The organism is Actinoplanes sp. NPDC020271, from assembly GCF_044388125.1.
Classification (GTDB): Bacteria; Actinomycetota; Actinomycetes; order Mycobacteriales; family Micromonosporaceae; genus Actinoplanes.
The window spans coordinates 1-57671 of the sequence record NZ_JBIRWQ010000028.1; the positions used below are offsets into that span (position 1 = coordinate 1).

The following is a 57671-nucleotide window of genomic DNA, read 5'->3' on the forward strand; positions in this document are numbered from 1 at the left end:
CGCACCAGCACCGAAGTCCGGCGTCCCACCGGCGGTGACCCGGACCAGGCGCGGCACCTCCACCACACCGTCACGCACCCGCGCCTGCGGCACCGAATAGAACACGTCCTCCGGCCCGTCCAGCAGATGAATCCGATCCGGATGCTCCGACTGCGCGCTGCGCACCAACCCCCACAACGCCGCCCCGTCCGGGTCGTCGCCGCAGGTGCGCACCACCAGCCGGGACTGCGCCCAGCCCGGGTCGGCGAGCCATTCCTGCAGCAGCCCCAGCAGGGCGCTGGTGCGCTCGATCGCGGACCCGGGGGCGCTCGCGTCGACCAGCAGCACCGGCGCCACGGGCGGGAGCCGCTCGCCGAGCCGGATGACGACGGGAGCGTCGGCCGCGGCGGTCACGTCCTGCGCGGTCCAGGCGACGGTGAACAGGGAGCGGTCCCCCTCGCCGGCCGCGGTGTCCTCGGCGGTGACCGCCCGGAAGACCAGGCCCTGCACCGTGGCGACCGGTTCACCGGCGGCGTCGATCGCGTCGACCCGCACGCTGTCCCCGTTCACCCGCAGCCGGGCGCGCAGCAGCGTGGAGCCGTCGGCGTGCACGGTGACCCCGGTGAAAGCGAACGGCAGCCGGGTGGCGCCCGCCCCGTCGCCCGCCACGGCGCTCAGGCCGTGCAGCACCGCGTCGAGCAGCGCGGGGTGGACGGCGAAACCGTCCGGGTCGGCGTCCAGTTCGGCCGCGACGTACAGGTCGTCGCCGGCCCGCCAGGCCTCGCGCAGGCCCCGGAACGCGGGACCGTAGTCGTATCCGGCGGCGGCGAGCCGGTCGTACAGGCCGGCGGTGTCGATCCGCGACGCCCCGGCGGGTGGCCAGGCGAACGTCTCGGGGTGCGCGACGGTGGTGCCGGCGACGCCGGTCGCGTGCACGGTCCACTCGTCGCCGGCGCGGGAGTGCACGCCGATCGCCCGGCGGCCGTCCGAGTCCGGCTCACCGACGCTGACCTGCACGTCCACGCCGTCGCCGGTCAGCCGCAGCGGCTGCTGCAGCACCAGCTCCTCCACCGTCGGCGCGCCCGCCGACGCGCCGGCGGCCAGGGCCAGGTCGAGCAGGGCGGTGCCGGGCACCAGCGTCGTGCCGAGGATCGTGTGGTCGGCCAGCCACGGCTGCGTGCGCGTGGCGATCCGCCCGGTCAGCACCGCGCCGCCGGTGCCGGCCAGCGAGACGGTCGCGGCCAGCAGCGGGTGCCCGGCCAGGCCCAGACCCAGGCCGGCCGGGTCGAGGCCGGTGCCCGTGCCGGGCCGCGGCCAGTACCGCTCCCGCTGGAAGGCGTAGGTGGGCAGGTCGGCGATCGGGGCGCCGGCGCCGTCGAGCACCGCGGTCCAGTCCACGTCGGTGCCGCGGGCGAACAGGGCCGCGACGCCGGTGAGCAGCGTGGTCACCTCGTCGCGGTCGCGCCGCAGCGCCGGCACCACCAGGGCGTCCGGGACGAGGGCGGCGGTCAGCGCGGTGAGCACGCCGTCCGGTCCCACCTCGAGGAACCGGTCGGCGCCCTGGGCGGTCAGCCCGGCGATCGTGTCGGTGAACCGTACGGTGTCGCGCACGTGCCCGACCCAGTACTCCGGGTCGGCCCATCGCGCGTCGGCGGTCAGCACCGGCGGGTGGAAGGTGAGCGTCCGCACCACCGCGCGGAACTCGTCGAGCATCGGCTCCATCAGCCGGGAGTGGAACGCGTGGCTGGTCCGCAGCCGGGTGGTCTTCCACCCGTGCGCCGCCACGGGCGCGATCTGCGTCTCGGGACCGGAGACCACCACCGCGGACGGCCCGTTGACCGCGGCGATGTCCACTTCGGGGAAGGCCGCGCGCACGTCGTCGGCGGACGCCTGTACGGCGAGCATCACGCCGCCGGCCGGGAGCGCCTGCATCAGTCGCGCCCGGGCGGTGACCAGCTCGACCGCGTCCCGGAGCGAGAAGACGCCGGCCGCGTACGCCGCGGCGATCTCCCCGATCGAGTGACCGGCCACCATGTCCGGCTCGATGCCCCAGTGCCGCAGCAGCGCGAGCAGCGCCACCTCGATCGCGAAGATCGCCGGCTGGGCGTAGCCGGTGGTGTCCAGCGCGTCCGGGTCGGCGAACACCACCAGGCGCAGCGGCTGCTCCAAGCGCGGGTCGGCCAGCGCGCACACCTCGTCGAAGGCGCGCGCGAACACCGGGAACGCGGCGTACAGCTGCTCACCCATGGTGACCCGCTGGGCACCCTGACCGGTGAACAGCAACGCGAGCCGTCCCTCGGTGACCTCGCCGCGGGCGGCGGTGTCGGCCCGCTTGAGCGCGCGCATCAGCGGAGCACGGCCGGACGCGAGGTGGACGGCGCGGTGGGCGAGCGCGGCCCGGCCGGCGAGCGTGCGGGCCACGTCGAGCGGGTCCGCGTCGGTGCGGGTGTCCAGCCAGTCACGCAGCCGGGCCGTCTGGGCGACCAGGCCGTCCTCGGTCGCGGCGGACACCACGTACGGGAAGATCGGCAGTCTGGTCGGCGCCGCCGGCGTCTCCTCGGGCGCCGGGGGCTCCTGCAGGATGACGTGCGCGTTGGTGCCGCTGACGCCGAAGGCCGAGATGCCGGCGCGGCGCGGACGCTCCCCCGCGGGCCAGGGCCGGGCCTGCGTGAGCAGCTCGACGCGGCCGGCCGACCAGTCGACGTCGGGCGTGGGCGCGTCCACGTGCAGCGTGCGCGGCAGCAGGCCGTGCCGCATGGCGAGGATCATCTTGATGATTCCGGCGGCGCCGGCCGCGGACTGGGTGTGCCCGATGTTCGACTTGATCGAGCCCAGCCAGAGCGGGTCGGGCCGGTCCTGACCGTAGGTGGCCAGCAGCGCCTGGGCCTCGATGGGGTCGCCCAGCCTGGTGCCGGTGCCGTGCGCCTCGACCGCGTCCACGTCGGCGGCGCTCAGCCCCGCACCGGCCAGCGCGGCCCGGATGACCCGCTGCTGGGACGGTCCGTTCGGTGCGGTGAGCCCGTTGGAGGCGCCGTCGGAGTTGACCGCCGAGCCGGCGACCACGGCGAGCACCGGCCGTCCGGCCGCGCGAGCGGTGGAGAGCCGCTCGACCAGCAGCATGCCGGCGCCCTCGGCCCAGCCGGTGCCGTCGGCGGCCGCCGCGAACGCCTTGCAGCGCCCATCCCCGGCCAGGCCCTTCTGCTTGGAGAACTCGGTAAACGTGCCCGGCGTGGCCATCACGGTGACCCCGCCGGCGAGCGCGAGGACGCATTCGCCGCGGCGCACCGCCCCGGCCGCCAGGTGCAGCGCGACCAGCGACGACGAGCAGGCGGTGTCGACGGTGACGGCCGGGCCCTCCAGGCCGAACGTGTAGGCGATGCGGCCGGAGGCGACGCTGCCGGCGCTGCCGATGCCCAGATAGCCGCTGAGATCGTCGGCGCTGTTCTCCAGCAGCGACGGGTAGCCCTGGTAGGTGGTGCCGACGAAGACGCCGATCTGGTGGCCGCCGAGCGCGAGCGGGTCGAGACCGGCCCGCTCGAAGGTCTCCCACGCGGTCTCCAGCAGCAGCCGCTGCTGCGGGTCCATCGCGAGGGCCTCCCGCGGCGAGATGCCGAACAGGGCCGGGTCGAAGCGGTCGGCGCCGTCGACGAAACCGCCGTTCAGCACGTACGACGTACCGGATTTCCCGTCGGCGTCGAACAGCTCGTCGAGGTCCCAGCCGCGGTCGTCCGGGAACGGCCCGACCGCGTCCACCTCGCCGGTCACGACGTCCCACAGCTGCTCGGGCGTGCTGACGCCGCCGGGGAACCGGCAGGCCATCGCGGTGAGCACGATCGGATCGTCGTCGGTGGCCGCCGGCGCGGTGACGACCTCGGCCGGGGCGTCCGCGCCGAAGACCCGCTCCTGGAGGTGGCGGGCGAGCTCCAGCGGCGTCGGGTAGTCGAAGGCAAGCGTCGGCGACAGGCGCAGGCCGGTCTCGGCGGCGAGGGCGTTGCGCAGGTCGACGGCGGTGAGCGAGTCGAAGCCGAGCTCGCGGAACGGCCGCTTGAGCGCGACCGCGTCGGCCGACGGGTAGCCGAGCACCTTCGCGGCGTGGCCGCGGACCAGGTCGGCCAGGGCGCTCTCGCGCTGCCCGGCGGGCAGCGCGGCCAGCCGGGAACGCCAGCCGGTCTCGGCGACCGGCTCGTCGACGGCCAGGGCGGCGACCTCGGGCAGGTCCTCCAGCAGCGGGCGCCGGCGGGCCGCGGCGAACGTCTCGGCGAACGACGGCCAGTCCACGTCGGCGACCGTGAGGACCGCGTCGGGGCCGGTCACGGCGTGCCCGAGCACCTCGACGGCCAGGTCCGGATCGAGCGCGGTGATGCCGCGACGGCTCAGCCCGGCGCCGGTGTCGCCGGTGGCCATGCCCGCCCCGGCCCACGGCCCCCAGGCCAGTGCGGTGGCGGCCAGGCCGCGGGACCGGCGGTCTCGGGCCAGCGCGTCCAGGGCGGCGTTGGCGGCCGCGTAGGCGCCGCCCCAGCCGCTGCCCCAGGTGGCGGCGATCGACGAGAACAGCACGAACGCGTCCAGCGGGGTGTCGCCGAGCAGCTCGTCCAGGTGCCGGGCGCCGGCCACCTTCCCGGCCAGCACGGCGTCCAGCGCGTTCTGGTCGAGATCGGTCAGGGGTGCGCTGTGGGCGATGCCGGCGGCGTGCACGACCGCGGTGAGCTCGCCGGGCACGGCCGCCAGCAGCGCGGCGGCCTGGTCGCGGTCGGCGAGGTCGGCGGCGATGACGGTGACCTCGGCGCCGGCCGCGCGGATCCGCTCGGCCAGGTCGGCGACGCCAGGCGCGTCCGGGCCGCGACGGCTGGTGAGCACCAGGTGGCCGGCGCCGTGGGCGGCGGCCCACAGGGCGACCTTGCCGCCGAGCGCGCCGGTGCCGCCGGTGACCAGCACCGTGCCGCGCGGCTGCCAGCCGTCGCCGGTGCCGGGCGGGGCGTGGTCGAGGCGGCGCACGTGGATGCCGGACGGGCGCAGGGCGATCTGGTCCTCGGCGTCCAGCCCGCCGGCCAGGATCGTGGCCAGCCGGTCGCCGGTGCGGTCGTCGAGCGTCGCCGGGAGTTCGATCAGGCCGCCCCAGCGGTCCGGCCACTCCAGGCCGATCACCCGGCTCAGGCCCCCGATCTCGTCGGCGGAGCCGTGGGTGAGGATCCACAGCGGCCCGACGCCGGCGTTCTCGGCCGCCTGCGCGACGGCGAGCGTCTCGGCGAGCGATCCGGGCAGCGCCACCACACCGGCGAGGTCACCGTGTCCGCCGATGTCCGCGGCGGAACCGGCCGTGACCACGGTGGCGCCGGCGCGGGTCAGCGGCTCGGCGACGGCGGTGGCGTCGCCGACCAGCAGCCAGGTGCCGGTGAGCGCCCGGATGGTCGGGTCGGTGACCGGCTTCCACGTCTCCCGGTAACGCCAGCCATCGGCACCCTTGCGCCGGCGCCACGAGGCGAGGGCCGGCACCAACGCGCCCAGGGTCTCCCGGTACGCCTCGGCGTCGATCCGCAGCTCGCGCGCGACCAGGCTGAGGTCGGCGGAGTCGATCGCGGCCCAGAACCCGGTGTCCTCGGCCGCGGCCGCCTCGCGCGGGCCGGGCCGCAGCCAGTAGCGCTGGTGGTCGAACGGGTAGGTGGGCAGCTCGGCGGGATCCGCGACCGGGTCCCCGAGCAGCCGCGACCAGCGCACGTCCTGCCCGTGTGCGAACAGCTCGGCGACGGCGGTGAGCAGCGTCTCCACCTCGGGCCGGCCGCGACGCATGGCGGCCACCGCGACCAGGTCGGCCTCACGAGCCAGCGTGGCCAGCACGGTGTCCGGGCCGAGTTCCAGCACCCGGTCCGCGTCGAGTGCGGCGATCGTGTCGCCGAAGCGGACCGTGTCACGCACGTGACCGACCCAGTAGTCGGCGTCCGGGATCGCCGCGATCGCCGCCCGGAACTCATCCAGCATCGGGTCCATCAACCGCGAGTGGAACGCGTGACTGGTCCGCAGCCGCGTCGTCTTCCACCCCTGCGCCTCCACCGGCGCGATGTCGCCTTCCGGCCCGGCGACGACAACCGACCGCGGACCGTTGACCGCGGCAAGATCGACATCCGAGAACGCGGCACGGACCTCGCCCTCGGAAGCCTGCACCGCCAGCATCACCCCACCGGCCGGCAGCGCCTGCATCAACCGCGCCCGCGCCGACACCAACGTCGCCGCCTCGACCAGCGACAGATCACCGCGCGCGTACGCCGCCGTGATCTCACCGATCGAATGCCCAGCGAAGACATCCGCCGTGATCCCCCACGAACGGACCAGCGCCAGCAGCGCCACCTCCAACGCGAAGATCGACGGCTGCGCCCACCCCGTCTGATCCGGGTCGAGATCCGGAATCTCCAGCAACGCCGACACCTCGTCGAACGCCTGCGCGAACACCGGGAACGCCTGATACAGCTCACGGCCCATGTCCGCGCGCTGCGAACCCTGGCCGGTGAAGACGATCGCCAGACGGCCGTCGGTGGCGGTGCCGCGGACGGTCGTGTCGCCCAGGAGGACGGCGCGATGCTCGTGCACGGGCCGGGCGGCCAGGGTCGCGGCGGCGGGCGCGGTCAGACGCCGTACGGCGGTGATGTGGGCTTCCAACGATGCGGCGGACTTCGCCGTGACGACGATCGGGACCACCGGAAGGTTGGCGGCCGGGACCGGTTCTGATCGCTCGGCCGGCTCCGGGGCCTGCTCCAGGATCACGTGCGCGTTCGTGCCGCTGATGCCGAACGACGACACCGCCGCCCGCCGCGGCCGGTCCACCGCCGGCCAGTCCCGCGCCGAGGTGAGCAGCTCCACCGCGCCGGAAGCCCAGTCCACCTGCGGGGTCGGCTCGTCGACGTACAGCGTCCGGGGCAGGTGGGCGTGCCGCAGCGCGAGGATCGTCTTGATCACGCCGCCGACGCCGGCCGCGGCCTGTGCGTGCCCGACGTTGGACTTGAACGATCCGAGCAGCAGCGGCTGCGACCGGTCCTGCCCATAGGTGGCCAGCAGCGCCTGCGCCTCGATCGGGTCACCCAGCCGGGTGCCGGTGCCGTGCGCCTCGACCGCGTCCACGTCGACCGGCGACAGGCCGGCGGCGGCGAGCGCCTGCAGGATGACCCGCTGCTGGGCACCGCCGTTGGGCGCGGTCAGCCCGTTCGACGCGCCGTCCGAGTTGACCGCCGAGCCGCGCAGCACGGCCACGATCGGGTGACCGAGCCGATGCGCATCGGAGAGCCGCTCGACCAGCAGCAGGCCGACCCCCTCGGACCAGCCGGTGCCGTCCGCGGCGGCCGCGAACGACTTGCACCGGCCGTCCGGCGCGAGGCCGCCCTGCTTGGTGAACTCGCCGAACGAGTCCGGCGTGGACATCACCGCGACGCCGCCGGCGAGCGCGATCGAGCACTCCCGGTTGCGCAGCGCGCGGGCCGCCAGGTGCAGCGCGACCAGCGACGACGAGCAGGCCGTGTCGACGGTGACGGCCGGGCCCTCCAGGCCGAACGTGTAGGCCAGGCGGCCGGAGAGGACCGCCGGGGCGGTTCCGGTGAGCAGGTGCCCGAGCACCCCGTCGGGAAGGTCTTCGACGTACGAGCTGTAACCCATGTAGCTGCCGCCGACGAACACGCCGGCCTGGGTGCCGCGCAGGGTGGCCGGGTCGATACCGCCGCGCTCGAAGGCCTCCCACGCGACCTCGAGCAGCACGCGCTGCTGCGGGTCCATGGCCAGCGCCTCGCGCGGGCTGATCCCGAAGAACGCCGGGTCGAAGTCACCGGCGTCGTGCAGGAAGCCGCCGCGCCCGTCGAGCTCCGGCGCGCCCGGCTCCCACCAGGTGTCCCAGCCGCGGTCGGCGGGGAACGCCGAGATGGCGTCACCGCCCTCGGTCACCAGCCGCCACAGGTCCTCGGGGGACGTCACCCCGCCGGGGAACCGGCAGGCCATCGCCACGATCGCGATCGGTTCCTGCTCCGCGGACTCCAGATCGGCGAGCCGCTGGCGGGTCTGGGCCAGATCCGCGGTCACCCATTTGAGGTAGTCGCGGAGGGTTTCCTCGGTCGCCATTCAGTTCCACCTCTACGGATGCGCGGGGACATCAGCCCAGAGGGAGGCTAGGAGTGCCGGGACGGCGCCCGTACCCCTAGCGCTCCCCTACCTGGTCAGGCCCGGCCCAGCTGACTGTCGATGAATTTCAGCAGCTCATCGTCGTCGTCACCGGGCGCCGCGACGGCGGCCGGGGACGGCGTCGCGAGCCCGTCGAGCGCGGTCAGCAGCGACCGCAGCCGGATGCGCAGCTTCGTCTCGGTGATGGTGTCGGTGACCGCGGCGGCGAGCCGTTTCTCGATGTCGTCGAGCTGGTCGAAGACGGACAGCTCGGTGTCCGGGACGAGCTGCTGGCGCAGGTACGTGGCCAGCGCGGCCGGCGTCGGGTGGTCGAAGACCAGGGTGGCCGGGCAGCGCAGGCCGGTGGACGCGTTGACCCGGTTGCGCAGCTCGACGGCGGTGACCGAGTCGAAGCCGATCTCGCGGAAGGCCCGGGCCGGCGGGATCCGGTCGGTGTCCTGGAAGCCGAGGACCGCCGCGATGTGCCCGCGCAGCATGTCGACCAGTTCCCGGTCGGCCTCCTCGGCGGGCAGGGCGTTGAGCCGCTCGCGCAGCGCGTCGTCCTGGACCGGCGCCTCCTCGGGCGCGGCCACCTCCAGCTCGGCGAAGAACCGGTTCGAGCGGGCCAGGCCGAACGCCGGCACGAACCGCCCCCAGTCCACGTCCGCGATCACCGGAGCCGGGGCGGCCAGCTGGGCCGCGGCGCGCCCGGGGTCGAGCGGCCGGATGCCCAGGCGCAGCAGCGACCCGTCGGCGGCCGCGGCGGCCGCGATGCCCCCGCCCGCCCACGGCGACCAGGCGATCGTGGTGGCTCCCGGCCGCTGCGACGCGTATGCCTCCAGGTAGGCGTCGGCCGCGGCGGTGGCCGGGTGCCGGACGGTGCCCCAGACACCGGCCGCCGAGGTGAAGACCACGAACGTCGCCGCACCGGTCAGCTCGTCGAGCAACCGGGCGCCGGCGGTCCGGACCTCGGTGATCTCGGCGAGGCGGGCCGGGGTCAGCTCGGCGATCGCGGTGTCCTCGCCGACGCCGGCCGCGTGGACGACCGCGTCGACCGGCCCCACCTCGGCGAGCAGCGCCGCGACCGCGTCCCGGTCGGTGAGGTCGCACGCGTGGACCTGCGCGTTCGGCAGGTCGGTCGAGCCGCCGTGGCGCGCGACGAGGATCAGCCGGTCGGCGCCGTTGGCCGCGGCCCAGCGGGCGGCGTGACCGCCGAGCGCGCCGGTGCCACCGGCGATCAGGACGGTGCCACCGGGCTTCCAGCCGCCGGTTGCGACGGTGGTGGGGCGCAGGCGGCGGACCCAGGCGCGGCCGTCGCGCAGCGCGATCTGGTCCTCGTCCCGGCCGTTGGTGACGGCGGCGGCCAGCCCGGCGGCGCCGGACTGCGGCAGGTCGACCAGGCCACCCCAGCGCCGCGGGTGCTCGAGGGCGGCGACGCGGCCGAGACCCCAGATCTGCGCCTGGGCCGGGTCGTGTGCCGGCTCCGGACCGGCGGCGCCCCGGGTGACCACCCAGAGCGGAGCGTCGACACCCTCCAGGTTCTGCAGGACGGCGACGGTCCCGGTGAGGTCCAGCATCGAGACGACGCCGGCGAAGTCGCCCGTGACGACCGCCGGGGACAGCACCACGTCGGCGCCGGCGGCGGTCAGCTCGGCCGTCACCTCGTCGGCGAGGTCGCCCGCCGGGGCGACGACGAGCCAGCGCCCGGTCAGCCGGGCGGCCGGGTCGAGGTCCAGCGGCGCCCAGCCGATGGTGTAGCGGGTGTTCTGCTCGGGGGCCTGCTCGCCGGCGTCGCCGGGCGAGAGCCAGTAGCGGCGGTGCTGGAACGGGTAGGTAGGTGCGTCCGGGAGGCGACGACCGTGGGCGACCCATGGGGCCCAGTCGACGTCGACGCCGCGCACCCAGGCCTCGCCCAGCGCGCGGATCTGCGCGGCCGGGCCGTCCTCGCCACGGCGCAGGGTGCCCCACACCCCGGCGTCCGGCGCGCACTGCTCCAGCGCCAGGGTCAGCACCGGATGCCCGGACACCTCGGCGAACAGCCGGAACCCCGCGCCGGCCAGCTCGGTGACGACCGGAGCGAACTCCACCGGCCGGCGCAGGTTGTCCCACCAATACCGCGCATCGACCGGCTCGGTCACCCGCTCCCCGGTGACCGTCGAGTGCCACGGGATGACCGGGACCGCGCCGGAGAGGTCTTTGATCGCGGCGAGGAAGTCCTCACGCACCGGCTCGACCTGGGCCGAGTGGGAGGCGTAACCGACCTCGACCTGCCGCGCCCGCACACCCTGCTGTTCACACCACGGCACGAACGCCGCGATCGCCGCCCGCTCACCGGCCACCACCACCTGCGTGGGCGAGTTGACCGCGGCAATCGTGATCCCGTCGCGCAACCAGCCGGTCACCGTCTCAGCACTCGCGCCGATCGACGCCATCCCCCCGGTACCGTCCAGATCCACCAACGCCCGCGACCGCGCCGCCACCACCCGGGCACCGTCGCGCACCGACAACGCCCCGGCCACCACCGCGGCGACCACTTCACCCTGAGAGTGCCCGACCACCGCGGCCGGGATCACCCCGTGCCCCTGCCACCAGGCCGTCAGCGCGACGCCGACCGCCCACAACACCGGCTGAACAACCTCGACCCGGGTCAACCACGACTCGTCCGACCGCAGCACCTGCTCGACCGAGAAACCCACCAACGGCCGCAACGCGGCGTCACACTCCCGCAACCGGGACGCGAACGACTCCTCCCCCAGCAGACCGACCGCCATGTGCAACCACTGACCGCCCTGACCCGGGTAGACGAAGACCGGGCTGTCACCCAGGACGGTGCCGGTCACCGCGGGCCGGCAGTCCGCGTCCCAGGCGACCGCGCGCTCGGTCAGGCGAGCCCGGCCGGCCAGCGTGGCCGCCACGTCCACCAGCGCGGCACCGTCGGCCACGAACGTGCGCACGATCTCGGCCTGTGCGCGCAGTCCGGCGGGGTCGGCTGCCGACAGCAGCAGCGGAACCGGGCCCGCGCCCGTGCCGGGTTCCACCGGGGCGGCGTCGGGAGCCTGCTCGATGATCACGTGCGAGTTGGTGCCGCTGACGCCGAACGCGGAGATGCCCGCGCGCCGCGGACGGCCGGTCTCCGGCCAGGGGCGCGCCTCGGTGAGCAGCTCGACACCGCCGAGTGCCCAGTCCACGTGCGGCGAGGGCTCGTCGACGTGCAGCGTCTTGGGCAGGGCGCCGTGCCGGATGGCCTGCACCATCTTCATCAGCCCGGCCATGCCGGCCGCGGCCTGCGTGTGGCCGAGGTTCGACTTGACCGAGCCGAGCCAGACCGGCTCGCCGGTGCGGTCCACGCCGTACGTCGCCAGCAGCGCGTTCGCCTCGATCGGGTCACCGAGGGTGGTGCCGGTGCCGTGCGCCTCGACCGCGTCGACGTCGCCCGGCCGCAGGCGGGCGTTGGCCAGCGCCTGCATGATGACCTTCTGCTGGGACGGGCCGCTCGGCGCGGTGAGCCCGTTCGACGCGCCGTCCTGGTTGACCGCGCTGCCGCGCACCACCGCCAGCACCGGCCGGCCGGCCTTCTGGGCGTCGGAGAGCCGCTCGACGACCAGCACGCCCACGCCCTCGGACCAGCCGGTGCCGTCGGCGGCCGCGGCGAACGACTTGCACCGTCCGTCGGCGGCCAGCCCGCCCTTGCGGCTGAACTCGACGAACGGCCCGGGCGTCGACATCACCGTCACCCCGCCGACCAGCGCCAGCTCGCACTCCCCCTGGCGCAGCGCCTGCACGGCCAGGTGCAGCGCCACCAGCGACGACGAGCACCCGGTGTCCACCGTCATGGCCGGGCCCTCCAGCCCGAACGTGTACGAGATCCGCCCGGACAGCACGCTGGCCGCGTTGCCGGTGCCCAGATGCCCCTCCAGCGCGCTCGGGAAGACGCCCATCGACCACAGGTAGTCGGAGCCGTTGGTGCCGGCGAAGACGCCGGTGCGGGTGCCGCGCAGCCCGGTCGGGTCGAGCCCGGCGCGCTCCAGCGCCTCCCACGAGCACTCCAGCAGCAGCCGCTGCTGCGGGTCCATGGCCACGGCCTCGCGCGGGGTGATGCCGAACAGCCGCGCGTCGAACCCGGCGACGTCGTCGAGGAAACCGCCCTCGCTGGTGTACGTGGTGCCCCGCACCGACGAGTCCGCGTTGACCAGGTCGCCGAGATACCAGCCCCGGTCGGTGGGGAACGGCGACATCGCGTCCATCCCGTCGGCCACCAGCCGCCACAGGTCGTCGGCGGAGGCCACCCCACCGGGGAACCTGCAGCTCATCGCGGTGATGGCGATCGGCTCGTCAAGGGTGGCGACACTGCCGACGGTCACGGCGGTCGCCGGCGCCGCGGTCGCGCCGACCTTGGCGAGCAGGTGCGCGGCCAGCGCGGCGGCGTTCGGGTGGTCGAAGACGACGGTGGCGGGCAGGCCGACGCCGCTCTCGGCGCGCAGCCGGTTGCGCAGCTCGACCGCGGTCAGCGAGTCGAAGCCGAGCTCCCGGAACGGCCGCCGCGGCGGGATCTCGTCGCTGCCGGTGTGGCCGAGCACGGCGGCCGCCGCGGAGCGGACGAACTCGAGCACGACCCGTTCCCGCTCGGCGGCGCCCAGCCCGGCCAGGCGGGTGGACAGGGCGCTGCCGTCGGTGACCGGATCGGTGGCGGCCCGGTCGAGCACGTCCCGGACGGCCGGGATGTCGCCGATCAGCGGCCGGGGCCGTTCGGCGGTGAACAGCTCGGTGAAGCGCGGCCAGTCCACGTCGACCACGCAGATGTTGGTGTCGTCCTGGCCGGCCGCGCGGCGCATCGCCTCGATCGCCTGCTCCGGCGGCAGCGCGACGATGCCGCGGCGGCGCAGGTCGGCGCCGACCTCGGCGGAGGCCATGCCGGACTCGGCCCAGGAACCCCAGGCGATCGTGGTCATCCGCAGGCCGCGGGCGCGGCGCCGCTGGGCCAGGGCGTCCAGGGCGGCGTTCGCGGCGGCGTAGGCGGCGTGCGAGTGGCTGCCCCAGATGCCGGACAGCGAGGAGAACGCGATGAACGCGTCGACCTCGCCGACCAGCTCGTCGAGGTGGACCGCGCCGGCGACCTTGCCGGCCAGCAGCGTGTCCAGCAGGCTCGCGTCGGTCTGCTCGAACGGCACGTTGGCGCCGACACCGGCCGCGTGCACGACCGCGTCGACCGGCCCGACGTTCGCCAGCAGCGCCGCGACCGCGTCCCGGTCGGCCAGGTCGCAGGCGTGCACCTCGGCGTTGGGCAGGTCGGTCGCACCGCCACGACGCGACACCAGGATCAGCCGGTCGGCGCCGCTCTCGGCGGCCCAGCGGGCGATCCGGCCGCCCAGCGCGCCGGTGCCGCCGGTGATCAGCACGGTGCCGCGGGGCTGCCAGGCGGCGGAGCCCTTGCGGGCCGGTGCGGGCACGACGCGGCGGGCGTGCACGCCGTCGGCGCGCAGCGCGAGCTGATCCTCCGGGCCGTATGCGCCGGCCAGGACGGTGCCGACCAGGCCGGGATCGGGCTCGGCCGGAACCTCCAGCAGGCCGCCCCAGCGGTGCGCCATCTCCAGCCCGGCGATCCGGCCGAGCCCGGCGACCTCGGCCTGGGCCAGGCTGCCGGTGTCGCGGGTCAGCACCCAGACGCGGGTGTCGTCGCCGGCCGCCTGGATCAGCGCCAGGGTGCCGGCCAGGCCGCGGGGCACGTGCGGATGGCCGGTCATCGGACGTTCGTCGAAGGCGAGCAGAGAGACGATTCCCGCGTACGGGCCCTCGGGCAGCGTGACCGCCGCCGCGTCCACCGTGATGGTCTCCGCGTCCGGCAGCACGTCCGGCACCTCGACGCCCTGGGGACGCACGACCAGCCAGCGCCCCTGCGGTCGTACGGGAGCCGGGGTCACCAGCTTTTTCCAGGTCACCGCGTAACGCCAGCCGTCGATGGCGGCGGCGAGCCGGCGACGGCTGTGCCAGGCGGCCAGGCCGTCCACGACCGGCTCGACGGCGGCCGTCTCCAGGCCCAGCTCGTCGGCGAGCGAGGCGGCGCCGGCCTCGACCGCCGCCCAGAACTCGGGGTCGCCGCCCCGGTCGCGCCGCTGCTCCTCGGGGGTCAGCCAGTACCGGCGCCGCTGGAACGGATAGGTGGGGAAGCCCGCGTCGCGCGCGATGCCGGCGAACCAGGACGACCAGTCGACGCGCACACCGCGGACCCAGGCGTCACCGAGCGCGCGGATGCGCGCCTGCGGGCCGTCCTCGCCACGGCGCAGCGTGCCCCAGACGGCGGCGTCCGGCGCACACTGCTCCAGCGCGACGGTGACCACCGGGTGCCCGGACACCTCGGCGAACAGGCCGAAGCCGGCCTCGGCGAGCTGCTGGATCACCGGGGCGAAGCGGACCTGCTGGCGCAGGTTGGTCCACCAGTACTCGGTGCCGACCGGCTCGGTGACCCGCTCGCCGGTGACGGTGGAGTACCAGGGGATGACCGGGGCGGCGCCGCGCACGTCGCCCAGGCCGTCCAGGATGGTCTGGCGCACCGGCTCGACCTGCGGCGAGTGCGAGGCGTAGCGGACCTCGACGAGCCGGGCGCGGACGCCCCGCTCCTCGCAGAACGGGATCAGGTCCTGCAGGCGGGGCCGGTCGCCGGCCACCACGACCTGGGCCGGCCCGTTGACCGCGGCGATGGTCAGGCCCGGCCGGCCGGCCAGCCACCGCTCGACCTGCTCGGCGGGTGCGCCGACCGAGAGCATGCCGCCGTCGCCGGTGAGCCCGGCCAGCGGGGCGGACCGGGCGGTGACGACCCGGGCGCCCTCCTCGACCGAGAGCGCGCCGGCGACCACGGCCGCGACGACCTCGCCCTGCGAGTGGCCGACCACCGCGGCCGGGTGCACGCCGTAGGACTGCCACCACGCGGTCAGCGCGACACCGACCGCCCACAGCACCGGCTGGACCACCTCGACCCGGGTCAGCCAGTCGCCGGAGCCCCGCAGCACGTCCTCGACCGACCACCCGGTGTACGGGCGCAGGGCGGCGTCGCACTCGCGCAGCCGGTCGGCGAAGGCAGCCTCCTCCAGCAGGCCGACGGCCATGTGCAGCCACTGGCCGCCCTGCCCGGGGTAGACGAACACGACCTCGGGGCTCTCCGCGGCGGTGCCGGTGACCGGCGGCGATTCCAGGGACGCTCGGTCCCAGGCGACGGCCCGCTCGGTGAGCGCGGCCCTCCCGGCCAGCGTGGCAGCGATCCCCGCCAGTGGCGCCTCGCGCCCGGCGACGGCGGCGATCTGCGCGCGCAGCGCGGCCGGGGTCGCCCCGGAGAGCAGCATCGGCACGGGCCGGTCGGCGGCCGGTCCGGCCGGGGTGTCCGGGTCGTCGCCCTGCTCGAGGATGACGTGGGCGTTGGTGCCGCTCATACCGAACGAGGAGACCGCCGAGCGCCGCGCCCGCCCGGTCTCCGGCCATGGCCGGGCCTCGGTGAGCAGCGCGACCGCGCCGGACGACCAGTCCACCTTCGGCGTCGGCTTGTCCACGTGCAGGGTCTTCGGCAGCACCCCGTGCCGCATCGCCTCGATCATCTTGATGATGCCGCCGACCCCGGCGGCGGCCTGCGTGTGCCCGATGTTCGATTTCAGCGATCCGAGCCAGAGGGGAAGATCCCGATCTTGGCCGTACGTCGCCAGCAGCGCCTGTGCCTCGATCGGGTCACCCAGGGTGGTGCCGGTGCCGTGCGCCTCGACCGCGTCGACCTCGGGCGCCGTGAGCCCGGCGTCGGCCAGCGCGGCCCGGATCACCCGGCGCTGGGCCGGCCCGTTCGGGGCGGTCAGCCCGTTGGACGCGCCGTCGGAGTTGATCGCCGTCCCGCGCACCACCGCGAGCACCGTGCGCCCGGCCGCGCGGGCCGAGGACAGCCGCTCGAGCAGCAGCACGCCCGCGCCCTCGCCCCAGCCGGTCCCGTCGGCGCCGGCGGCGAACGACTTGCACCGCCCGTCGGCGGCCAACCCGCGCTGGCGGGAGAATTCCAGGAAGGTGCCCGGCGTCGACATCACCAGCACGCCGGCGACCAGCGCCTGGTCCACTTCGCCGCGGCGCAGCGCCTGCACGGCCAGATGCAGCGCGACCAGCGACGACGAGCAGGCGGTGTCCACGGTGACGGCCGGCCCCTCCAGACCGAACGTGTACGCCAGCCGCCCGGACAGCACGCTCGCCGCGTTGCCGGTACCCAGATGCCCCTCCAGCTCGCCCGGGTGGTCGCCGAGCAGCCCCAGGTAGTCCTGGTCGTTGCTGCCGGTCCAGACACCCGTGCGCGCCCCGCGCTGCCCGAGCGGGTCCAGACCGGCCCGCTCGAAGGCCTCCCAGGCGCACTCCAGCAGCAGCCGCTGCTGCGGGTCCATCGCGCGCGCCTCGCGGGGGCTGATCCCGAACAGCGACGCGTCGAAGTCACCGGCGTCGTACAGGAAGCCGCCACCGCGGGCGAACGACGTGCCGGCCGCGTCCGGGTCGTCGCTGAACAGCCCGGCGAGATCCCAGCCCCGGTCGGCCGGGAACTCGCCGATGGCGTCGCGGCCGTCGGCGACCAGCCGCCACAGATCCTCCGGCCCTCGCACCCCACCGGGGTAGCGGCAGGCGGTGCCGACGACGGCGATCGGCTCGGTCGCCCGGGCCGTGGTCTCCTGCTGCTGACGGCGCAGCCGGTCGGTCTCCTTGAGGGCGCTGCGCAGCGCCTCGACGATCTTCTGATCCGGCTGGGTCATCGTTCACTCCGTGTCGTTCGGGGTGTCGCCGAGGGCGAGTTTCACGAGGTCGTCGACGTCCATGTCGTCGAAGTCGCTCTCCGGCTCGGAGGTGGCGCCGACGGTGGCCGGGGCCAGGCGCAGCAGGCGGGACAGCAGGCCCGACTCGCGCAACCGCTCGACCGGGATCGCGGCCAGCGCGGCGCGGACCTCCGCGTCGGACAGGTCGGGCTGCGCGCCGGCCGGGGCGAACAGCTCACCGAGGTACGCGGCGAGCGCCTCGGCGTTCGGGTAGTCGAAGACCAGCGTCGGCGACAGCGGCAGGCCGGTCGCGGCCAGGAGCCGGTCGCGCAGCTGCACCGCGGTCAGCGAGTCGAACCCGAGCTCGGTGAACGCCCGCCCGGCCGGCACCGCGTTGCCGGAGGGGTGCCCGAGCACGGCGGCCACCTCGTCGCGCACCAGGCGCAGCAGCCGCCGGGCGCGCTCCGGCGGGTCCAGCTCACCGAGGTCGTGCGCGGCCTGCGCCGGCCGCTCCGGCGCCGCCGGGGTGAGCTCGGTGAACAGCGGACGGTGCCGGGCGGCCGAGAACACCGGCACGAACCGTTCCCAGTCCACGTCGGCGACCGTGACACAGACGTCACCGGCCCCGACCGCGACGCTCATCGCCTCCAGCGCGCGCTCGGGCGCCATCGGGGTCAGGCCGCGCCGGCGCAGCCGGTCCGCGACCTGCTCGCCGGCGGCCATGCCGGTCCGCGCCCACGGGCCCCACGCGATCGCCGTGCCCGGCCGGCCCGCGGCTCGCCGACGGGTGACGAGCGCGTCGAGGGCCGCGTTGGCGGCGGCGTACGCGCCCTGCTCGCCGCTGCCCCAGACCCCGGCGATCGAGGAGAAGACGATCAGCGGCACCTCGGGCAGCAGCTCGTCGAGGTGGACGGCGCCGTCGACCTTGCCGGCCGCGACCCGGCGCAGGTTGCCCGCGTCCTCGGCGGAGAGGGGAACGTCGTCGCTGACGCCGGCCGCGTGGATCACCGTGTCGACCGGGCCGACCTCGGTGAGCAGCGCCGCCACGGCGGCCCGGTCGGACAGGTCACAGGCGTGCACCTCGGTGTTCGGCAGGTCCGAGGCGCCGCCGCGGCGGGACACCAGGACGAGCCGGTCGGCGCCGTTGGCCGCGGCCCAGCGGGCGACCTCGGTGCCCAGTCCACCGGTGCCGCCGGTGATCAGCACGGTGCCGGCCGGCTTCCACGCGGCGGCGCCGGGCGGCACGGGCGCCGGGACCAGCCGCCGTGCGAGCAGGCCGTCCGGGCCGTTGGTGAGCTGGTCCTCGCCGCCACCGAGGACGCCGGGCTCGAAGTCACCGGACACGATGCCGCCCCAGCGCGCCGGGTGCTCCAGCGCGAACACGCGGGCCAGGCCCCAGGTGGCCGGGTCGTCGCTGACGATCCAGTGCGGAACCTCCAGGCCACGCTGGACGATGGCGAGCAGCTCGGCCGGGCTGCCGGCCGCGGCGACGACGCCGTCGAGCGCGCCGGTGGCCTCCCGGGTGACCTGGGCGCCGGCCGCGCGCATCGCCGCGACGAGGGTGTCGTCGCCGAGCACGAGCCAGGTCCCGGTCACCGCCGTGGCCGGGAGCGGGACCGGCTCCCAGCTGATCCGGTAGCGCCACGACTCGGTGCCCGGCCGCGCCGCGTCGAGCCAGAACCGGCGGCGGTGGAACGCGTACGTGGGCAGGTCCACCCGACGCCCACCGGGAATGACCGCGGACCAGTCGACCGGTGTGCCGGTCACGAACAGTGTCGCCAGGGCGGTCAGCGCGGTCCCGGCCTCGTCGCGGTCGCGGCGCAGCAGCGGGACGGCGTCCGGCACCAGCGCCGACAGCACGGCGTCCGGGCCCAGCTCGACGAACCGGTACCCGGCCAGCGGCGCCACCGCGTCGGCGAAGCGCACGGTCGCGCGCACGTGCGCCACCCAGTACTCCGGGTCCGACCAGCGGTCGTGGCCGGGCGCGAACGTCAGGCCGGCGACCACCGCGCGGAACTCGTCCAGCATCGGCTCCATCAGCCGCGAGTGGAAGGCGTGCGAGGTCCGCAGCCGGGTCGTCTTCCAGCCGTGCTCCTCGACCGGCGCGATCTCCGCCTGCGTCCCGGAGACCACGACGGCCGACGGCCCGTTCACCGCGGCGACGTCCACGCCCGGGAACGCCGCCCGGACCTCCTCCTCGGACCCCCGGACGGCAAGCATCACGCCGCCGGCCGGGAGTGCCTGCATGAGCCGGCCGCGCGCGGTGACCAGCCGGGCCGTGTCCGCCAGCGACAGCACACCGGCCACGTGGGCGGCGGCGATCTCGCCGATCGAGTGCCCGACCAGCGCGTCCGCCGTGACGCCCCAGGACGTTACCAGCGCGTGCAGGGCCACCTCGACCGCGAAGATCGCCGGCTGGGCGAACTCGGTCATCTCCAGCAGTGCCGGATCCTGCATCACCACGGCCAGCGGCTTGGTCAGATGCGCGTCCAGCGCCGCGGCGACCTCGGCGAACGCAGCCGCGTAGACCGGGAACGCGGCGGCCAGCCCAGCGCCCATGCCGGCCCGCTGCGCGCCCTGCCCGGTGAACAGGAAGGCGCGCTTGCCGCGAGCCGCAACCCCACGGACCGGCTCGGATGCGCGATCCAGGTACACCGCCCGATGGGGCAGCGCGGCCCGCCGCGTGGTCGTCCAGGCGGCGTCGGCCGGGTCCAGCTCCGGGTGCTCACCCAGGTGCCGCAGCAGCCGATCGGCCTGGCGGCGCACCGCGTCCTCGTCCGGCCCGCTGACCACCAGCGGCGCCGGTCGTCCGGGCAGCGGATCAGGAACGGTCACGACCGGCGCTTCCTCGATGATCACGTGCGCGTTCGTGCCGCTGATCCCGAACGACGAGATCCCGGCCCGGCGCGGGGTGTCACCCGCGGGCCAGGGCTGGGCGGTGGTCAGCAGCTCGACCCGGCCCGCGCTCCAGTCCACCGTGGGGGTCGGCCGGTCCACGTGCAGCGTCGGCGGCAGCAACTCGTGCCGCAGCGCCTGAACCATCTTGATGATGCCGGCCGCGCCGGCCGCCGACTGCGTGTGCCCGATGTTCGACTTGATCGAGCCGAGCCACAGGGGCACATCACGACCTTGCCCGTACGTGGCGAGCAGCGCCTGTGCCTCGATCGGGTCACCGAGGGTGGTGCCGGTGCCGTGCGCCTCGACCGCGTCCACGTCACCGGCGCCCAGCCCGGCGTCGGCGAGCGCCTGCCGGATGACGCGCTGCTGGGCCGGGCCGTTGGGGGCGGTCAGGCCGCTGGACGCGCCGTCCTGGTTGACGGCGGTACCGCGTACCAGAGCAAGAATTTGATGTTTGTTGCGCAGCGCGTCGGACAGCCTCTCGACCAGCAGCAGACCGGCGCCCTCGCCCCAGCCGGTGCCGTCGGCCGCCGCCGCGAACGACTTGCAGCGCCCGTCGGCGGCGAGCCCGCGCTGGCGGGAGAAGCCGATGAAGGTCTCCGGCGTCGCCATCACCGCCACCCCGCCGGCGAGCGCGAGGTCGCACTCCCCCGAGCGCAGCGCGCGGACCGCCAGGTGCAGCGCCACCAGCGACGACGAGCACGCGGTGTCGATGGTCAGCGCCGGTCCCTCCAGGCCCAGCGTGTAGGCGATGCGCCCGGAGGCGACGCTGCCGGAGTTGCCGGTGCCCAGGTACGCCTCGGCCTCGTCAGGCACGTCGAGACCCGGCCGCGCGGCGTAGTCGTGGTACATCATGCCGGTGTAGACGCCGGTGCGGCTGCCACGCAGGCCGAGCGGGTCCAGGCCGGCGCGCTCCAGGGCCTCCCAGGCGATCTCCAGCAGCAGGCGCTGCTGCGGGTCCATGGCCAGCGCCTCGCGGGGCGAGATGCCGAACAGCTCCGGGTCGAAGTCGGCGGCGTCGTAGAGGAAGCCGCCCTCCCGCGCGTACGAGGTCCCGGGATGGTCGGGGTCGGGGTGGTAGAGGTTCTCCACGTCCCAGCCCCGGTCGGCCGGGAAGAGGCCGATGCCGTCACGGCCCCGCGCGACCAGGTCCCACAGCTCGTCCGGTGTGGTCACGCCACCCGGGTACCGGCAGCCCATGCCGATGATCGCGATCGGTTCCGGGGTGCCGGACTCCACCTCGGCGAGCCGCTTGCGGGTCTGGTGCAGGTCGGCGGTCACCCGCTTCAGGTAGTCCCGGAGCTTCTGCTCACTCGACGACACGCGTCACCTCACTGCGGGGTTACGGGAGCGGCGCCGCGCGCACCGGCGGCACCGTCCCGGACGGTAGGAGCGGGCCGGTACCCCCTCAACCCCTACCGTTCCCTTACGGAGAACCGGTCACAGGCCCAGCTCCTTGTCGATGAAGGCGAACATCTCCTCGTCGCTGGCATCGTCGAGGCGTTCGGTGACCTCGTCGTCCGCGGCCGGCTGCCAGCCGGCGAGCAGCTTGCGGAGACGGTCGGCGATCTTTTCCCGTACGGCCTCGTCCAGGCCGCCCGCGGACACCGCCGCCTCGAAGCGGTCGAGCTCCTCCAGCGCGGGCAGCGCCGGCGCGGCCGGGGTGAGCGCGTCACGCAGGTGCGCGGCCAGATCCTGCGGCGTCGGGTAGTCGAAGATGACCGTGGCCGGCAGGCGCAGGCCGGTCGCGGTGCTCAGGCCGTTGCGCAGCTCGACCGCGGTCAGCGAGTCGAAGCCCAGGTCCAGGAACCCGCGCGTCGGCTCGATCGCCTGCCCGTCGGCGTAGCCGAGCACCGCGGCCACGTGCCGGTGCACCAGGTCGAGCAGGAACTCGTGCCGGGCCTCGGCGGTCAGGCCGGCGAGCCGCTGTCCGACCGGTTCGCCCGGCGCGGCCGGGCCGGTCCGGGCGGCAGTGGGCCGGACCAGGCCGCGCAGCAGGTGCGGGATCTCGCCCGAGGCCCGCACGGCGGCCAGGTCGAGCCGGATCGGCACCACCGCCGCCTCGGTCGCGGCGACCGCGGCGTCGAAGGCCGCGAGCCCGCGCGGCACGTCGAACGTGAGCGTCCCGGCCCGGGCCATCCGCTGGCGGGCGCTCTCGTCCAGTCCGCCGGCCATGCCGCCCTCGGCCCACGGACCCCAGGCCAGGGCGTGCCCGGGCAGCCCGAGGTCGCGCCGGTGCTGGGCGAGGGCGTCGAGGAACGCGTTGGCGGCGGCGTAGTTGGCCTGCCCGGGCGTGCCGAAGGTGGCCGAGGCCGAGGAGAACAGCACGAAGGCCGACAGCTCACGGTCGCGGGTCAGCTCGTGCAGGTGCCACGCGCCGTCGACCTTGGGCGTGAGCACCCGGTCCAGCCGGTCGGGGGTCAGCTGCTCGACGATGCCGTCGTCGAGCACACCGGCGGTGTGCACCACCGCGGTGACCGGGTGCTCGGCCAGTACGCGGGCCACCGCGTCCCGGTCGGCCACGTCCGCGGCGACCGCTGTCACCTCGGCGTCGAGCTCCTCGGCCAGGCTCGCCCCGCCGCCGCTGCGGCTGAGCAGGACCAGGCTCCGCACCCCGTGGTGGGTGACCAGGTGACGGGCCACGTGCCCGGCCAGCGTGCCGGAGGCGCCGGTGATCAGGACCGGTCCGGCGCCGAACGACACCGGCCGGCCGGTGGGTGCCGTCCGGGCCAGGCGTGGCACGAGCAGCTCACCGCCGCGGATGCTGACCTCGGGCTCACCGGCGGCGAGCGCGGCCGGTACGGCGGACCACGACTTCTCGTCCACGCCGACGATCCGGATGCGGTCCGGGTTCTCCTGCTGGGCCGAGCGGAGCAGACCCCGCACGGCCGTGCCGGCCAAGGTGTCCGCGGTGAGCACCACCAGGGTGGCCGCGGTCGCCATGGCCGACTGCAGGATCTCCAGGACCCGGCGCAGCTCGGCGGCGGTCCGATCGGCCGGGACGTCACCGGCGTACAGCAGGGCCGTCCGGTCGTCGGCGGGCACCGCCGGCAGCTGCGGCACCGGTGTCCCGATCACCGTCCAGCCGGTCACCCGCCCGGCCTCCGGCATGGGCGTGGGAAGCCAGTCGACGGCGTACAGGTCGTTCACGCCGGGCTGGGCCGACGGGGCCGGCCGCATGACCAGCGAACCGACGGTCAGCGCGGCCACGCCGGTCGCGGTGAACGCCTCCAGGCGCAGGGTGTCGGTGATCCGTACCCGCAACCGGTCCGCGCCGGTGGCGTGCACGGTCACGTCCGCCCAGCTGAACGGGATGCGGGCCACCGCCTCGTCGTTCCCGTCCGCGACGGCCAGCGCGTGCAGGGCCGCGTCGAGCAGGGCGGGATGCACCCCGAACCGCGGTGCGGTGCGCTGCTGCTCGTCGTTGAGGGCCACCTCGGCGTACAGGTCGCCGCCGCGTTTCCAGACGGCCTGCAGTCCCTGGAAGGCGGGACCGTAGTCGAGGCCGAGGTCCGACAGGCTCGGGTAGAGGTCGTCGATCGGCACCGTGGTGGCCCCGGCCGGCGGCCAGGTCTCCGGGTTAGCCGGGGCCGGAGCGGTCGCGGCGCCCAGCGTTCCGGTCGCGTGGTGCAGCCACTCCCCCGGCTCGGTGCGCGAGTGGATGCGCACCTCCCGGCCGTCCACGGTGACCTGCAACTGGACCGTGCCCTGCTCCGGGACGACCAGCGGCGTGTGCAGGGTCAGCTCCTCCACCGTGCCGGCGCCGGCCTGCAGCGCCAGGTCGAGCAGCGCGGTGCCGGGCAGCAGCGCGACGCCGGAGACGACGTGGTCGGCCAGCCACGGGTGCGTACGCAGCGACAGGCTGCCGGTGAGCACGGCCCCGTCCCCGCCGGCCAGCGGCACCACGGCCCCGAGCAGCGGATGGTCGGTGGTGTCGAGGCCGGCCGCCCGTAGGTCACCGGCGCTCCGCGACGGCATGATCCAGTAGCGGCTGCGCTGGAAGGCGTAGGTCGGCAGCGGGGCCGGTCGCACCCCGTCGTGCAGGGCCGTCCAGTCCACCGCCACGCCGTCGGCCCACAGCCGGGCCAGCGCGGTCAGCGCGGTGGTGACTTCGTCGCGGCCACGGCGCAGCAGCGGCACCGCGTCCTCGACCATCGCCGACAGCACCGCATCCGGACCCAGCTCCACGAACCGCACGTCGTCGCCGGCCTGCGCGACCGCGTCGGCGAAGCGCACGGTGTCGCGCACGTGCGTCACCCAGTAGGCCGGGTCGGACCAGCGGCCGTGACCCGGCGCGAAGCTCAGCCCGGTGACCACCGCGCGGAACTCATCCAGCATCGGCTCCATCAACCGCGAGTGGAACGCATGCGAAGTCCGCAACCGGGTCGTCTTCCAGGTGCTCTGCTCGACCGCGGCGACGTCTGCTTCGTGACCGGAAACGACCACCGCGGCCAGGCCGTTGACCGCCGCGATGTCGACATCCGGGAACGCCGCCCGCACCTCGGCCTCCGGGGCCTGGACCGCCAGCATCACGCCACCGGCCGGCAGCGCTTGCATCAGCCGGCCCCGGGCGGCCACCAGCGTCGCCGCATCGGCCAGCGACAACACCCCGGACACATGCGCCGCCGCGATCTCACCGATCGAGTGACCGACCAGCACATCCGGACGCACACCCCAACTGCCCAGCAGCGCGTGCAACGCCACCTCGACCGCGAAGATCGCCGGCTGCGCGTAACCCGTCCGGTGAATCAACTCCTCATCAGCGAGCACGGCCGCCAACGGACGATCCAAATGCTGATCGACGTGCAGGGCCACCCGATCGAACGCCTCCGCGAACACCGGGAACGTGTCATACAGGCCCCGGCCCATGCCAGCACGCTGCGAGCCCTGACCGGTGAACAAGAAACCCAGCCGGGCCGGGGACGCCACACCACGCAGCACGTCGTCGCCCAGGAGCACCGCGCGGTACGGCAGCACGGCCCGGGTCGCGGCCGCCGCGCCGATCCGCCGCGGGTCGCCAAACGTCTGCCGCACCCGATCGAGCTGGGCGTGCAGCGCGGCGTCGCTGTGGCCGGACACGGGCACCGGCACGACCGGAAGGTCCGGGACCGGGGGCTCGGGGTCCGCGGCCGGCGCCTCTTCGAGGACCACGTGCGCGTTGGTCCCGCTCACGCCGAACGCGGAGACTCCCGCGCGGCGCACCCGGTCGCCCCGCTCCCAGGGCCGGGCCTCGGTGAGCAGCTCGATCTCGCCCACCGACCAGTCCACGTGCGGCGACTTCTCGCTCGCGTGCAGGGTCGCCGGCAGCACCTCGTTACGCAGCGCGAGCACCATCTTGGCGATGCCCGCGACACCGGCGGCCGCCTGGGTGTGGCCGATGTTCGACTTGACCGAGCCGAGCCACAGCGGTTGCGACCGATCCTGACCGTAGGTGGCCAGCAGCGCCTGTGCCTCGATCGGGTCACCCAGCGTGGTCCCGGTGCCGTGTGCCTCGACCGCGTCCACGTCCTCGGCGGCCAGACCCGACGCGGCCAGCGCGGCCCGGATCACCCGCTGTTGGGCGGGACCGTTCGGGGCGGTCAGCCCGTTCGACGCGCCGTCCTGGTTGACCGCCGTGCCGCGCACCACCGCCAGGATCTCGTGGCCGTGCCGCTGGGCGTCCGAGAGCCGCTCCACCAGGAGCATCCCGGCGCCCTCGGACCAGCCCGTGCCGTCCGCGCCCGCGCCGAACGACTTGCACCGCCCGTCCGGCGACAGGCCACGCTGCCGGGAGAACTCGACGAAGACGTCCGCGTTCGGCATCACCGTGACCCCGCCGACCAGCGCCATCGAACACTCACCGGAGCGCAGCGCCTGCCCGGCCAGGTGCAGCGCCACCAGCGACGACGAACACGCCGTGTCGACGGTGACCGCCGGGCCCTCCAGCCCGAACGTGTAGGCGACCCGGCCGGACATGACCGACGACGCCGTACCGGTGAGCATGTGTCCTTCCAAGCCGTCGGCCGACTCGCCGGGGCCGTTGCCGTAGCCCATGAACGAGGCGCCGACGAACACGCCGACCGCTTCGCCGCGCAGGCCGAGCGGGTTGACCCCGGCGCTCTCGAACGCCTCCCACGAGGTCTCCAGCAACAGCCGCTGCTGCGGGTCCATCGCGGTCGCCTCACGCGGCGAGATGCCGAACAGTCCGGCGTCGAACTCGGCCGCCCGGTAGAGGAAGCCACCCTCGCGGGCGTACGTGGTGCCGGCGTGGTCCGGGTCCGGGTGGTAAAGGCGGTCGATGGCCCAGCCCCTGTCGTCCGGGAACGGCCCGATGCCGTCCCGGCCCGACGCGACGAGGTCCCAGTACTGCGCCGGGGTCTCGACACCACCGGGCAGCCGCAGCCCCATGCCGACGATCACGATCGGATCGCCGCTGGTCACCGCCGCGGCCTCGGCTCGCGGCGGCGGCGCGGCTTCGCCGAGGAGCTTTTCCCGTACGTACGTGGCCAGCCGCGCCGAGTCCGGGTGGTCGAATGCGAGCGTGGCGGGGAGCGCGAGCCCGGTCGACGCCCGGAGCCGGTTGCGCAGGTCGACCGCGGTGAGCGAGTCGAACCCCAGCTCCTTGAAGGCACGACCGGGTTCGATCGCGGCGGCCGAGGTGTGCCCGAGGGCGGCCGCGACCTCGGTGCGCACCACGTCGAGTACGGTCCGCTGCCGGTCGGCCTCGGTCATCCCGGCCAGACGCCCGGCCAGGCCGTTCTCCGCGGCGGGCGCGGCGGTGACCGTGGCCGCCTCGGGCAGCCGGTCGAAGAACGGGCGGGCCCGGGTGGCGGTGAACAGCGGCAGGAAGTCGCTCCACCGTACGTCCGCGATCGTCACCGTCTCCTCACCGGCGCCCACCGCGTGGGCGAGAGCGGTCAGCGCGAGCTCCGGGGCCATCGGGTCGAGGCCTCGGCGCCGCAGTTGCACGGCGACCTCCTCGTCGGCGGCCATGCCGACCCGTGCCCACGGGCCCCAGGAGACCGCGGTGCCCGGTCGTCCGGCCGCGCGGCGGCGAGTGACCAGGGCGTCCAGGGCCGCGTTGGCGGCGCCGTAGGCGGCCTGGCCGGCGCTGCCCCAGATGCCGGAGATCGAGGAGAACACCACGAACGCGTCCACGTCGCCGGCCAGTTCGTCCAGGTGCCGCGCGCCGTCGACCTTGCCGCGGATCACCCGGTCGAGGTGATCCGGGCCGGCGTCCACCAGGGCGACGTCCTCGCTCACCCCGGCCGCGTGGATCACCGCGTCGACCGGGCCGACGTCGGCGAGCAGGGCCGCGACCGCGTCCCGGTCGGCCAGGTCGCACGCGTACACCTCGGCGTTCGGCACGTCGGTCACGCCGCCCCGGCGGGAGATCAGAATCAGCCGTTCGGCGCCGTTCGCCGCGGCCCACCGTGCGACCTGCGAGCCCAGGCCACCGGTGCCGCCGGCGACCAGCACCGTGCCGCGCGGTTGCCAAGCGGCGCCCAGCGGGGCCGGCGCGTGCTCGACGCGCCGCACGAGGATCCCGCCGCCACGCACCGCGACCTGGTCCTCGGTGCCCAGCGCGCCGGAGAGCACCGCGGCGACGCGGCCCTCCGCCCGGCGGTCGAGGCCGGCCGGCAGGTCGAGCAGGCCGCCCCAGAACTCGGGGTGCTCCAGCCCGGCGGCCCGCCCGAGGCCCCACAGCTGCGCTTGGTCCACGTCGACGGCGCCGTCGGCCCGGCCGGTCGCCACCGCACCGCGGGTGACCAGCCACAACGGCGCGGTGACGGCGGCCGTGGCCAGCGATCGGATCAGCTCCGCGGCCTCGTGAGGGCCGGCCGGCGCGGCGAGGATCCCGCCGGCCTCCCGCACATCGCGGACCACTGTCGCGCCGAGCCGCTCCAGCATTGCCGCCAGCGTGTCGTCGCCGAGCACGGCCCAGGTGCCGGACAGTCGCGCCGGCCCCGGGTCGGTGACCGGCTCCCAGGTGACCCGGTACCGCCAGCCGTCCACGGTGGCCCGCTCGCGGCCCTGCGCGCGCCAGCCGGCCAGCGCCGGGAGCACGCCGCCCAGGGCGGATTCGGTCACACCCAGCTGGGCGGCGAGGCCGGACAGGTCACCCTCCTCGACCCGGTTCCAGAAGCCCGCCTCGACCGGGTCGGCGGCGGCGGCGCGGAACTCCAGCCAGTACCGCTGCCGCTGGAAGGCGTAAGTGGGCAGCTCGGCGGGCTCGACGCCGCGGAAAAGCGAACTCCAGTCGACCGGCACGCCGTCGGCCCACAGCCGGGCCAGCCCGCTCAACGCGGTGGTGACCTCGTCGCGGTCCCGCCGCAGCAGCGGCACCGCGTCCTCGACCATGGCCGACAGCACCGCGTCCGGGCCAAGCTCAACGAAGCGCACACCATCGTGTTCCGCGATCGCGTCGGCGAACCGCACGGTGTCACGCACGTGCGCCACCCAATACTCCGGATCCGACCAGCGCCCGTGACCCGGCGCGAACGTCAGACCGGCGACCACCGCCCGGAACTCGTCCAGCATCGGCTCCATCAACCGCGAGTGGAACGCATGACTGGTCCGCAACCGGGTCGTCTTCCAGGCACCCTGCTCGACGGCGGCAACGTTCTGCTCGTGACCGGAAACGACCACGGCGGTCGGGCCGTTGACCGCCGCGATGTCGACATCCGGGAACGCGGCGCGGACATCGGCCTCGGACGCCTGCACCGCCAGCATCACGCCGCCCGACGGCAAAGCCTGCATCAACCGGCCACGCGCGGTGACCAGAATGGCGGCGTCCGCCAGCGACAGCACCCCGGACACGTGCGCCGCCGCGATCTCACCGATCGAGTGACCGACCAGCACATCCGCACGCACACCCCAACTGCCCAGCAGCGCGTGCAACGCCACCTCGACCGCGAAGATCGCCGGCTGCGCATAACCGGTCCGGTGAATCAGCTCCTCGTCGGCGAGCACCACGCTCAGCGGCCGGTCCAAGTGCTGATCGACGTGCAGGGCGACCCGATCGAACGCCTCGGCGAACACCGGGAACACTTCGTAGAGGCGCTGTCCCATGCCGGCACGCTGCGAACCCTGGCCGGTGAACAGAAAACCGAGCCGGGCCGGGGACGCCACCCCGCGCACGATTTGCTCACCCAGCAGCACCGCACGATGCGGCAACGCCGCCCGACGCGCCGCAGCGGCACCCACCGACATCAGATCGCGGGCTTCCGTCGTACCCCAGCGAAGAATTTGATCGTCAAGAGCGGACCGGCTCGCGCCGGACACGACCACCGGCACCACCGGCATGGCCACCGGAGCCTCCGGCCTCTCGGACGCGGGCGGCTCCTCGAGGATCACGTGGGCGTTGGTGCCGCTCACGCCGAAGGCGGAGACACCCGCCCGGCGGACCCGCTCCCCGCGCTCCCACGGCCGCGCCGAGGTGAGCAGTTCCACCTCGCCGGCCGACCAGTCCACGTGCGGGGATTTCTCGGAGGCGTGCAGCGTCGCGGGCAGCACCTCGTTGCGCATCGCCATGATCATCTTGACGATGCCGGCCACGCCGGCCGCGGCCTGGGTGTGGCCGATGTTCGACTTCACCGACCCCAGCCACAGCGGCTGCGACCGATCCTGACCATACGTGGCCAGCAGCGCCTGCGCCTCGATCGGATCACCCAGCGTGGTCCCGGTGCCGTGCGCCTCCACCGCGTCCACGTCCTCGGCGGCCAGCCCGGCCCCGGCCAGCGCCGCCCGGATCACCCGCTGCTGAGCCGGACCGTTCGGCGCGGTCAAACCGTTCGACGCACCGTCCTGGTTGACCGCGGTGCCCCGCACCACGGCCAGGACCCGGCGGCCGGCCGTCCGCGCCGACGACAACCGCTCGACCAGCAGCATGCCGGCGCCCTCGGACCAGCCGGTGCCGTCCGCACCGGCGCCGAACGACCGGCACCGGCCGTCGGCGGACAGCCCCCGCTGCCGGGAGAACTCCACGAAGATGTCCGGCGTCGGCATCACGGTGACGCCGCCGACCAGCGCCATCGAGCACTCACCGGTACGCAGCGACTGGGCGGCCAGGTGCAGCGCCACCAGCGACGACGAGCACGCGGTGTCGACGGTGACGGCCGGTCCCTCCAGGCCGAACGTGTAGGAGATCCGGCCGGAGATGACCGATGACGCCGTACCGGTGAGCAGATGTCCCTCGATGCCGTCGGAGGTGGTGCCGTAGCCCATGAACGCGGCGCCGGCGAACACGCCGACCGGCTGGCCGTGCAGCGACATCGGGTCGACGCCGGCCCGTTCGAACGCCTCCCACGAGGTCTCCAGCAGCAGCCGCTGCTGCGGATCCATGGCCAGGGCCTCGCGCGGCGAGATGCCGAACAGCTCCGCGTCGAACTCGGCGGCGCCGTTCAGGAAACCGCCCTCCCGCGCGTAGAACGTCCCGGCGTGATCCGGGTCCGGGTGGTAAAGCCGGTCCAGGTCCCAGCCACGGTCGGCCGGGAACGCCCCGATCCCGTCGCCGCCGCGGGCCAGCAGATCCCAGAACTGCTCGGGCGTCTCCACACCGCCCGGCAGCCGCACGCCCATGCCGACGATCACGATGGGGTCGTCGCCGGTCACGGTGGCGGCGACGACTTCCGGCTCCGGCCGGGCCGCGCCGAAAACCTTCTCCCGGACGTACGCCGCCAGCCGTTCCGCGGTCGGGTGGTCGAAGGCCAGCGTCGCCGGCAGCGCCAGCCCGGTCGCCGACTGCAGACGGTTGCGCAGCTCGACCGCGGTCAGCGAGTCAAAGCCCAGCTCCTTGAACGCCCGCCCGGGGGTGACGCCGGCCGCGGACGCGTGCCCGAGGACGGCCGCCACCTCACCGCGGACCAGGTCGAGCACCGCGCGCTCCCGCTCGGCGTGACCCATCGCGGACAGCCGCGCGGCGACTCCGGTCTCCCGCTCGGGCGCCGCCGCCGGGGCGGCCTCACCCAGGTCCGCGAACAGCGGCCGCTCCCGGGTGGCGGTGAACAGCGGCAGGAAGTCCGCCCAGCGCACGTCCGCGACGGTGACCGACTCCTCGCCGGCGCCGACCGCGGCCGCCATCGCGGCCAGGCCCACCGCCGGGTCGATCGGCGTCAGGCCGCGACGGCGCAGCAGATCGGCGGTCTCCTGGCCGGCCGCCATGCCGACCTGCGCCCACGGGCCCCACGCGATCGCGGTGCCGGGCTTGCCCAGCGCGCGGCGGCGGGCGACGAGCGCGTCCAGAGCCGCGTTGGCCGCGCCGTAGGCGGCCTGCTCGGCGCTGCCCCAGATGCCGGAGATCGAGGAGAACACCACGAACGCGTCCACGTCCCCGGCCAGCTCGTCCAGGTGCAGGGCGCCGAGCACCTTGCCGTCGACGACCCGGGAGACGTGCCCGGCCCCGGCCTCGCCGATGGTCGCGTGCTCGCTGACGCCGGCCGCGTGCACGACCGCGTCGACCGGGCCGACCTCGGCCAGCAGCGCGGCGACCGCGTCCCGGTCGGCCAGGTCGCACGCGTGCACCTCGGCGTTCGGGAGGTCGGTCGTGCCGCCGCGGCGCGAGATCAGGATCAGTCGCTCGGCGCCGTTCTCGACCGCCCACCGGGCCACCGTCGCGCCCAGGCCACCGGTGCCACCGGCGATCAGGACGGTGCCGTGTGGCTGCCAGGTCTTTCCGCGTACGACGGAAGCGTGCCGGAGCCGCCGCACCAGGATCCCGCCGGGACGGACCGCGATCTGGTCCTCGGCGCCGAGAGCCCCGGCGAGGACGGCGGCGATCCGGGCCGCCGTCCGGGCGTCCAGCACCTCCGGCAGGTCGAGCAGGCCACCCCAGCGGTCGGGGTGCTCCAGGGCCAGCGTCCGGCCCAAGCCCCACACCTGGGCCTGCAGCGGGTCCACGGCCGTGTCCGAGCGCCCGGTCGACACCGCGCCCCGGGTCACGAACCACACCGGCGCGGTGCTGTCGCGTGCCACCGCGAGCGCGTCGAGCAGCGTCCCGCCCAGGCTGACCACACCGGTGACCGGCCCGCCGGCCTGCCGCAGCACTCCGGCGAGCGGGCCCGCGGTCGTCACGACGGTCGCGCCGTGCGCGGTCAGGGCCGCGCCGAGACCGGTGGTGTCGTCGCCGACGAGCACCCAGGTGCCGGCCAGCTCGACCGGCGCCGGGTCGGCGGCCGGCTGCCAAGTGATCCGGTAGCGCATGCCGTCGAGGCGGGACCGCTCGCGTCCGCGGGCACGCCAGGTCGTGAGGGCGGGAAGGACGTTCTCCAGCCTCGTGTCGGCGTCGACGCCGAGTTCGGCGGTGAGCGCGGCCAGGTCGCCCCGGTCGACGGTGTCCCAGAAGCCCGCCTCCGCCGGGTCGGCCTGCTCGGTGCGCGCCTCCAGCCAGTACCGCTCCCGCTGGAAGGCGTAGGTCGGCAGCTGGGCTGGCCGCACCCCCGCGTAGAAGGCCGTCCAGTCCACCGCCACGCCGTCGGCCCACAGCCGAGCCAACGCGGTCAGCGCCGTGGCGACCTCGTCGCGGCCACGGCGCAGCAGCGGCACCGCGTCCTCGACCATCGCCGACAGCACCGCATCCGGGCCCAGCTCCACGAACCGCACACCATCGTGGTCCGCAATAGCATCGGCGAACCGCACGGTGTCGCGCACGTGCGCCACCCAGTAGGCCGGATCCGACCAGCGGCCGTGACCCGGTTCGAAGCTCAGCCCGGCGACCACCGTGCGGAACTCGTCGAGCATCGGCTCCATCAACCGCGAATGGAACGCATGACTCGTCCGCAACCGCGTGGTCTTCCAACTGCCTCGCTCGACCGCGGCAATGTCCTCATCGTGACCGGAAACGACCACGGCGGCCGGCCCGTTGACCGCGGCGATGTCGACATCCGGGAACGCCGCCCGCACCTCGGCCTCGGCCGCCTGCACCGCCAGCATCACGCCGCCCGACGGCAAAGCCTGCATCAGCCGACCTCGCGCGGTCACCAGCGTCGCCGCGTCGGCCAGCGACAACACCCCGGACATATGCGCCGCCGCGATCTCACCGATCGAGTGACCAACCAGGACATCCGCGCGCACACCCCAGCTGTCAAGCAGCGCGTGCAACGCCACCTCGACCGCGAAGATCGCCGGCTGGGCGTAACCCGTCCGGTGAATCAACTCCTCATCGGCGAGCACGGCCGCCAACGGCCGATCCAAATGCTGATCGACGTGCAGGGCGACCCGATCGAACGCCTCGGCGAACACCGGGAACGTCTCATACAGGCCCTGGCCCATGCCCACGCGCTGCGAGCCCTGGCCGGTGAACAGGAAGCCCAGCCGGGCCGGGGACGCCACCCCACGCACGATTTGGTCACCGAGCAGCACGGCACGATGCGACAACGCCGCCCGGCGCGCCGCGGCGGCACCCACCGCCATCAGGTCCGCGTTCTCCAGCGCGGCGACCCGCAGACGCTGGGCTTCCAGCGCCGCCTCGCCGGCACCGGAGAGCACCACCGGGGCCACCGGCAACGCCGCCGAGGGCTCCGGCGTCACGGCCGCGGGCGGCTCCTCGATGATCACGTGGGCGTTGGTGCCGGAGACCCCGAACGCGGAGACGCCGGCGCGGCGGACCCGCTCGCCCCGCTCCCACGGCCGCGGCGAGGTGAGCAGGGCGACCTGACCCTCGGTCCAGTCGACGTGCGGGGACCTCTCTCCGGCGTGCAGCGTGGCCGGCAGGAGCCCGTGACGCAGCGCCATGACCATCTTGGCGATGCCGGCGACGCCGGCCGCGGCCTGGGTGTGGCCGATGTTCGACTTGACCGAGCCGAGCCACAGCGGTTGCGACCGATCCTGACCGTAGGTGGCCAGCAGCGCCTGCGCCTCGATCGGGTCACCCAGTGTGGTCCCGGTGCCGTGCGCCTCCACCGCGTCCACGTCCGACGTGCTCAAGCCGGCCGCGGCCAGCGCGGCCCGGATCACCCGCTGCTGGGCGGGACCGTTCGGCGCGGTCAAACCGTTCGACGCGCCGTCCTGATTGACCGCCGTGCCGCGCACCACCGCCAGGATCTCGTGGCCGTGCCGCTGGGCGTCCGAGAGCCGCTCCACCAGCAGCATCCCGGCGCCCTCGGACCAGCCGGTGCCGTCCGCGTCCGCGCCGAACGACTTGCACCGCCCATCCGGCGACAGCCCGCGCTGCCGGGAGAACTCGACGAACACGTCCGCCGTCGGCATCACCGTGACCCCGCCGACCAGCGCCATCGAACACTCTCCGGAGCGCAGCGACTGGGCGGCCAGGTGCAGCGCCACCAGCGACGACGAACACGCCGTGTCAACGGTGACCGCCGGGCCCTCCAGCCCGAACGTGTACGAGACACGACCCGAGATCACCGACGACGCCGTACCGGTGAGCAGATGGCCTTCGGCGGCGTCGGCCGACCCGCTGCCGTAGCCCATGAAGGTGGCGCCGACGAACACGCCGACCGGCTCGCCGCGCAGGCCCATCGGGTTCACCCCGGCGCTCTCGAACGCCTCCCACGAGGTCTCCAGCAACAGCCGCTGCTGCGGGTCCATGGCCAGGGCCTCACGCGGCGAGATGCCGAACAGTCCGGCGTCGAACTCGGCCGCCCGGTAGAGGAACCCACCCTCGCGGGCGTACGTGGTGCCGGCGTGGTCCGGGTCCGGGTGGTAAAGGCGGTCGATGTCCCAGCCCCTGTCGTCCGGGAACGGCCCGATCGCGTCGGTGCCGGTGGCGACCAGGTCCCACAGCGCCTGGGGCGTCTCGACGCCGCCGGGCAGCCGCACACCGAGGCCGACGATCACGATCGGATCGTCGCCGGTCACCACGGCGGCCTCGGCTCGCGGCGGCGACGCGGCTTCGCCGAGGAGCTTTTCCCGTACGTACGTAGCCAGCCGCGCCGAGTCCGGGTGGTCGAAGACGAGCGTGGCCGGCAGCGCCAGACCCAGCACCGACTGCAGGCGGTTACGCAGCTCGACCGCGGTGAGCGAGTCGAAGCCCAGCTCCCGGAACGCCCGGCCGGGCGCGATCGCGGCGGCCGAGGCGTGCCCAAGAGCCGCCGCGACCTCGGCGCGCACCAGATCGAGAACGGTGCGCCGCTGCTCGGCCGGACTCTGCCCGGCGAGACGGGCGGCCAGCCCGGACTCCGCGACGACAGCGGTCACCGTCGCCTCGGGCAGGTCGGCGAACAGCGGCCGCGGCCGGGCCGCGGTGAAGATCGGCAGGAACTCGTCCCACCGGACGTCGGCGATCGTGACCAGGTCGTCCCCGGCGCCGACGGCCCGCACGAGCGCCGCCACCGCCGGCTCGGGGTCCATCCCGGCCAGGCCCTGGCGGCGCAGGGCGGTGGCCGCCTCCACGTCACCGGCCATACCGACGCGCGCCCACGGGCCCCAGGCGATCGAGGTGCCGGGGCGCCCGGCGGCGCGCCGGCGCTGGATCAGGGCGTCCAGGGCGGCGTTGGCCGCGCCGTACGCGGCCTGCCGCCCGCTGCCCCAGGTGGCCGAGATCGAGGAGAACACCACGAACGCGTCCACGTCGCCGGCCAGCTCGTCGAGATGCAGCGCGCCGTCGACCTTGCCGCGCAGCACCCGGTCCAGGTGCGCCTGGTCCGCGTCGGTCAGCGCCACGTCCTCGCCGACACCGGCCGCGTGCACGACCGCGTCGATCGGGCCGACCTCGGCCAGCAGGGCGGCCACCGCGTCGCGGTCGCCGATGTCGCAGGCGTGCACCTCGGCGTTCGGGATGCCGGTCTCGCCGCCCCGGCGCGAGACCAGGATCAGCCGATCGGCGCCGTTCCCGGCGACCCAGCGGGCCACCTCCCCGCCGAGCCCGCCGGTGCCGCCGGTGACGAGCACCGTTCCGCGCGGCCGCCAGCCCGGGGCCGACGCGCCGGCCGGGGCGTGGCTGACACGCCGGACCAGCACACCGCCGGTACGCAGGGCGAGCTGGTCCTCGGCGCCCAGGCCGCCACCGAGGATCGCCGCGAGCCGCTCGGCGGCGCGGGCGTCGACGACGGCGGGCAGATCGAGCAGGCCTCCCCACAGGCCGGGGTGCTCCAGACCGACGGCGCGGCCGAAGCCCCAGAGAGCCGCCTGGGTGACGTCGACCGGTCCGTCCGCCCGGCCGGTCGTTACCGCACCCCGCGTGACGATCCACAGCGGGACGTCCACCCCGGCCGCCACCAGCTCCTGAACCAGCGGCAGGGTCTCGTCGACAGTGCCGAGCAGCGAGATGACGCCGGAGAGCGGCTCACCGGCCGGGGCACGGGTGACAGTGGCTCCCAGTCCGGTGAGTGTCTCGGTGAGGCCGAACCTGTCCTCGCCGACCACCGCCCAGGTGCCGGTGAGGCGGCCGCCGGCCGGCACGGTCAGCGGCTTCCAGGTGATGCGATACCGCCAGGAGTCGATCAGCTCTCGCTCCCGGCCGCGGGCGCGCCACGCGGCGAGCGCCGGGAGCAGGCCGGCGACGGCGCTCGTCTCGACTCCCAGACGGTCGGCCAGGTCAGCGGCACTGCCGTGCTCGACGGCCGACCAGAAGTCGTCGTCGGCGTGGTGGTCACGGACCCGCGCGCCCCTCGCCGGCCAGAAGCGCTCGCGCTGGAAGGCGTAGGTCGGCAGATCGGCGGGCCGGACACCGGCGAAAAGCGCCGTCCAGTCCACCGGCACGCCGGTGACGTAGAGGTCGGCCAGCGCGGTCAGCGCAGTGGTGACCTCGTCGCGCCCACGGCGCAGCAGCGGCACCGCGTCCTCGACCATCGCCGACAGCACCGCGTCCGGACCCAGCTCCACGAACCGCACGTCGTCGCCGGCCTGCGCGACCACGTCGGCGAAGCGCACGGTGTCGCGCACGTGCGCCACCCAGTAGGCCGGGTCCGACCAGCGCCCGTGTCCGGGCGCGAAGCTCAGGCCGGCGACCACCGCGCGGAACTCGTCGAGCATCGGCTCCATCAACCGCGAGTGGAACGCATGACTGGTCCGCAACCGGGTCGTCTTCCAGACACCCTGCTCGACCGCGGCGACATCTGTCTCGTGACCGGAAACGACCACGGCGGTCGGGCCGTTGACCGCGGCGATGTCCACGTCCGGGAACGCCGCCCGCACCTCGGCCTCCGAGGCCTGCACCGCCAGCATCACGCCGCCCGACGGCAAACCCTGCATCAACCGGCCACGGGCGGTGACCAGAATGGCGGCGTCCGCCAGCGACAGCACCCCGGACACATGCGCCGCCGCGATCTCACCGATCGAGTGACCAACCAGCACATCCGCACGCACACCCCAACTGCCCAGCAGCGCATGCAACGCCACCTCGACCGCGAAAATCGTCGGCTGCGCGTAACCGGTCCGGTGAATCAACTCCTCATCAGCGAGCACGGCCGCCAACGGCCGATCCAAATGCTGATCGACGTGCAGAGCCACCCGGTCAAACGCCTCAGCGAACACCGGGAACGTCTCATACAAACCCCGGCCCATGCCGGCACGCTGCGAACCCTGACCGGTGAACAGGAAACCCAGCCGGGCCGGCGACGCCACACCCCGCACGACCTGCTCACCGAGCAGCACCGCACGATGCGGCAACGCCGCCCGGCGCGCCGCGGCGGCACCCACCGCCATCAGATCGCGGGCTTCCGTCGTACTCCAGCGAAGAATTTGATCGTCAAGAGCGGACCGGCTCGCGCCGGACACGACCACCGGGACCACCGGCAAGGCCGCCGGGGTTGCCGCGGGGTCGAGGGCGGGCGGCTCCTCCAGGATGACGTGCGCGTTCGTGCCGCTGATGCCGAACGATGAGACGCCGGCGCGGCGCGGGCGGGCGGCCGACGGCCACGGCTGGGCGGTGGTGAGCAGCGAGATGTCGCCGTCCGACCAGTCGACGTGCGGGGAGGGCTCGCCGGCGTGCAGGGTCGGCGGCAGCGACTCGTGCTGGAAGGCGAGGACCATCTTCAGGATCCCGGCCGCACCGGCGGCCGCCTGGGTGTGACCGATGTTCGACTTGATGGAGCCGAGCCACAGCGGCTGCGACCGATTCTGACCGTAGGTGGCCAGCAGCGCCTGCGCCTCGATCGGATCACCCAGCGCGGTGCCGGTGCCGTGCGCCTCCACCGCGTCGACCTCGGACGACCGCAGACCGGCGACCGCGAGCGCCTGCCGGATCACCCGCTGCTGCGACGGGCCGTTCGGCGCGGTGAGCCCGTTCGACGCGCCGTCCTGGTTGACCGCCGTGCCCCGCACGACGGCCAGGACACGGCGGCCGGCGGCGCGAGCGGTCGAGAGCCGTTCCACCAGGAAGACGCCGGCGCCCTCACCCCAGGCGGTGCCGTCGGCCCCGGCGCCGAACGCCTTGATCCGCCCGTCCGCGGCCAGGCCGCGCTGCCGGCTGAAGTCGAGGAAGGCGGTCGGCGTCGACATCACCGTCACGCCGCCGACCAGCGCCATCGTGCACTCGCCGGAGCGCAGCGCCTGCCCGGCCAGGTGCAGCGCCACCAGCGACGACGAGCATGCCGTGTCGACGGTGACCGCGGGCCCTTCGAGACCGAAGGTGTACGAGACCCGGCCGGACAGCACGCTGGCCGCGTTGCCGGTGCCGATGTGCCCGGCCGAGGCGGCCACGTCGTCGTGCCCCTCGTCGAGCAGCTCCACGTAGTCCTGGCCGTTGGTGCCGGCGAACACGCCGATCCGTTCGCCGCGCAGCGCCAGCGGGTCCAGGCCGGCCCGCTCGAACGCCTCCCACGAGGTCTCCAGCAGCAGTCGCTGCTGCGGGTCCATGGCGAGCGCCTCGCGCGGCGAGATGCCGAACAGCGCCGCGTCGAAGTCGGTCGCGCCGGCCACGAAGCCACCCTCACGGGCGTAGGTGGTGCCGGGGTGCTCCGGGTCCGGGTGGTAGATCGCGTCGAGGTCCCAGCCGCGGTCGGCCGGGAACGCGCCGATCGCGTCGGTGCCGGACGCGAGCAGTTCCCACAGCGACTCGGGCGTGTCCGCGCCGCCGGGGAAACGGCAGGCCAGGCCCACGATCACGAGCGGGTCGCCGGTGGTGACGGCGGCTGGCATGTCCGGCGTAGCCGCGGGCAGCGTGCCCACGAGCCGGTCAAGCAGGTACGCGGTCAGCCGTTCCGCGTCCGGATAGTCGAAGGCGAGCGTGGCCGGCAGGGTCAGGCCGGTCGCCGCGACCACCCGGTTGCGCAGCTCCATGGCGGTCAGCGAGTCGAACCCGAGTTCCTGGAACGAGCGCCCGGCCGGCACCGCGTCGGCCGAACGGTGGCCGAGCACCGCGGCCGCGAGCCCGCGCACCTCGGCCAGCACCGTCCGGTGCGCCTCGGCGGCGGGGAGCTCGGCCAGCCGGACGGCGAGCGGCAGTCGCCCCTCGACGGTCATCTCCCGGCCCCGCGTCCGCACCTGCGGCAGGTCGGCGAGGACGGCCGCGGGCCGGAGCGCGCCCAGCTCGGCGGCGAACCGGTCCCAGCGGACGTCCGCGACGACCACCGAGGGTTCGCCACTGGCGACGGCATCGGCCAGCGCCGTGAGCGCGTCGGCCGGCTGGAGCAGAGTGAGTCCGGCCCGGCGGAACTGCGCCGACGCGGCGTGTCCGGCCATCATGCCGGCGTCCGCCCACGGCCCCCAGGCGATCGAGGTCGCGGGCAGCCCCAGGGCGGCCCGGTGCTCGGCCAGCGCGTCGAGGGCGGCGTTGGCGGCGGCGTAGTTGGCCTGGCCCGGGTTGCCGAAGACGCCAGCCGTCGAGGAGAACATCACGAAGGCGGTCAGCGGCCGGTGCCGGGTCAGCTCGTGCAGCAGTCGCGCGGCGTCGGCCTTGGCCGACAGCACGGTGTCGAGCCGACCGGCGTCGAGCCCGCTGATCAGGCCGTCGTCCAGCACGCCCGCAGCGTGCACGATCGCCAGCTCGGGCTCGTCGTCGAACTCGTGGACCAGGGCGGTGACGGCGTCGCGGTCGGTGAGATCGCACGTACGGACCTCGGCGCCCGGGATGTCGGTGGTGCCGCCGCGGCGGGAGACCAGGACGATCCGGGACGCGCCGTTCGCCGACGCCCAGCGGGCGACCTGCCGGCCCAGCCCACCGGTGCCGCCGGTGATCAGAATCGTCCCGGTCGGCTGCCACGGACGGCCGGACCGCGAGGGCGCGGGGGTGAGGCGCCGGACCAGGACGCCCGCTCCCCGGACCGCGATCTCGGTCTCGTCGCCGAGCCCACCCGCCAGGATCGCGGCCAGGCGGGTGGTGAACCGGGCATCGGGACGCTCCGGCACCTCGATCAGGCCACCCCACCGGTCCGGGTGCTCCAGCGCCGCGACGCGGCCGAGTCCCCAGATCTTGGCGTTCTCCGGATCGGTCGTGTCGCCGGTGAGCAGCCAGAGCGGGGCGTCGATCCCGGCCTGGACCAGGGTGAGCGCCTCGTGCACGCCGGCCGGGCGCGCAACCACACCGCTGATCGGCTCGACGAGCTCCGGCCGGCCGGCCAGGCTGTCCAGGCGGATGACGGTGGCGCCGGGCAGGTCCACGCCGGTGCCGACGGCCAGCCACGTGCCGGTCGGTGTAGCCGGGGCCAGGTCGGCCACCGGTTTCCAGGTGCTGCGGTAGCGCCAGCCGGCGATCCGGGACCGTTCCCGGCCGCGGGAGCGCCACGTCGACAGCGCGGGCAGCACGGTGGCGACCGCGTCCTGATCGACGCCGAGCTCCTCGGCGAGGCCCGGGAGGTCACCCAGCTCAACCGCATCCCAGAAGCCGTCCTCGCCGGTCGTGGACGGGCTCGCGGGCAGCAGCCAGTAGTGCTCGCGCTGGAACGGATAGGTCGCGAGATCGGCCGGTTTGACACCCGGGAAGAGCGAGGACCAATTGACCGGTACGCCGTTGGCCCACAGCGAGGCCACAGCGGTCAAGGCCGTCGTGGCCTCGTCGCGGCCCCGCCGCAGCAGCGGCACCGCGTCGTCGACCATGGCCGACAGCACCGCATCGGGGCCCAGCTCAACGAAGCGCACACCATCGTGTTCCGCGATCGCGTCGGCGAACCGCACGGTGTCACGCACGTGCGCCACCCAATACTCCGGATCCGACCAGCGCCCGTGACCCGGCGCGAACGTCAGACCGGCGACCACCGCCCGGAACTCCTCCAGCATCGGCTCCATCAACCGCGAGTGGAACGCATGACTCGTCCGCAGCCGCGTGGTCTTCCAAGTGCTCTGTTCCAGCGCGGCGGCATCTGCCTCGTGACCGGAAACGACCACCGCGGCCGGGCCGTTGACCGCCGCGATGTCCACGTCCGGGAACGCGGCGCGGACATCGGCCTCGGACGCCTGCACGGCCAGCATCACGCCGCCCGACGGCAGCGCCTGCATCAACCGGCCACGGGCGGTCACCAGGGTCGCGGCGTCGGCCAGCGACAGGACCCCGGATACGTGCGCCGCCGCGATCTCACCGATCGAGTGACCGACCAGGACATCCGCACGCACACCCCAACTGCCCAGCAGCGCGTGCAACGCCACCTCGACCGCGAAAATCGCCGGCTGGGCATAACCGGTCCGGTGAATCAACTCCTCATCAGCGAGCACGGCCGCCAACGGCCGATCCAAATGCTGATCGACGTGCAGGGCGACCCGATCGAACGCCTCGGCGAACACCGGGAACGTCTGATAGAGATCCTGACCCATGCCCACGCGCTGCGAACCCTGCCCGGTGAACAGGAAACCGAGCCGAGCCGGGGACGCCACCCCACGCACGACCTGCTCACCCAGCAGCACCGCACGATGCGGCAACGCCGCCCGACGCGCCGCAGCGGCACCCACCGCCATCAGATCGGCGGTCTCCAACGTGGCGACCCGTAGACGCTGCGCTTCCAGCGCCGCCTCGCTGGCACCGGAGAGCACCACCGGGACCAGCGGCAACGCCGCCGACGTTCCGTCGATGTCAGTAGCGGGCGGCTCCTCAATGATCACGTGCGCGTTGGTGCCGGACACACCGAACGCGGACACGCCGGCCCGCCGTGGCTTCTGCCCAGCTGGCCACGGCTGCGCGGTGGTGAGCAGCTCGATGTCACCGGCCGACCAGTCCACGTGCGGCGACTTCTCGCTCGCGTGCAGAGTCGCCGGCAGCACCCCGTTACGCAGTGCGAGCACCATCTTGGCGATGCCCGCGACACCGGCGGCCGCCTGGGTGTGGCCGATGTTCGACTTGACCGAGCCGAGCCACAGCGGTTGCGACCGATCCTGACCGTAGGTGGCCAGCAGCGCCTGTGCCTCGATGGGGTCGCCCAGCGTGGTGCCGGTGCCGTGTGCCTCGACCGCGTCCACGTCCTCGGCGGCCAGCCCGGCCCCGGCCAGGGCGGCCCGGATCACCCGCTGCTGGGCGGGACCGTTGGGCGCGGTGAGACCGTTGGACGCGCCGTCCTGATTGACCGCGGTGCTCCGGACGACGGCGAGAACGGGTCGGCCGGCGGCGGTAGCCGTCGACAGCCGCTCGACCAGCAGCATCCCGGCGCCCTCGGACCAGCCCGTGCCGTCCGCGTCCGCGCCGAACGACTTGCACCGCCCGTCCGGCGACAGCCCACGCTGCCGGGAGAACTCGACGAACACATCCGCCGTCGGCATCACCGTGACCCCGCCGACCAGCGCCATCGAACAATCACCGGAGCGCAGCGCCTGCCCGGCCAGATGCAACGCCACCAACGACGACGAACACGCGGTGTCGACGGTGACCGCCGGGCCCTCCAGACCGAACGTGTACGAGATCCGGCCGGACATCACCGACGACGCGGTGCCGGTGAGCAGGTGCCCCTCGATGCCCTCGGCGGACTCGACCGGGCCGGTGCCGTAACCCATGGCGGTCGCGCCGACGAAGACGCCCACCGGCTGACCGGCGATGCCCATCGGGTCGACCCCACCGCGTTCGAGCGCCTCCCACGAGGTCTCCAGCAGCAGCCGCTGCTGCGGGTCCATGGCCAGGGCCTCACGCGGCGAGATGCCGAACAGTCCGGCGTCGAAGTCACCCGCGCCGTAGAGGAAGCCACCACCCCGGGCGTAGAACGTGCCCGGATGGTCCGGGTCCGGGTGGTACAGCCGGTCCAAGTCCCAGCCGCGGTCGGCCGGGAACGCACCGATGCCCTCGCCGCCGGCGGACACCAGGTCCCAGTACTGCTCGGGGGTCTCCACGCCGCCGGGCAGCCGCAGGCCCATGCCGACGATCACGATGGGGTCGCCGGACGTGTCCGCGACGACGCCGGATGCCGCCGTGGCCGCGGGCGCCGTCTGCGGCAGCAGCCGGGTCAGCGCGAAGGCGGCGAGCCGGCCGGTGCTCGGGTGGTCGAAGACCAGCGTGGCCGGCAGCGCGACGCCGAACGCGGCCTGCAGGCGGTTGCGCAGCTCGACCGCGGTGAGCGAGTCGAAGCCGAGCTCCTTGAACGGGCGGGACGGCTCGATCGCCTCCGTGGAGGCGTGCCCGAGAACGGCGGCCACGTGCGTGCGCACCACGTCGGTGACCAGCGGAGCCCGGTCGGCGGCGGCCAGACCGGCGAGGCGCTGGGCGAACGCGGAGACCTCGGCGCCGGTGGGCGCCGGGGCCTCGACGGCTCGGGCGGCGGGCAGGTCGGCGAAGAACGGCCGGGCCCGGGTGGCGGTGAAGGCCGGCAGGAAGTCGTTCCAGCGTACGTCCGCGACGGTGATCTGGTCCTCACCGGCGCCGACGGCACCGGCCAGCGCGGTCAGCGCCCGCTGCGGGTCGATCGGGGTGAGCCCGCGCCGTTTCAGCAGCGAGGCGACCTCCGGATCGGCGGCCATGCCGGCCTGCGCCCACGGGCCCCAGGCGACCGCGGTCCCGGCGAGGCCGCGGGCGCGGCGCCCGGCCACGACGGCGTCCAGGGCGGCGTTGGCGGCGGAGTAGGCGCCCTGGCCGGCGCTGCCCCAGATCCCGGAGATCGAGGAGAAGACGACGAACGTGGCGTCACCGGCGAACTCGTCGAGATGCCGGGCGCCGTCCACCTTGGCGGCCAGCACGCGGTGAAGGTGGCCGGCGTCGGCGTCGACCAGGTCCGCGTCCTCGGCCACCCCGGCCGCGTGCACGACCACGTCCACCGGCCCGACCAGGTCGAACAGGGTCTCGACGGCGGTCCGGTCGGTGAGGTCGCAGGTGTAGACCTCCGCGTTGGGCAGATCCGTCTCGCCACCACGCCGGGAGACGAGGATCAGCCGCTCGGCGCCGTTGCCGGCGGCCCAGCGGGCCACCTGGGACCCCAGGCCGCCGGTGCCACCGGCGATCAGGACGGTGCCGCGCGGCTGCCACGTCTCACCGCGGGCCGGGGCGTCCGCCAGCCGGCGGACCAAGACCCCACCGGGGCGTACGGCGATCTGGTCCTCCGCGCCCAAAGCGCCGGCCAGGATCGCGGCGAGGCGTGCACCGGTCCGCCCGTCCACGGCTTCCGGCAGGTCGACGAGCCCGCGCCAGGTCTGCGGGTGTTCGAGACCGGCGACGCGGCCGAGCCCCCACTTGGCGGCCTCCATGACGTCCGGGACGCCGTCGGCCCGCCCGGTCGTGACGCCGCCCGCGGTCAGGACCCAGGTGGGCCGGTCGACCGCGCGGACCAGGTCGGGCAGGCCGTCGAGCGGCACGGACGGCAGCACCAGGACGCCGTCGGCCGCGATGTCCGCGAGTCCTTCGACAGTCGTGGGGACGGTGGTGATGCCCGTGCCGGCGAGCGCGCCGGCCAGGCCGGTGTCGTCGTCGCCGATCAGGGCATAGGTGCCGGTCGGGGTGCTCGCGGGAAGGTCGGCGGGCGTCCAGGTGACCCGGTAGCGCCACGAGTCGATCAGCGAGCGGTCACGGCCGCGGGCCCGCCAGGCCGCGAGCGCCGGGAGCAATGGTTCGAGGGTGGCCAGCGGAACACCGAGACGGGTGGCCAGGGCAGCGGGATCATTGCGGTCGACCGGTTCCCAGAAAGTGTCGTCGGCCGCCGTGATCTGCGGTGCGGTGCGTGTGCGCAGCCAGTAGCGCCGGCGCTGGAAGGCGTAGGTGGGCAGGTCGGCGGGCTCCACGCCGGCGAACAGCGCCGTCCAGTCCACGTCGGTGCCCGCGACGAACAGGTTCGCCAGGGCGGTCAGCGCGGTGGTCACCTCGTCACGCCCGCGGCGCAGCAGCGGCACCGCGTCCTCGACCATCGCCGACAGCACCGCGTCCGGACCCAGCTCCACGAACCGCACGTCGTCGCCGGCCTGCGCGACCGCGTCGGCGAAGCGCACGGTGTCGCGCACGTGCGCCACCCAGTAGGCCGGGTCCGACCAGCGCCCGTGTCCGGTCGCGAATGTCAGGCCGGCGACCACCGCGCGGAACTCGTCGAGCATCGGCTCCATCAACCGCGAGTGGAACGCATGCGAAGTCCGCAACCGGGTCGTCTTCCAGGCACCCTGCTCGACCGCGGCGACATCTGTCTCGTGACCGGAAACGACCACCGCGGTCGGGCCGTTGACCGCCGCGATGTCGACATCCGGGAACGCCGCCCGAACATCGGCCTCGGACGCCTGCACCGCCAGCATCACGCCGCCCGACGGCAAAGCCTGCATCAACCGGCCACGGGCGGTCACCATGGTCGCGGCGTCGGCCAGCGACAGCACCCCGGACACGTGCGCCGCCGCGATCTCACCGATCGAGTGACCGACCAGCACATCCGCACGCACACCCCAACTGCCCAGCAGCGCGTGCAACGCCACCTCGACCGCGAAAATCGCCGGCTGCGCATAACCGGTCCGATGAATCAACTCCTCATCGGCGAGCACCACGCTCAGCGGCCGGTCCAAATGCTGATCGACGTGCAGAGCCACCCGGTCGAACGCCTCAGCGAACACCGGGAACATCTCGTAAAGGCCTCGGCCCATACCGGCACGCTGCGAACCCTGACCGGTGAACAGGAAACCCAGCCGGGCCGGCGACGCCACCCCACGCACCACGTCGTCGCCCAGCAGCACCGCGCGGTGAGACAGCGACGCCCGGCGGGCCGCGGCCGCACCCACCGCCATCAGATCGGCGTCGCCCAGCGCCGCGAGGTGGCGGGTCTGAGCCTCCAGCGCGGCCTCACCGGCGCCGGAGAGCACCACCGGGACCAGCGGCAACGCCGCCGGGGCTTCGGCGATGTCAGCGGCGGGCGGCTCCTCGATGATCACGTGTGCATTGGTGCCGGACACACCGAACGCGGACACACCGGCCCGGCGCGGCTTCTCCCCCACCGGCCACGGCTGGGCGGCGCCGAGCAGCGCGATCTCGCCCGCGGACCAGTCCACGTGCGGCGACTTCTCGCCGGCGTGCAGCGTCGCCGGCAGCATCGAGTGCCGCATCGCCAGGACCATCTTGGCGATACCGGCGACCCCGGCCGCGGCCTGCGTGTGGCCGATGTTCGACTTCACCGACCCCAGCCACAGCGGCTGCGACCGATCCTGACCGTACGTGGCCAGCAGCGCCTGCGCCTCGATCGGATCACCCAGCGTGGTCCCGGTGCCGTGCGCCTCCACCGCGTCCACGTCCTCGGCGGCGAGACCCGCGGCGGCCAGAGCGGCCCGGATCACCCGCTGCTGAGCGGGACCGTTCGGCGCGGTCAGCCCGTTCGACGCGCCGTCCTGGTTGACCGCGCTGCCACGCACCACGGCGAGGACCTTGTGACCGGCGGCCCGGGCCGTCGACAGCCGTTCGACCAGCAGCATCCCGGCGCCCTCGGACCAGCCGGTGCCGTCGGCGCCCGCGCCGAACGACTTGCAGCGGCCGTCCGCAGCCAGGCCACGCTGGCGGGAGAACTCCACGAACACGTCCGGGTCGGGCATCACGGTGACGCCGCCGACCAGAGCCATCGAGCACTCGCCGCCACGGAGCGCCTGCGCCGCCAGGTGCAACGCCACCAGCGACGACGAACACGCCGTGTCGACGGTGACGGCCGGCCCCTCCAGGCCGAACGTGTAGGAGATGCGGCCGGAGATGACCGACGACGCCGTGCCGGTGAGCAGGTGCCCCTCGACGCCGTCGTCGTCGACCGGCCCCGCGCCGTAACCCATGAACGAGGCGCCGACGAACACGCCGACCGCTTCGCCGCGCAGGCCCAGCGGATCGACCCCGGCGTTCTCGAACGCCTCCCACGAGGTCTCCAGCAGCAGCCGCTGCTGCGGGTCCATCGCGGTCGCCTCGCGCGGGGAGATCCCGAACAGGCCGGCGTCGAAGTCGCCCGCGCCGTAGAGGAAACCGCCCGCACGGGCGTAGAAGGTGCCCGGTTGGTCCGGGTCCGGGTGGTACAGCCGGTCCAGGTCCCAGCCGCGGTCGGTGGGGAACGGGCCGATGCCCTCGCCGCCGGCGGCGACCAGGTCCCAGTACTGCTCGGGGGTCTCGACACCACCGGGCAGCCGCAGGCCCATCCCGATGATCACGACCGGGTCGTCGGACGGTGCCGTCACGACCCGCGCCACGGTGGCGTCCGAGACCAGCGTGTCCGGGATGAGCCGGGTGAGAGCGAACGTGGTGAGCTGGTCGGCGTTCGGGTAGTCGAAGACCAGCGTGGCCGGCAGGGCCAGGCCGAGCGCCGGCTGCAGGCGGTTGCGCAGCTCGACGGCGGTGAGCGAGTCGAAGCCGAGCTCCTTGAACGCCCGGTCCGGCGCGATCGCGGCGGCCGAGGTGTGCCCCAGCACGGCCGCGACCTCGGCGCGGATCAGCTCGAGAACGGTCCGGTGCCGCTCGGCGACGCTCAGCGCCGTGAGGCGGCCGGCCAGACCGGACTGCTGCGGGCCGGATGCGGGCACGGCCGGGGCGAGGCGGGTGAAAAGTGGGCGTTCACGGGCGGCGGTGAAGAGCGGAAGGAAGTCGTTCCAGCGGACATCCGCGATCACGACCTGCTCGTCGCCGGCACCGACCGCGACGGCCATCGCCGTCACGGCCCGCGCCGGGTCCATCGGGCTCAGGCCGCGGCGGCGCAACTGACCGGCGACGTCCTCGCCGGCGGCCATGCCGACCCGCGCCCACGGGCCCCAGGCGATCGCGGTGCCCGGCTTGCCCTGGGCGCGGCGGTGGACGACCAAGGCGTCCAGCGCGGCGTTGGCAGCGCCGTATGCGGCCTGGCCGGCGCTGCCCCAGACGCCGGAGATCGAGGAGAACACGACGAACGCGTCCACGTCGCCGACGAGTTCGTCCAGGTGACGGGCGGCGAGCACCTTGCCGTCGACAACGCGATGCAGATGCTCCGCGTCGGCGTCGGCCAGCGAGACGTCCTCGCCGACACCGGCCGCGTGCACGACCGCGTCGACCGGGCCGACCGCGGCCAGCAGGGCGGCCACCGCGTCCCGGTCGGACAGGTCGCATGCGTGGACCTCGGCGTTGGGCAGATCGGTGGCGCCGCCCCGGCGCGAGACCAAGATCAGCCGGTCGGCGCCGTTGGCGGCGGCCCAGCGGGCCACCTCGGAGCCGAGGCCACCGGTGCCACCGGCGATCAGCACGGTGCCGCGGGGGCGCCATTCCGGGGCGCCGGTCGTGGCGGCCGGAATCAGGCGCCGGACCAGGACGCCGTTGCTGCGGACAGCTATCTGGTCCTCGGCGCCCAGGGCGCCGCTCAGGATCGCGGCGAGGCGGCCTTCGGTGCGGGTGTCGAGGGTCTCGGGAAGTTCGAGCAGGCCGCCCCACAGCTCGGGGTGCTCCAGGCTCACCGCACGGGCGAAGCCCCACAGCGCACCCTGTTCACCACGGGTGGCGAACCAGATCGGGATCTGCCGCCCGATCAGCGACCTCACCAGATCCAGCGCCTCGGCCAGGGTGGCCGGGGAGACCAGCACACCGTCGATGGCCTGGTCGAACGGAACGACGGTGGCGCCCAGGCGAGCCAGCAGTTGCTCGTCGCCGGCCCACGTGCCGGTGAGCGTCCCCGGGGTGACCTCGACCGGCTCCCAGGTCACGCGGTAACGCCAGCCGTCGACGTCGGATCGCTCGCGGCTGCGGGCGCGCCAGGCGGCCAGCGCCGGCAGCAGGTCGGTGAGCGTGGTGGCCGGAAGCCGTAGCTGTTCGGCCAGGGTGGGCAGATCGCCGCGTTCGACGGTCGCCCAGAAACCGGCGTCACCGGTTCCGGCGGCCGGGGCGGCCGGTGCTTCGTCGAGCCAGTAGCGCTGCCGCTGGAAAGCGTAGGTGGGCAGGTCGGCGGGCCGGACACCGGCGAACAGCGCGGTCCAGTCCACCGGCACGCCGGTGACGTAGAGGTCGGCCAGCGCGGTCAGCGCGGTGGTGACCTCGTCGCGCCCACGGCGCAGCAGCGGCACCGCGTCGTCGACCATGGCCGACAGCACCGCGTCCGGTCCGAGTTCAACGAACCTGACGTCGGCATGTTCCGCGATCGCGTCGGCGAAGCGCACCGTGTCGCGCACGTGCGCCACCCAATAGGCCGGATCCGACCAGCGGCCGTGACCCGGTTCGAAGCTCAGCCCATCAACCACCGCGCGGAACTCGTCGAGCATCGGCTCCATCAACCGCGAGTGGAACGCATGACTCGTTCGGAGCCGGGTCGTCTTCCAGGTGCTCTGCTCGACCGCGGCGACATCCGCCTCGTGACCGGAGACGACCACGGCGGTCGGGCCGTTGACCGCCGCGATGTCGACATCCGGGAACGCCGCCCGCACCTCGGCCTCCGAGGCCTGCACCGCCAGCATCACCCCACCTGGCGGCAGCGCCTGCATCAACCGGCCGCGCGCGGTCACCAGCGTCGCGGCGTCGGCCAGCGACAGGACCCCGGACACGTGCGCCGCCGCGATCTCACCGATCGAGTGACCAACCAGGACATCCGCGCGCACACCCCAGCTGTCCAGCAGCGCGTGCAACGCCACCTCGACGGCGAAGATCGCCGGCTGGGCGTAACCGGTCCGGTGAATCAGCTCCTCGTCGGCGAGCACCACGCTCAGCGGCCGGTCCAGGTGCTGGTCGACGTGCAGAGCAACCCGATCGAACGCCTCGGCGAACACCGGGAACGTCTCATACAGGCCCTGGCCCATGCCGGCACGCTGCGAGCCCTGACCGGTGAAGAGGAAACCCAGCCGGGCCGGGGACGCCACCCCGCGCACGATTTGGTCACCGAGCAACACCGCACGATGCGACAACGCCGCCCGGCGCGCCGCAGCGGCACCCACCGCCATCAGATCGGCGGTCTCCAGCGCGGCGACCCGCAGACGCTGGGCTTCCAGCGCCGCCTCGCCGGCACCGGAGAGCACCACCGGGACCACCGGCAGCGCCGCCGGGGCGTCTTCAATGTCAGCGGCGGGCGGCTCCTCGATGATCACGTGCGCGTTGGTGCCGCTCATGCCGAACGACGAGATGCCGGCGCGGCGCGGCCGGTCGGAAGCCGGCCACGGCCGGGGCGAGGTGAGCAGCTCGACGGCGCCCGTGGTCCAGTCGACGTGCGGGGACGGGGCGTCCACGTGCAGGGTCGGCGGCAGGACCTCGTGAGACAGGGCCATGACCATCTTGACGACGCCGGCCACGCCGGCGGCCGCCTGCGCGTGGCCGATGTTCGACTTGATCGAGCCGAGCCACAGCGGTGCCGACCGGTCCTGACCGTAGGTGGCCAGCAGCGCCTGCGCCTCGATCGGATCACCCAGCGCGGTGCCGGTGCCGTGCGCCTCCACCGCGTCGACCTCGGACGGCCGCAGACCGGCGACCGCGAGCGCCTGCCGGATCACCCGCTGCTGCGACGGGCCGTTCGGCGCGGTGAGCCCGTTCGACGCGCCGTCCTGGTTGACCGCCGTGCCCCGCACGACGGCCAGGACACGGCGGCCGGCCGCGCGGGCCGAGGACAGCCGCTCGACCAGCAGCATGCCGGCGCCCTCGGCCCAGCCAGTGCCGTCGGCCGCGGCCGCAAAAGGCTTGCAACGGCCGTCGGCGGCCAGACCGCGCTGCCGGGAGAACTGCGTGAACGTCTCCGGGCCGGACATCACGCAGACGCCGCCGACCAGCGCCATCGTGCACTCGCCGGTGCGCACGGCCTGGGTGGCCAGGTGCAGGGCGACCAGCGACGACGAGCAGGCGGTGTCGATCGTCACCGCGGGACCTTCGAGACCGAAGGTGTACGAGATACGACCGGAGACGACACTGCCGGCGGTGCCGGTGAGCAGGTGGCCCTCGGAGCCGTCGGGCACCGCGGCGCGTACGCCGTAGTCGATGCTGTTGGCGCCGGCGAACACGCCCACCGCCTCGCCGCGCAGCGACAGCGGGTCGATCCCGGCCCGTTCGAAGGCCTCCCACGAGGTTTCCAGGAGCAGTCGCTGCTGCGGGTCCATCGCGACGGCCTCGCGCGGCGAGATGCCGAACAACTCGGCGTCGAACTGGGCCGCGTCGTAGAGGAAGCCGCCCTGTCGCGTGTAGGAGGTGCCGGGGTGGTCCGGGTCCGGGTGGTACAGGCGATCGACGTCCCAGCCGCGGTCGGCCGGGAAGTCACCGATCGCGTCGGTGCCGCTCGCGACCATCTCCCACAGCGTCTCGGGGGTGTCCGCGCCGCCCGGGAAGCGCACGCCCATGCCGACGATGACCAGGGGATCGTCGTCGGTGGCGGCGACCGGCGCCGGACCGGCGACCGCTGTGACCGCGCCGGTCAGCTCCCGCAGCAGGTGCGCCGCCAGACGCTCGACGCTCGGGTGGTCGAAGGCGAGGGTCGCGGGCAGGGGCAGCCCGGTCGCGGCCCGCAGGCGGGTGCGCAGGTCGACGGCGGTCAGCGAGTCGAAGCCGAGGTCCTTGAAGGCCCGGCCGGGGGCGATCGCATCGCTGGTGGTGTGGCCGAGGACCGCGGCCACGTGGGTACGGACCAGGTCGGTGACGTGGCGTTCCCGGTCGGCGGCGGGCAGACCGGCGAGCCGCTGGCCGAAGGTGGCGAACACGTTGCCGGTGGTGGCCGGCGTGGCCGCCTCGGGGAGGTCGTCGAAGAGCGGGCGCGCGCGGGCCGCGGTGAACGCGGGCAGGAACTCCGGCCACCGTACGTCGGCGACGGTCACCGCGGACTCGCCGGCGCCGACCGCGTACGCCATCGCGGTCACGGCGCGCGCCGGATCCATCGGTACCAGGCCGCGGCGGCGCAACTGGGCCGCGACGTCGCCGTCGGCGGCCATGCCGACCCGCGCCCACGGGCCCCAGGCGATCGCGGTGCCCGGCTTGCCCTGGGCCCGGCGGCGGGCGACCAGGGCGTCCAGAGCCGCGTTGGCAGCGCCGTACCCGGCCTGCATGCCGCTGCCCCAGACGCCGGAGATCGAGGAGAACACGACGAACGCGTCCACGTCACCGACGAGTTCGTCGAGGTGTTCGGCGCCGCGGATCTTCCCCTCGGTCACGGCGCGCAGGTGGTCCTCGTCGGCGTCGGCCAGGGGCACGTCGGCGGCGACGCCGGCCGCGTGCACGACCGCGTCGACCGGGCCGACCTCAGCCAGCAGGGCGGCCACCGCGTCCCGGTCGGCGAGGTCGCATGCGTGGACCTCGGCATTCGGGACGTCGGTGGCGCCGCCCCGGCGCGAGACCAGGATCAGCCGGTCGGCGCCGTTGGCGGCGGCCCAGCGGGCCACCTCGGAGCCGAGGCCACCGGTGCCACCGGCGATCAGCACGGTGCCGCGGGGACGCCAGGCCGCGCCGGTGACTGGCGGCGCGTGTTCCAGGCGCCGGACCAGGACACCGCCGGGCCGCACGGCGATCTGATCCTCGGCGCCCAGGGCGCCGCTGAGCACGGCGGCGAGGCGGCCCTCGGTGCGGGTGTCGAAGGTCTCGGGCAGTTCGAGCAGGCCGCCCCACAGCTCGGGGTGCTCCAGGCTCACCGCACGGGCGAAGCCCCACAGCGCACCCTGTTCACCCCGGGTGGCGAACCAGATCGGGATCTGCCGCCCGATCAGCGACCTCACCAGATCCAGCGCCTCGGCCATGGTGGCCGGGGAGGCCAGCACACCGTCGATGGCCTGATCGAGCGGAACGACCGTGGCGCCCAGACGGGTCAGCAACTCCTCGTCACCGGCCCACGTGCCGGTGAGCGTCCCCGGGGTGACCTCGACCGGCTTCCACGTGACGCGGTAACGCCAGGCGTCGAGCTCGGAGCGTTCCCGGCCGCGGGAGCGCCAGGCGGCCAGCGCGGGCAGCACTCCGGCGAGCGCTTCACCGGGCAGAGCGAGTTGCGCGGCGAGACCGTCGAGGTCACCGCGCTCGACCGTCTGCCAGAAAGTCGTGTCCTCACCGGCCGTGGCGGCCGGGCGGCTCTCCAGCCAGTAGTGCTCGCGCTGGAAGGCGTAGGTGGGCAGGTCGGCGGGCCGGACACCGGCGAACAGCGCCGTCCAGTCGACGTCCACGCCGGTGACGTAAAGGTCGGCCAGCGCGGTCAGCGCGGTGGTGACCTCGTCACGCCCACGGCGCAGCAGCGGCACCGCGTTATCGACCATGGCCGACAGCACCGCGTCCGGGCCCAGCTCGACGAACCGGACACCATCCAGTCCGCTGATCGCGTCGGCGAAGCGCACGGTGTCGCGCACGTGCGCCACCCAGTACTCCGGGTCGGACCAGCGGCCGTGACCCGGCGCGAAGCCCAGCCCCGCGACCACCGCGCGGAACTGGTCGAGCATCGGCTCCATCAACCGCGAGTGAAACGCATGACTGGTCCGCAGCCGCGTGGTCTTCCAGCTGCCCTGCTCCACGGCTGCGACTTCTACTTCGTGACCGGAAACGACCACGGCGGTCGGGCCGTTGACCGCCGCGATGTCGACATCCGGGAACGCCGCCCGCACATCGGCCTCCGAGGCCTGCACCGCCAGCATCACCCCACCCGGCGGCAGCGCCTGCATCAACCGGCCCCGGGCCGTGACCAGCGTCGCCGCGTCGGCCAGCGACAACACCCCGGACACATGCGCCGCCGCGATCTCACCGATCGAGTGACCGACCAGGACATCCGCGCGCACACCCCAGCTGTCCAGCAGCGCGTGCAACGCCACCTCGACCGCGAAGATCGCCGGCTGGGCGTAACCCGTCCGGTGAATCAACTCCTCATCGGCGAGCACGGCCGCCAACGGACGATCCAAATGCTGATCGACGTGCAGCGCGACCCGATCGAACGCCTCGGCGAACACCGGGAACGTCTCATACAAACCCCGGCCCATGCCCACGCGCTGCGAACCCTGCCCGGTGAACAGGAAACCCAGCCGGGCCGGCGACGCCACACCCCGCACCACGGCGTCACCCAGCAGCACCGCACGATGCGGCAACGCCGCCCGACGCGCCGCAGCGGCACCCACCGCCATCAGGTCCGCGTTCTCCAGCGCGCTGACCCGCAGACGCTGGGCTTCCAGCGCCGCCTCACCGGCACCGGAGAGCACCACCGGGACCACCGGCAGGTTGACCGGCGCGGGCTCCGGCGTCACGACGGCGGGCGGCTCCTCGATGATCACGTGCGCGTTGGTGCCGGAGACTCCGAAGGAGGAGATGCCGGCCCGGCGCGGCTTCTCCCCGGCCGGCCACGGCTGCGCGGTGGTGAGCAGCTCGATGTCACCGGCCGACCAGTCGACGTGCGGGGACGGGGCGTCCACGTGCAGGGTGGCCGGCAGGACGCCGTACTCCATCGCGAGAACGACCTTGGCGATGCCGGCGATGCCCGCGGCCGCCTGGGTATGCCCGATGTTGGACTTGACCGAGCCGAGCCACAGCGGTGCCGACCGGTCCTGGCCATAGGTGGCCAGCAGCGCCTGCGCCTCGATCGGATCACCCAGCGCGGTGCCGGTGCCGTGCGCCTCCACCGCGTCGACCTCGGACGACCGCAGACCGGCGACCGCGAGCGCCTGCCGGATCACCCGCTGCTGCGACGGGCCGTTCGGCGCGGTGAGCCCGTTCGACGCGCCGTCGGAGTTGACGGCGGTACCTCGTACGACGGCAAGGATTTTCCGGTCCGCGGCCTGCGCCGCGGAGAGACGCTCGACCAGCAGCATGCCTGCGCCCTCGCCCCAGGCGGTGCCGTCGGCGGCCGCGGCGAACGCCTTGACCCGCCCGTCGGCGGCGAGACCGCGCTGGCGGCTGAAGTCCAGGAACGCGTCCGGCGTGGACATCACGGTGACGCCGCCGACCAGGGCCATCTCGCACTCGCCGGTGCGCAGCGCCTGCACCGCGAGGTGCAGCGCGACGAGCGACGACGAACAGGCGGTGTCGACGGTGACGGCCGGTCCTTCGAGGCCGAAGGTGTAGGCCACGCGGCCGGAGACGACGCTGCCGGCGGTGCCGGTGCCCAGATAGCCCTCGAGGTCGGCCGGGATGCCGTCCCGCTGGGTGGCGTAGTCCTGCCCGTTGGAGCCGGCGAAGACCCCGATCCGCCGGCCGCGCAGGCCGAGCGGGTTCAGGCCGCCGCGTTCGAAGGCCTCCCACGCGGTCTCCAGCAGCAGCCGCTGCTGCGGGTCCATGGCCAGGGCCTCACGCGGCGAGATGCCGAACAGGCCGGCGTCGAACCAGCCGGCCTCGTGCAGGAATCCGCCTTCGCGGGCGTACGAGGTGCCGGCGTGGTCGGGGTCGGGGTGGTAGAGGTTCGCCACGTCCCAGCCGCGGTCGGCGGGAAAGTCACCGATGGCGTCGGCGCCGGTGGCGAGCAGGTCCCACAGCGCTTCGGGGGTGTCGGCGCCACCGGGGAAGCGGATGCCCATGCCGACGATGACGATCGGGTCGTCGGAGGCCTCGGCGACCGTGGTGACGGTGGCGGCGGGCAGCGACCCGGCGAGCTGGGCGTGGACGAACGCGGCGAGCCGCTCGACGCTCGGGTGGTCGAAGACGAGGGTGGCCGGCAGGGTCAGGCCGGTCGCCGTCTGCAGGCGGTTGCGCAGCTCGACCGCGGTCAGCGAGTCGAAGCCGAGCTCCTTGAACGCCCGGCCGGGGGCGATCCCGTCGCCGGTGGCGTGCCCGAGGACGGCGGCGACGTGGGTGCGGACGACGTCGGTGACCAGGCGTTCGCGCTCGGCCGCGGGCATTTCGAGCAGTCGCTGGCCGAACGTGGAGAAGACCGTTCCGGTCGTCGCGGGCGGTGTGTGCAGGCCGGTGAACAGGGGCCGTTCGCGGGCGGCGGCGAACAGCGGCACGAATTCGTCCCACCGCACGTCGGCGACGGTGACCGTGACGTCACCGGCGCCGACGGCCGCGGCCATCGCGGCGATCGCCCGGGCCGGCGGGAGGGGGACCAGGCCCTGCCGGCGCAGCATCGCGGTCTCGTCCCGGTCGGCGACCATGCCGACGCCGGCCCACGGGCCCCAGGCGATCGCGGTGCCGGGCTTGCCGGCTGCGCGGCGGCGCTCGATCAGACCGTCCAGGGCGGCGTTGGCGGCGGCGTACGCGGCCTGGCCGCGGCTGCCCCAGATGCCGGAGATCGAGGAGAACACCACGAACGCGTCCACGTCGCCGACCAGCTCGTCGAGGTGGGCGGCGCCGTGGACCTTGCCGTCGTACACCCGCCGGAAGTGGTCCTCGTCGGCGTCGGCGAGGGTGGCGTCCTCGCCGACGCCGGCCGCGTGCACGACCGCGTCGACCGGGCCGATCTCGGCCAGCAGGGCGGCCACCGCGTCCCGGTCGGCCAGGTCGCAGGCGTGCACCTCGGCGCCGGGGAGGTCGGTCGTGCCGCCGCGGCGGGAGACCAGGACGATGCGGGAAGCACCGTTGTCCGCGGCCCAGCGGGCGACCTCCCGGCCGAGCCCGCCGGTGCCGCCGGTGATCAGCACGGTGCCGCGGGGCTGCCAGGCCGGTCCGGTGGCGGCCGGTGCGGCGACCAGGCGCCGGACCAGGACGCCGGTGGGGCGTACGGCGATCTGGTCCTCCGCGCCGAGCGCCCCGTTGAGCACCGCCGCGAGGCGCCCGGCCGTGCGGTCGTCGATGGTCTCGGGCAGGTGCAGCAGGCCACCCCAGAGCTCAGGGTGTTCCAGACCGGCGACCCGGGCGAAGCCGTCCAGCGCGGCGGTGTCGCCCCCGGTGGCGAACCAGACCGGGATCTCTCGTCCGATCAGGGACTTCACCAGGTGCAGGGCCTCGTGCAGCGAGGACGGCGTGACCAGGACGCCGTCGGCGGCCTCGTCGAGCGGGACGACGGTGGCGCCCAGGCGGGTCAGCAGCAGCTCGTCGCCGGCCCAGCGGCCGGTGAGTGTCGCCGGGGCCGGGCTCTCCACCGACTGCCAGGTGATCCGGTATCGCCAGCGCTCCCGGCCGCGGGCGCGCCAGCCGGCCAGGGCGGGCAGGATGTTCTCGACGGCGGCCGGGGCGACGCCCAGCTCGGCGGCGAGGGCGGGCAGGTCGGCGCGGTCGACGGCGTCCCAGAACTCACCGTCGGCCACCGCGGGTGCCGGCGTGAGCCAGAAATGTTCGCGCTGGAACGCGTAGGTGGGCAGGTCGACGACCTTGGCCTGCGGGAAAAGCGCCGGCCAGTCCAGCTCGACGCCGCGGGTGTGCAGGGTGGCGAGCGCGTGCTTGACGGTCAGCTGCTCGTCGCGGCCGCGGCGCATCAGCGGGACGGCGCCGGGGACCATCGCCGACAGCACGGCGTCGGGTCCCACCTCGACGCTGTGCACGCCGTCGAGGTGGGCGACCGCGTCGGCGAATCGGACGGTGGCCCGGATGTGGTTCACCCAATAGTCCGGGTCGGTCCACTGGCCGGGCTCGACCGGCCGTCCGGTGACCGTCGAGATGACCGGGATCTTCGGTTCCCGGAAGGTGAGGAAGCGCAGCAGCCGGCGGAACTCGGGGAGCATCGGCTCCATCAGCCGCGAGTGGAAGGCGTGCGAGGTCCGCAGCCGCGTCGTCTTCCACGCGCCCCGTTCGACGAGGGTGATCTGCTCCTCGGTGCCGGCCACGACCACCGCGGCCGGGCCGTTGACGGCGGCCAGGTCCACGGCCGGGAACGCCGCCCGCACGTCGGCCTCGGACGCCTGGACCGCGAGCATGACGCCGCCGGCGGGCAGGTGCTGCATCAG

At 74.5% G+C, this 57671-nt stretch carries 2 protein-coding genes and 2 pseudogenes (1 of these 4 running past the window's edge); all 4 read right to left on the minus strand.

The genetic code is table 11. The features are described 5' to 3' along the window. A pseudogene (locus ACH442_RS39200) lies at window positions 1–8073 on the minus strand (SDR family NAD(P)-dependent oxidoreductase); the annotation flags it as partial. 95 nt (window positions 8074–8168) lie between these two features. Then, window positions 8169–16871 (minus strand): type I polyketide synthase, encoded by an 8703-nt coding sequence (locus ACH442_RS39205; RefSeq protein WP_396343189.1) that lies wholly within the window; start codon window positions 16869–16871, stop codon window positions 8169–8171. 3 nt (window positions 16872–16874) lie between these two features. Next, a pseudogene (locus ACH442_RS39210) lies at window positions 16875–21086 on the minus strand (type I polyketide synthase); the annotation flags it as partial. A gap of 123 nt (window positions 21087–21209) precedes the next feature. Then, window positions 21210–57671, minus strand: the 3' portion of a protein-coding gene (locus ACH442_RS39215; RefSeq protein WP_396343190.1) for a type I polyketide synthase. Its footprint extends 2256 nt past the window's final position; the window shows 36462 of its 38718 coding nt (coding positions 2257–38718); its start codon lies off the right edge, out of view; the stop codon is at window positions 21210–21212.

Excerpts from the sequence above, each read along its gene's own strand:
- ACH442_RS39205 (WP_396343189.1), bottom strand. The coding sequence starts at position 16,871 with ATGACCCAGCCGGATCAGAAGATCGTCGAGGCGCTGCGCAGCGCCCTC.